50 protein-coding genes (2 of these 50 running past the window's edge) are annotated in these 57,671 nt (G+C 48.4%); 38 read left to right on the plus strand and 12 right to left on the minus strand.

Annotation, left to right across the window (positions count from 1 at the left end):
* The 3 genes from rpmI to HI950_RS21005 form a co-directional block, all read left to right on the plus strand.
* Positions 1-168 carry the 3' portion of a 50S ribosomal protein L35 gene (gene rpmI, locus HI950_RS20995; protein WP_053374531.1) on the plus strand. 30 nt of this gene lie to the left of the window's left edge, so only the last 168 of its 198 coding nucleotides appear in the window; the start codon falls outside the window, past its left edge; its stop codon occupies positions 166-168.
* A 50-nt stretch (positions 169-218) separates the two neighbouring features.
* A complete protein-coding gene (gene rplT, locus HI950_RS21000) occupies positions 219-578 on the plus strand; it encodes a 50S ribosomal protein L20 (protein ID WP_054028358.1) in 360 nt (119 codons plus the stop codon).
* 220 nt (positions 579-798) lie between these two features.
* On the plus strand, positions 799-1,176 hold the full coding sequence (locus tag HI950_RS21005) for a hypothetical protein (RefSeq protein ID WP_169086326.1): 378 nt from the start codon (positions 799-801) through the stop codon (positions 1,174-1,176).
* Positions 1,177-1,190: 14 nt separating this feature from the next.
* Here the strand turns inward: HI950_RS21005 and HI950_RS21010 are convergent, their stop codons facing one another.
* Positions 1,191-1,643, minus strand: coding sequence for a GNAT family N-acetyltransferase (locus HI950_RS21010; RefSeq protein WP_169086324.1), 453 nt, complete (start codon positions 1,641-1,643; stop codon positions 1,191-1,193).
* A gap of 565 nt (positions 1,644-2,208) precedes the next feature.
* Here HI950_RS21010 and ilvB point away from each other — a divergent pair.
* The 16 genes from ilvB (at position 2,209) to HI950_RS21090 (ending at position 24,500) form a co-directional block, all read left to right on the plus strand.
* Positions 2,209-3,954, plus strand: coding sequence for a biosynthetic-type acetolactate synthase large subunit (ilvB, locus tag HI950_RS21015; protein ID WP_169086322.1), 1,746 nt, complete (start codon positions 2,209-2,211; stop codon positions 3,952-3,954).
* On the plus strand, positions 3,951-4,436 hold the full coding sequence (gene ilvN / locus HI950_RS21020; protein ID WP_169086320.1) for an acetolactate synthase small subunit: 486 nt from the start codon (positions 3,951-3,953) through the stop codon (positions 4,434-4,436). The genes ilvB and ilvN overlap by 4 nt, the downstream gene beginning before the upstream one ends.
* A gap of 124 nt (positions 4,437-4,560) precedes the next feature.
* Positions 4,561-5,553, plus strand: coding sequence for a ketol-acid reductoisomerase (gene ilvC / locus HI950_RS21025; RefSeq protein WP_053374536.1), 993 nt, complete (start codon positions 4,561-4,563; stop codon positions 5,551-5,553).
* Between the two features lie 123 nt (positions 5,554-5,676).
* Complete coding sequence (locus HI950_RS21030; RefSeq protein ID WP_169086318.1) at positions 5,677-7,221, plus strand: 2-isopropylmalate synthase; 1,545 nt, start codon at positions 5,677-5,679, stop codon at positions 7,219-7,221.
* Between the two features lie 273 nt (positions 7,222-7,494).
* Positions 7,495-8,574 (plus strand): 3-isopropylmalate dehydrogenase, encoded by a 1,080-nt coding sequence (leuB, locus tag HI950_RS21035; RefSeq protein ID WP_054028366.1) that lies wholly within the window; start codon positions 7,495-7,497, stop codon positions 8,572-8,574.
* 145 nt (positions 8,575-8,719) lie between these two features.
* Positions 8,720-9,268, plus strand: coding sequence for a peroxiredoxin (locus HI950_RS21040; RefSeq protein ID WP_169086316.1), 549 nt, complete (start codon positions 8,720-8,722; stop codon positions 9,266-9,268).
* A gap of 233 nt (positions 9,269-9,501) precedes the next feature.
* Positions 9,502-9,918, plus strand: coding sequence for a hypothetical protein (locus HI950_RS21045; RefSeq protein ID WP_169086314.1), 417 nt, complete (start codon positions 9,502-9,504; stop codon positions 9,916-9,918).
* A gap of 132 nt (positions 9,919-10,050) precedes the next feature.
* Positions 10,051-10,866 carry an RNA polymerase sigma factor SigI gene (sigI, locus tag HI950_RS21050; protein ID WP_169086312.1) on the plus strand — a complete coding sequence of 272 codons (816 nt, stop codon included), beginning with the start codon at positions 10,051-10,053 and terminating at the stop codon, positions 10,864-10,866.
* Positions 10,863-12,215 (plus strand): anti-sigma factor domain-containing protein, encoded by a 1,353-nt coding sequence (locus tag HI950_RS21055; protein WP_169086310.1) that lies wholly within the window; start codon positions 10,863-10,865, stop codon positions 12,213-12,215. The genes sigI and HI950_RS21055 overlap by 4 nt, the downstream gene beginning before the upstream one ends.
* Positions 12,216-12,445: 230 nt before the next feature.
* Positions 12,446-13,819: an ATP-binding protein gene (locus tag HI950_RS21060; RefSeq protein WP_169086308.1), complete on the plus strand. Its 1,374-nt coding sequence runs from the start codon at positions 12,446-12,448 to the stop codon at positions 13,817-13,819.
* Between the two features lie 215 nt (positions 13,820-14,034).
* Complete coding sequence (locus tag HI950_RS21065; protein ID WP_169086306.1) at positions 14,035-15,558, plus strand: leucyl aminopeptidase; 1,524 nt, start codon at positions 14,035-14,037, stop codon at positions 15,556-15,558.
* Between the two features lie 20 nt (positions 15,559-15,578).
* Positions 15,579-16,865 carry an MFS transporter gene (locus HI950_RS21070; protein ID WP_169086303.1) on the plus strand — a complete coding sequence of 429 codons (1,287 nt, stop codon included), beginning with the start codon at positions 15,579-15,581 and terminating at the stop codon, positions 16,863-16,865.
* Positions 16,866-17,010: 145 nt separating this feature from the next.
* The gene (locus HI950_RS21075; RefSeq protein WP_169086300.1) at positions 17,011-17,973 is read left to right on the plus strand and encodes an acetylxylan esterase; all 963 of its coding nucleotides are present in this window, start codon (positions 17,011-17,013) and stop codon (positions 17,971-17,973) included.
* A 321-nt stretch (positions 17,974-18,294) separates the two neighbouring features.
* The gene (locus HI950_RS21080) at positions 18,295-21,210 is read left to right on the plus strand and encodes a 2-oxoglutarate dehydrogenase E1 component (RefSeq protein WP_169086298.1); all 2,916 of its coding nucleotides are present in this window, start codon (positions 18,295-18,297) and stop codon (positions 21,208-21,210) included.
* Positions 21,211-21,216: 6 nt separating this feature from the next.
* Positions 21,217-22,422: a 2-oxoglutarate dehydrogenase complex dihydrolipoyllysine-residue succinyltransferase gene (odhB, locus tag HI950_RS21085; protein ID WP_169086296.1), complete on the plus strand. Its 1,206-nt coding sequence runs from the start codon at positions 21,217-21,219 to the stop codon at positions 22,420-22,422.
* A gap of 236 nt (positions 22,423-22,658) precedes the next feature.
* Positions 22,659-24,500 carry a PAS domain S-box protein gene (locus HI950_RS21090; protein ID WP_169086294.1) on the plus strand — a complete coding sequence of 614 codons (1,842 nt, stop codon included), beginning with the start codon at positions 22,659-22,661 and terminating at the stop codon, positions 24,498-24,500.
* Here the strand turns inward: HI950_RS21090 and HI950_RS21095 are convergent.
* The 3 genes from HI950_RS21095 to HI950_RS21105 form a co-directional block, all read right to left on the minus strand.
* Entirely contained in the window at positions 24,492-25,715 is a 1,224-nt protein-coding gene (locus HI950_RS21095) for an MFS transporter (RefSeq protein ID WP_169086292.1), read from the minus strand. The two genes, HI950_RS21090 and HI950_RS21095, sit on opposite strands and share 9 nt — an antisense overlap.
* Before the next feature lie 57 nt (positions 25,716-25,772).
* Entirely contained in the window at positions 25,773-26,195 is a 423-nt protein-coding gene (locus HI950_RS21100) for a MarR family winged helix-turn-helix transcriptional regulator (RefSeq protein ID WP_169086290.1), read from the minus strand.
* A gap of 97 nt (positions 26,196-26,292) precedes the next feature.
* Positions 26,293-27,150, minus strand: a complete 858-nt coding sequence (locus tag HI950_RS21105; RefSeq protein ID WP_169086288.1) for a helix-turn-helix transcriptional regulator — start codon at positions 27,148-27,150, stop codon at positions 26,293-26,295.
* 174 nt (positions 27,151-27,324) lie between these two features.
* On the opposite strand from HI950_RS21105, the gene HI950_RS21110 reads away from it, so the two are divergent.
* From HI950_RS21110 to HI950_RS21155, 10 genes are all read left to right on the plus strand, one after another.
* Positions 27,325-28,452, plus strand: coding sequence for a Gfo/Idh/MocA family protein (locus HI950_RS21110; RefSeq protein WP_169086286.1), 1,128 nt, complete (start codon positions 27,325-27,327; stop codon positions 28,450-28,452).
* Between the two features lie 5 nt (positions 28,453-28,457).
* Entirely contained in the window at positions 28,458-29,531 is a 1,074-nt protein-coding gene (locus HI950_RS21115) for a Gfo/Idh/MocA family protein (protein ID WP_169086284.1), read from the plus strand.
* 312 nt (positions 29,532-29,843) lie between these two features.
* The gene (locus HI950_RS21120; protein ID WP_169086282.1) at positions 29,844-31,070 is read left to right on the plus strand and encodes a GTP-binding protein; all 1,227 of its coding nucleotides are present in this window, start codon (positions 29,844-29,846) and stop codon (positions 31,068-31,070) included.
* A 61-nt stretch (positions 31,071-31,131) separates the two neighbouring features.
* Positions 31,132-31,281 carry a 50S ribosomal protein L33 gene (gene rpmG / locus HI950_RS21125; protein WP_169086280.1) on the plus strand — a complete coding sequence of 50 codons (150 nt, stop codon included), beginning with the start codon at positions 31,132-31,134 and terminating at the stop codon, positions 31,279-31,281.
* 634 nt (positions 31,282-31,915) lie between these two features.
* The gene (locus tag HI950_RS21130; RefSeq protein ID WP_223285408.1) at positions 31,916-32,965 is read left to right on the plus strand and encodes a LacI family DNA-binding transcriptional regulator; all 1,050 of its coding nucleotides are present in this window, start codon (positions 31,916-31,918) and stop codon (positions 32,963-32,965) included.
* Between the two features lie 80 nt (positions 32,966-33,045).
* Positions 33,046-33,237 (plus strand): hypothetical protein, encoded by a 192-nt coding sequence (locus HI950_RS21135; protein ID WP_169086276.1) that lies wholly within the window; start codon positions 33,046-33,048, stop codon positions 33,235-33,237.
* Between the two features lie 2 nt (positions 33,238-33,239).
* A complete protein-coding gene (locus tag HI950_RS21140; protein ID WP_169086274.1) occupies positions 33,240-33,698 on the plus strand; it encodes a VOC family protein in 459 nt (152 codons plus the stop codon).
* A 60-nt stretch (positions 33,699-33,758) separates the two neighbouring features.
* Positions 33,759-34,454 (plus strand): SDR family oxidoreductase, encoded by a 696-nt coding sequence (locus HI950_RS21145; protein WP_169086272.1) that lies wholly within the window; start codon positions 33,759-33,761, stop codon positions 34,452-34,454.
* Positions 34,455-34,536: 82 nt separating this feature from the next.
* Positions 34,537-35,490 (plus strand): aldo/keto reductase family protein, encoded by a 954-nt coding sequence (locus HI950_RS21150; protein WP_169086269.1) that lies wholly within the window; start codon positions 34,537-34,539, stop codon positions 35,488-35,490.
* Positions 35,490-37,367, plus strand: a complete 1,878-nt coding sequence (locus HI950_RS21155) for a glycoside hydrolase family 9 protein (protein WP_187768137.1) — start codon at positions 35,490-35,492, stop codon at positions 37,365-37,367. Before HI950_RS21150 ends, HI950_RS21155 begins: the two co-directional genes overlap by 1 nt.
* A gap of 70 nt (positions 37,368-37,437) precedes the next feature.
* Here the strand turns inward: HI950_RS21155 and HI950_RS21160 are convergent, their stop codons facing one another.
* From HI950_RS21160 to HI950_RS21175, 4 genes are all read right to left on the minus strand, one after another.
* A complete protein-coding gene (locus HI950_RS21160; RefSeq protein ID WP_169086265.1) occupies positions 37,438-38,517 on the minus strand; it encodes a Gfo/Idh/MocA family protein in 1,080 nt (359 codons plus the stop codon).
* Positions 38,518-38,550: 33 nt separating this feature from the next.
* Positions 38,551-39,498, minus strand: coding sequence for an AraC family transcriptional regulator (locus HI950_RS21165; protein WP_169086263.1), 948 nt, complete (start codon positions 39,496-39,498; stop codon positions 38,551-38,553).
* A 39-nt stretch (positions 39,499-39,537) separates the two neighbouring features.
* Positions 39,538-40,542 (minus strand): Gfo/Idh/MocA family protein, encoded by a 1,005-nt coding sequence (locus HI950_RS21170; RefSeq protein WP_169086261.1) that lies wholly within the window; start codon positions 40,540-40,542, stop codon positions 39,538-39,540.
* A gap of 149 nt (positions 40,543-40,691) precedes the next feature.
* Positions 40,692-41,546: a helix-turn-helix transcriptional regulator gene (locus HI950_RS21175; protein ID WP_169086259.1), complete on the minus strand. Its 855-nt coding sequence runs from the start codon at positions 41,544-41,546 to the stop codon at positions 40,692-40,694.
* A gap of 127 nt (positions 41,547-41,673) precedes the next feature.
* Here HI950_RS21175 and HI950_RS21180 point away from each other — a divergent pair, with 127 nt between their 5' ends.
* Positions 41,674-42,969: a Gfo/Idh/MocA family protein gene (locus tag HI950_RS21180; RefSeq protein ID WP_169086626.1), complete on the plus strand. Its 1,296-nt coding sequence runs from the start codon at positions 41,674-41,676 to the stop codon at positions 42,967-42,969.
* 20 nt (positions 42,970-42,989) lie between these two features.
* Positions 42,990-44,396 carry a glucuronate isomerase gene (uxaC, locus tag HI950_RS21185; RefSeq protein WP_169086257.1) on the plus strand — a complete coding sequence of 469 codons (1,407 nt, stop codon included), beginning with the start codon at positions 42,990-42,992 and terminating at the stop codon, positions 44,394-44,396.
* Positions 44,397-44,422: 26 nt separating this feature from the next.
* Here uxaC and HI950_RS21190 read toward each other — a convergent pair whose 3' ends face one another.
* Positions 44,423-44,665 (minus strand): hypothetical protein, encoded by a 243-nt coding sequence (locus tag HI950_RS21190; protein WP_169086255.1) that lies wholly within the window; start codon positions 44,663-44,665, stop codon positions 44,423-44,425.
* Between the two features lie 109 nt (positions 44,666-44,774).
* Between HI950_RS21190 and HI950_RS21195 the strand changes: the two genes are divergently transcribed.
* Complete coding sequence (locus HI950_RS21195) at positions 44,775-45,500, plus strand: SDR family NAD(P)-dependent oxidoreductase (protein ID WP_169086253.1); 726 nt, start codon at positions 44,775-44,777, stop codon at positions 45,498-45,500.
* A gap of 428 nt (positions 45,501-45,928) precedes the next feature.
* Here HI950_RS21195 and HI950_RS21200 read toward each other — a convergent pair whose 3' ends face one another.
* A complete protein-coding gene (locus HI950_RS21200) occupies positions 45,929-47,140 on the minus strand; it encodes an aspartate aminotransferase family protein (RefSeq protein ID WP_169086251.1) in 1,212 nt (403 codons plus the stop codon).
* 156 nt (positions 47,141-47,296) lie between these two features.
* Here HI950_RS21200 and HI950_RS21205 point away from each other — a divergent pair, with 156 nt between their 5' ends.
* Complete coding sequence (locus HI950_RS21205) at positions 47,297-48,319, plus strand: dienelactone hydrolase family protein (RefSeq protein ID WP_169086249.1); 1,023 nt, start codon at positions 47,297-47,299, stop codon at positions 48,317-48,319.
* 177 nt (positions 48,320-48,496) lie between these two features.
* Here the strand turns inward: HI950_RS21205 and HI950_RS21210 are convergent, their stop codons facing one another.
* Complete coding sequence (locus tag HI950_RS21210) at positions 48,497-49,288, minus strand: copper amine oxidase N-terminal domain-containing protein (RefSeq protein ID WP_169086248.1); 792 nt, start codon at positions 49,286-49,288, stop codon at positions 48,497-48,499.
* A 96-nt stretch (positions 49,289-49,384) separates the two neighbouring features.
* Positions 49,385-50,260 (minus strand): helix-turn-helix domain-containing protein, encoded by an 876-nt coding sequence (locus HI950_RS21215; RefSeq protein ID WP_223285409.1) that lies wholly within the window; start codon positions 50,258-50,260, stop codon positions 49,385-49,387.
* A 150-nt stretch (positions 50,261-50,410) separates the two neighbouring features.
* Between HI950_RS21215 and HI950_RS21220 the strand changes: the two genes are divergently transcribed.
* The 5 genes from HI950_RS21220 to HI950_RS21240 form a co-directional block, all read left to right on the plus strand.
* Complete coding sequence (locus HI950_RS21220; RefSeq protein ID WP_169086246.1) at positions 50,411-52,384, plus strand: glycoside hydrolase family 127 protein; 1,974 nt, start codon at positions 50,411-50,413, stop codon at positions 52,382-52,384.
* A gap of 202 nt (positions 52,385-52,586) precedes the next feature.
* On the plus strand, positions 52,587-53,381 hold the full coding sequence (locus HI950_RS21225; protein ID WP_169086244.1) for a Nif3-like dinuclear metal center hexameric protein: 795 nt from the start codon (positions 52,587-52,589) through the stop codon (positions 53,379-53,381).
* Positions 53,382-53,404: 23 nt separating this feature from the next.
* The gene (locus HI950_RS21230; RefSeq protein WP_169086242.1) at positions 53,405-54,985 is read left to right on the plus strand and encodes a response regulator; all 1,581 of its coding nucleotides are present in this window, start codon (positions 53,405-53,407) and stop codon (positions 54,983-54,985) included.
* Between the two features lie 94 nt (positions 54,986-55,079).
* Positions 55,080-56,810: a cache domain-containing sensor histidine kinase gene (locus HI950_RS21235; RefSeq protein ID WP_169086622.1), complete on the plus strand. Its 1,731-nt coding sequence runs from the start codon at positions 55,080-55,082 to the stop codon at positions 56,808-56,810.
* 136 nt (positions 56,811-56,946) lie between these two features.
* On the plus strand, positions 56,947-57,671 hold the 5' end (the start) of the coding sequence (locus HI950_RS21240) for a type 2 periplasmic-binding domain-containing protein (protein ID WP_169086240.1). The gene runs 976 nt beyond the window's last position; the window shows 725 of its 1,701 coding nt (coding positions 1-725); its start codon is at positions 56,947-56,949; its stop codon lies beyond the right edge, outside the window.

The raw sequence follows: 57,671 nt of genomic DNA on the forward strand, positions 1-57,671 counted from the left end.
AAAGACCGCTTTAAAATTACTGGAACTGGTAAAGTAAAACGTTACAAAGCTTACCGTAACCACTTGCTTTCACACAAATCCGGTCGTCAAAAACGCGTACTTGCTGGCCAACCGCTTATGGCTGCTGGCGACGTTCGTCGTTTGAAGCAAGGCCTTTCCAACTTGTAATATAAAGCAACAACAAATAAGCTAATTCAACCTACAGGAGGTTTCCACTCATGGCAAGAGTCAAAGGCGGATTTGTCCGCACTCGTCGTCGCAAAAGAATTCTAAAGCTAGCTAAAGGTTATTTCGGTTCGAAACATCGTCTGTTTAAAACAGCGAAGGAGCAAGTTGGTAAGTCCCTTATGTACGCTTACCGTGACCGTCGCAACAAAAAACGTGACATCCGCAGACTGTGGATCGTTCGTATCAACGCGGCAGCTCGCATCAACGGACTTTCGTACAACAAATTTATGCACGGCTTGAAACTTGCGGGCGTAGAAGTTAACCGCAAAATCCTTGCTGACCTAGCAGTTAACGATATGACTTCGTTCAACTCGCTTGCAGGCATCGCAAAAGAGAAAATTAACGCGTAGACGTTAACGTATAAAGGCTGTCCAGGTTGTCGCTTTGACGACTATTGGACAGCCTTTTTTTAATATATGCAATTGCTATCTATGAAGAAGCCGTAAGCAGCTCAAGCTCTAGCATCTCTAGCAGGCTATGCGTACATTTATTAGAATAGAGGACAAACAAACAGACGGAATCCGCTTTCCCGGAATAAGCTAAAGGACAACGGGAAAGGAGGGATTTCGCATGCGTAACGTTTCCAAACAAGAAGTACGGAAACTGGTCGGCAAATCCATTTATGCAGTACGTCCTGACGGCTCAGTCGTCACGGGCAAGCTCGTTCGTGTTAGCCAAAATAAATTGGTTGTAGCTCCCTTGAAAAAAGATAAGGGCAAGATTGTAAAAACTAATGCTATTCTACCTCTTGTCTTGTTTGATCTTCTTGCAATCGGCACGCTCCCACTTTGGGGCGGCGGTTTTGGTGGAGGCTTCGGCGGAGGCTATGGCGGTAATTGTTGCAACAACAAGTACAATAACTACGGAAGTGGCGGTTATGGCAACCAAGGCTATAACAGTTACAACGGTTACAACAATTACGACAACCAAGGCTATAACGGGTATTAATGAAAGCTAGGTAATCATAACGGGGCAAGCGGCTTAAGCAGCTCGTAACAACGAAGCTCAGGATAGTAGTGAACGGTATTATAACCAAGCTTATTGTATAATTGATGGGCTTTATCATTTACCTGATCGACAAACAGCCTGGCTACCTTGCAGTGCTGCTTCCTGCCGTAAGCCTCGCTATGTGCTATTAATTTTCTGCCCCATTGTCTATTTCGATGCTCGGGATGCGTGACCATCATATCTAAATAAAGAACTTCCCCCATCACTTCAAAATGAATGAAGGAGACCGGCGGGCTTTTTTTTGATAAGGATGCTACATAAGTAACACCTCGACGAAATCGCTTCGGAAGCTCGCGAATCGTCTGGGCGTCATGCTGGTGAACCGTATGCGACAAAGGGATCAGCTCGCTCCGAATGAGGCGGACAACCTCTGCTTGATCAAACCGAGGCTCATAAAGTCTTATCATAAAGATCATTCCATTCTGCGGCGCTGAATAGATTGGAGCGCTGCATGAGTTTGCCGATTAGAGGCTAAAATAGTATATGTGTCGGGATCGCAAAATGCGCCGATTACAATTTATGCGAAGAGTTGCTCATGGTTCTTGACGAACGGAGATTCGCGGCATATAATAAAGAAAGTCTTATCTACCACGTACCGGTGTACGCACCATGTGGTACATATACAATCAGCAATGATGAGGACGAAGTGCTTAGGGCTCTTTTGAACAGAGAGCGGATGGATCAGCTGCAACCATCGCCAAAATCCCTTTTCTACGAGCTCACCTCGGAGCTGTTTCCTTGAAAAGCAACAACGAATGCTGTTGCCTAATAGGGGAAATCGCAGGGCAAGCGTTACAGTGCCAATAGTATGGACGTATGTGCACGACGTTCTTACTTGTGGAGGTTATACATCGGGAGATGTGTAACGAATTTGGGTGGTACCACGGAAGATATACCTTTCGTCCCTCTTTGCTTCGTTTGAAGCATGAGGAGCGAAAGGTTTTTTTGTTTTTTCTGAGAGGAGGATGACTGATGGTAACGCAAGGTACAACACTGAAGTCAAAAGAGGAATTGAAGGAAAGGCTCTCGAAGCCCGAGGTCATTAGTGGTTCAGAAATATTGCTTCGCAGTCTGCTGCTTGAGGGTGTGGATTGTGTATTCGGCTATCCTGGTGGAGCAGTGTTGTACATTTACGACGCGATGCACGGGAACCCCGATTTCAATCATTTACTCACTCGTCATGAGCAAGGCGCGATCCACGCAGCTGACGGTTATGCCCGCGCAAGCGGTAAAGTAGGCGTTTGTATCGCAACCTCAGGTCCAGGGGCAACGAATCTGGTTACGGGTATCGCGACTGCCTATATGGATTCTGTACCGTTAGTTGTCATTACGGGCAACGTCATTTCCAGCTTGATCGGAAGCGATGCTTTCCAAGAAGCGGATATTACAGGCATTACAATGCCAATCACGAAGCACAGCTACTTGGTACGTGATGTAGAAGACTTGCCGCGAATCATACATGAAGCATTCCACATTGCCAACACTGGCCGCAAAGGTCCAGTATTGATCGATATACCAAAGGACATCTCGGCGGCTACAACATTGTTCAAGCCGGTAACGGAAGTAAGCATCCGCGGCTACAACCCGACGGTTTCTCCAAACAAGAATCAAGTCGACAAGCTTATTAAAGCGATTGAGCAGGCAGAGCGTCCGATCATTCTCGCCGGCGGCGGAGTTGTATATTCCGGCGGTCACGAGGAGTTGTTCGAGTTCGTAACGAAAACGCAAATTCCGATTACGACGACATTGCTAGGTTTGGGTGCATTCCCAAGCGGCAACGAGCTGTTCCTGGGCATGCCAGGCATGCACGGCACGTATACGGCTAACAAATCGATTCAAAGTGCAGATTTGCTAATCAACATCGGCGCTCGCTTCGATGACCGTGTAACCGGCAAGCTGTCCGGCTTCGCGCCGCTTGCAAAAATCGTTCATATCGATATCGATCCAGCGGAAATCGGCAAAAACGTACCGACGGACATTCCGATCGTAGGTGACGTGAAGACGGTTCTCCAGCTTGTTAACAAGCAAGCTAAACGCGCGGATAAAGCGGATGACTGGCGTGCGAAGCTTAAGGCATCCTGCGCGGAATATCCGTTTAGCTACTCGGATTCCGAGACTGAGCTTAAGCCGCAATGGGTAGTGGAGCTCATCCACGAAACCACAAATGGTGATGCAATTGTAACGACTGACGTTGGCCAGCATCAAATGTGGGCAGCCCAGTATTACAAATTCAACAAGCCGCGGTCATGGGTTACCTCCGGCGGTTTGGGCACAATGGGCTTCGGCTTCCCTTCCGCTATCGGCGCCCAAATGGCGAATCCGGACCGGGTAGTCGTATCGATCAACGGTGACGGAGGCTTTCAAATGTGCGCGCAGGAGCTCGCTATTTGCGCAATCAATAATATTCCAGTCAAGGTTGTTATTATTAATAACCAGGTGCTTGGGATGGTTCGCCAGTGGCAAGAGCTTATTTACGATAATCGCTACAGCCATATCGATCTTTCCGGCAGTCCAGACTTCGTTAAGCTTTCCGAGGCTTACGGAGTGAAAGGCTTCCGCGCAACGAATAAAGAGGAAGCGCGCGTCGCATGGGAAGAAGCACTCCGCCATCCAGGTCCAGCAGTCGTTGAGTTCGTCGTTCGCAAAGAAGAGAACGTGTATCCAATGGTTGCGCAAGGAAGCACCATCGACGAAATGATCATGGGGGATGCGGAATGAAAAAACATACGATCGCAGTAATCGTTAACGATCAGCCCGGCGTTCTGCAACGCGTATCCGGCTTGTTCGGACGCCGCGGCTTCAATATTGAGAGCATTACAGTTGGTTCCAGCGAAGAGGTAGGCTTGTCGCGTATGGTCATCGTCACTTCAGGTGATGACCATACCCTCGAGCAGGTTACGAAGCAATTGTACAAGCTGATCGACGTTATTAAAGTTATTGATCTCAGCTCCAACCCGATGGTTGCACGCGAGCTTGCCTTAATTAAGGTAAACGCGGAGCCGGCATCGCGTCCTGAAATTCTAGGCGTAGTAGAAACCTTCCGAGCAGCGGTTGTTGACATCGGCACTCATTCGCTTATGGTACAAGTAGTAGGTGACACGGAGAAAATCGACGCTATGGTCGAGCTGCTTAAGCCTTATGGCATTCGTGAGCTATCGCGTACGGGAGTAACTGCGCTAAACAGAGGCAACGCCAAGTAATTCCTATCATACATTCAACATCCCCGCTTTGAGCGGGAGTTTAAGGGGAGAACCGCTGCTTATGGGTCATTCTCTGCTTAAACACCCGCTCAAAAGGGTTAAATTAAAGGAGGCAATTATTAAAATGGCAGTTACAATGTACTATGAAAAAGACGCGGATCAAGGCGTACTACAAGGTAAAACAATCGCAGTTATCGGTTACGGCAGCCAAGGTCACGCGCAAGCGCAAAACCTTCGCGACAGCGGATTGAAAGTAGTTATCGGACTTCGTCCTGGTAAATCCGCAGACGTTGCTAAGAAAGACGGCTTCGAAGTACTTACAGTTGCTGAAGCAACTAAAGTAGCTGACGTTGTTCAAATCTTGCTTCCTGACGAAACACAAGCGAAAGTATACACAGACGAAATCGCTCCTAACTTGAAAAAAGGCGCGGCTCTTATGTTCTCACACGGCTTCAACATTCATTACGGCCAAATCGTTCCTAACGCAGATACAGACGTATTCCTAGTTGCTCCAAAATCTCCAGGTCACATGGTTCGCCGTACGTACCAAGAGGGCTTTGGCGTTCCTGGACTTATCGCAATCGAGCAAGATGCTACTGGCAATGCTAAAGCTATCGGTCTTGCATATGCCAAAGGTATCGGCTGTACACGTGCAGGCGTTATCGAAACTTCTTTCAAAGAAGAAACAGAAACAGATTTGTTCGGTGAGCAAGCTGTTCTTTGCGGCGGCGCTTCCGCACTAGTTAAAGCAGGCTTCGAGACGCTTGTTGAAGCTGGCTACGCTCCAGAAATGGCTTACTTCGAGTGCTTGCACGAGCTTAAGCTGATCGTTGACATGATGTATGAGGGCGGAATTTCGTCGATGCGCGATTCCATCTCCAACACTGCAGAATACGGCGACTATGTAACTGGTCCTCGCATTGTTACTGAAGAGACGAAGAAAGAAATGAAACGCGTATTGGAAGATATCCAATCCGGCCGTTTCGCTCGTGACTTCATCTTGGAAAACCAATCGAACCGTGCTATGCTTACAGCTACACGTCGTAACGAAGCAGCTCATCCAATCGAGCAAACAGGCGCACAGCTTCGTGAATTGATGCACTGGATCAAAAAGTAATAACAGATAGAATGAACGACCATATCCCGGTACGCCGGAGTGCAAGGCGAAGCGGCTTACGTTTCGCCTTGCAGCTTCATTCGCGTGCCGGGATCATTCTGTTCACGGAGGTGCATGGCACAAATGCGGAAAATTTATGTTTTCGATACAACGCTTCGTGACGGAGAGCAATCTCCGGGTGTAAACCTGAACACGAAGGAAAAGGTAGAGATTGCCCTTCAGCTTGAGAAGCTTGGCGTGGATCGTATGGAGGCTGGGTTCCCAGCAGCATCCCCAGGCGATCTTGCAGCGGTTAATGCGGTTGCGCGCGCAGTAAAGAACGCAACGGTCATCGGCCTCTCACGCTCCCGCGAGCAAGATATTGATGCGGTTCGTGAAGCGCTTATCGGCGCACAGGATCCGTGCATTCACGTATTTCTAGCTACAAGCCCTATTCACCGCAAACATAAGCTGCGGATGGAGAAGGATCAGGTTCTCGAGACGGCAGAGCGTGCGATTCGTTATGCGCGGAAATACTTTGACAAAGTTGAGTTTTCAGCAGAGGATGCCGGACGTACGGAGCTGGATTTTCTTTGCCAGGTAACGGAGATGGCGATCAAAGCAGGTGCTTCGGTCGTTAATATTCCGGATACGGTCGGTTATATGAATCCGCAGGAATTCGGAAATATTTTCAAAACCTTGAAGGAAAACGTTCCGAATATCGAAACGATTCAGCTAAGCGCGCATTGTCATGATGATCTTGGCATGGCGACTGCCAATTCACTTGCTGCGATTCTAAATGGCGCCGACCAAGTCGAGGGTACGATCAACGGTATTGGCGAGCGTGCCGGCAATACAGCGATTGAAGAGATTGCTATGGCGCTCGCTACGCGACCTGATTTCTTCGGCGCTCAAACGACGCTTAACCTGAAGGAAATCGCAAAAACGAGCCGCCTTGTCAGCAAGCTGACGGGTATGGTCGTTCCGGGCAATAAAGCGATTGTCGGCGCCAATGCATTCGCGCATGAATCCGGCATTCATCAGGATGGTATGCTGAAGGAAAAGACAACCTACGAGATCATCTCGCCTGATACGATCGGCCTTAAGGAATCGAAGCTTGTCCTAGGCAAGCACTCCGGACGCCATGCGTTCCGCGAGAAGCTGATCGATCTTGGCTATGAGCTTGAGGATGAAGCGGTTAACACGGCTTTCGCCAGATTTAAGGATTTGGCTGACCGCAAGAAAACCGTAAGCGATGAAGATATTCTTGCCCTTCTTGAAGAGAAGCTTATTGATACGCCGGAAGTGTTCAGCTTGGAGACAATCCAAGTGAGCTATGGCAATCAATCTACGCCAAGCGCCTCTGTTCGGATTCGCAAAGCCGAAGGCGATGTCGCTGAAGAGGTGGCAATCGGCAACGGCTCCGTGGATGCGATCTACAATGCGATCGATAAGGTTACGCAGGAAAACGTTGAGCTTGAAGACTATTCGATCAAATCGGTCTCGCAAGGCAAGGATGCCCAGGGTGAGGTGCATGTTGTTTTGAAGCAGGATGAAGTTTCTGCTCAAGGCCGTGGACTAAGCACGGATATTCTAGAGGCAAGCGCACGCGCCTATATCGATGCGCTTAACCGCTTGATCGAGAAGCGGAAGTCTCCCGGCCGTCGCGATAAGATGAGCTTGATTTAAATTTTCACAAAAAAAGACAGCAGCCAAGAGAACTTGCGGCTGCTGTCTTTTTTCGTGCACAGCCATTTGTTTCATATTTCGTATGGGATTTCTATTGGCTCTATAGACATAATCTATAGAGCCAATAGTTTTTATATCTTTGTAATCACTCCGCTTTTATGGTACAAATGATAATAGAATGAGAATGAGTGTATAACTTGTCGAATTCAAGGTGCGAATTTTGCTGCGTTGGATGGATAAGTTTAATCGAAAATGAGGAGTGTTACTTTAATTATGTCAGAAGTAAAAAAAATCGCAGTTATTGCCGGCGACGGTATCGGACCTGAGGTTGTTGGCGAAGCGCTGAAAGTGCTCAAGAAAACAGAAGAGCTTTATGGCTACAAATTCGAAACAGAGCACGGCTTGTTCGGCGGTATTGCCATTGATGAGAAGGGCACACCGCTTCCACAAGAGACGCTTGAGCTTTGCAAAGGCGCGGACGCGGTATTGCTTGGCGCTGTTGGCGGTCCGAAATGGGACAACAACTCGAAGGAGCTTCGTCCAGAGACTGGACTCCTCGGCATTCGCAAAGCGCTTGGCTTGTTCTCCAACATTCGCCCAGCAACGGTGTTTGATTGCTTGAAAGAGGCTTCCACTTTGAAGCCGGAAGTTCTTGAAGGCACGGATCTTATCGTTGTTCGTGAGTTGACTGGCGGCATTTACTTTGGCGAGAAATTCCGCCGTGAAGGCGCTGGCGGCGAAGAAGCGGTTGATACTTGCGTATACAATGTGCAAGAAATCGAGCGTATCGTACGCCAAGCATTCGATATCGCAATGACTCGCGGCAAACGTCTTGCTTCGGTTGATAAAGCGAACGTGCTTGAAACATCGCGTCTATGGCGTGAGGTTGTGAACCGGATCGCTCCTGAATATCCTGAAGTTGAGCTTGAGCATGTGCTTGTCGATAACTGTGCGATGCAATTGCTTCGCCGTCCTTCGAGCTTTGATGTCATCGTAACAGAAAACATGTTCGGCGATATTCTAAGCGATGAAGCTGCGATGCTGACTGGATCGATCGGTATGCTCTCTTCTGCTTCACTTGGCGAAGGAAGCTTTGGTTTGTACGAGCCGGTACATGGTTCAGCACCTGATATCGCTGGCCAAGGCATCTCGAACCCAATTGCAACCATCCTATCGGTAGCTCTTATGTTCCGTTTAACGTTTGGCTATCACGAAGCTGCTGCTGCAATTGAAGCTGCCGTGAAAGAAGTGCTTGATGCTGGCCACCGTACTGGCGATATTGCAGTTGATAAAAGCAAAGCAATCGGAACGACTGAAATGGGCGATTTGATCGTAGCAGCTCTTAGAAAATAATTAATAGATTATAATAATTATAAATAAATAGTTGTTATAATATTGACTTCATTCTAGACTAGTGATACTATTTACTAGGTAAGTCACACAGATGAAGTGACAAAAACAATAAAAATTTATGGATAGGTCAAGGAGGTTTTCTATAATGGCAGAGCGTTTGGTAGGCCGCCAGGCCCCAGATTTTTCGATGGAAACAGCAACAGGTGACGGTAAAGATTTCGGTACAGCATCCCTTGCAGATTACAAAGGCAAATGGCTGGTATTGTTCTTCTACCCACTAGATTTCACTTTCGTTTGTCCAACTGAAATTACTGCTTTGAGCATGGCGGCAGCTGAATTCAAAAAATTAAACACTGAAGTTCTTGGTGTCAGCATCGATAGCAAACACAGCCACCGTGCATGGATCAACACGCCGGTTAACGATAATGGCCTAGGCCAACTAGAATTCCCGCTTGCTGCAGACATCACGAAAAGCGTTGCTCGTGACTACGGCGTTTTGATCGAAGAAGAAGGCATCGCGCTTCGCGGCCTATTCATCATCAACCCAGAAGGCGAAGTACAATACCAAGTTGTTAACCACAACAACGTTGGCCGCAGCGTTGACGAGACGCTTCGCGTATTGCAAGCTTTGCAATCCGGCGGACTTTGCCCTATCAACTGGAAGCCAGGTCAACAAACTTTGGTATCGAAATAATAGATTTCGTACCGTTTTATTCAAAACCCGCGCCATGCGATGGCGCGGGTTTTGTTTTTTTGTTTAGGCCTAGAGGCGGATATTATGATTCAAAAGCAGGAATTTCAATCATGCTGAGCGAATAATGTATACTTAGTCACTGAGCTCAAAAAAATACTTGGTTTGCATTCGCAAACCTAAGTTGATTCTTACGAAGCTGGTTTGCATTCGCAAACCTTTAGGAGGAGTCGTCAATGAGTTTTTGCTGTGGAGCTAGTATGATTGGAACAAAGGGAACGCTAAAGCATTTCCGAACGCATATTCATAATGTGCCCATTATGTTTTGTCCGGTATGCCACCGTGTAGACATTCATTATTTAATCGAAAATGAATATGAAATATTAGCCGAATATGCACATGGCGACGGCGCCGCCGAAGTTGATTTTCAGGAGTATGTGGAGCAAGAAGGCAAGGCGCTGCTTGAAAATTGCGTTAATCATGAGAATGAGGATCCGATGGATGTTGTTCATAGTCAAATCGATATGGCGCTTGATTTGCTTAGCTTCGCAAAGCAGATTGAAGACACGGAGTGGCAGCTTGTACTTAAGAAGCGTCTTGGGATGCTGAATAACAGAAGGAATAAGCTCCGTCAACGCCGTACATCCGTTTAGTTTTTAAACACGAATGGTGAGCCTCCTTTTCGGGGGCTTTTCTTTTTTTAAAATAAATGAAGATCTTCTCATAATGTACCCCCTGAAACCGGTTAGACAGAAACGAATCATACTAGTAGTGAGGTGGAGCGGTTGTTACTTGTATTGTTCAAACGCTTTCTGCGGAAGTCTGCTTCCACAGATGCTGCGGAGAATGAGCAGAAGCTTACTCCCGAACAATGGGTTGCTCGAATTCGTCAAGGCGATGAGCTGCTTCGAGAGCAGTTCATAGCAGATTACAAGCCTTATATAATGAAAGTAACAAGTCGATTTTGCAAACGGTACATAGATCCGAATCAAGATGATGAATTCAGCGTGGCGCTGCTTGCTTTTAATGAAGCAATCAATCAGTTCGATAGCCATGCCGGCAAATCATTTATCGGATTTTCAGAAACCGTCATTCGCCGTCGGCTTATTGACCATGTCCGAAAAGAACAGAGGCATTCTCAGGTTGTGCCTTATAGCATGTTCGATTCTGAAGATGAGGAGCAGCCGCAATATAATTCCGTTGAAACTAGGCAAGCGATGAATGCCTTTGAAATAAAGCGGACCGAAGACGAGAGAAAGCAGGAGATCAGTGATCTGAATCAAGAGCTTCTAAGGTTCGGGATTTCTTTTGCAGAGCTGGTAGAAGTATCGCCCAAGCATGCAGATTCCAGAAGATTGTTGATCGGAATTGCGCAAACACTTGTGAGTGAGACTGATTTATTTGACTCGTTAAAAATGACGAATAAGCTAGCGGTAAAAGAGCTAACCGAAATGTGTGGCGTTTCCCGCAAAACGGTTGAGCGAAACCGCAAATATATTATTGCGATCGCACTTATTATTTCTGGCACATACCCATACATGCACAATTACTTACATATAACCGATGACCGGTTGGATATGAATAAGGAGGTAAGCAAATGAAACGTGGAGTCGTTATGAGCATTCATAAGCAGCATGCCGTTGTAATGACGGCAGACGGCCAATTTTTGCAAGCCCCTATTCAAGGGAAGACGGAAATAGGTGAAGAAATTACGTTTGAAGAGGAATATAGGAAGCCTCGCACCTTTAAAGCAGCTTATTGGTATACGAGTGCTGCGGCGATAATGCTGCTGGTGTTCCTTCCGTTTTTGCTGATGATGCAGCAGGATAAAAATCCTGTTGTCGCCTATGTAAGCATGGATATTAATCCAAGTGTTGAGCTAGGCGTAGACAAGAACGATAAGGTTCGCGAGCTGAGTGCATTAAACGAGGACGGCAGGCTTATTATTGAAGGGCTTGAATATGAAGGTGTCAACGTGGAGACGGTAGCCGCTTCGATCCTGGAGAGGGCTAAAGGCTCACATTATCTCGATACGCCAAACAAAAATATTTTTATTACGAGCATGCTATTAGACGACAATTCTGCACTTAAACTCGATTATGAGCAAATTTTGACGGGAAAAGTCGACCGAACGCTTCGGAATTTATTAAAGCAGCTGGCAGCGGAGGCGGCTAGCGCGAATATTACAACGTTGTCGGTACCAAATGAGGTGCGTGAGGAAGCGGCCGCAAACGGCATTTCTTCAGGTAAAATGGCTGTATATTTAATGGCGAAGGACGAAGGTTATACGATAGAAATGGAGCAGCTCAAGCAGAACTCCATCGATAAAGCTACGGAGTCGCTTGGCGGCTTGAAGACGATCGTAGATAATGCGGAAGGCTTAAACAAGGAAAAGCTGAAGGAGCTTGTTGCACGCGAGAAAGAGGAGAAGGCCAAGCAGCAAAAGGCGGATCAGAATACAAATACAGCTAAGCCTGCAGCTACCCCTAAATCCAATAAACCGGTAAAAGCAACAAAACCGGAGAAGCCTGTCAGCAGTGAAGTGAATAATGCTGCCGTTACAACGAAACCAGGCAAGAATGGGACATTGGACAACAAGCCGGCAACAACACCGGGGAAATCGAATAAGCCAAACTCGCCCAATAGACCTAATGTCGATAATAAGGATGACAAGAACAAAGAAAAAGACAAGGACAAAGACAAGGACAAGGAAAAGGAAAAAGAAAAGGAAAAGGAAAAGGCGTGGGACCGCAACTGGGAAAGCTACGGTGATGAAGATCTTTTCGATATCTGGAACAGAAATAATGATCAGTGGAAATATGATCTAGATGATGACAGCAGCAATGACAACAAGGATCGAAGGGAAAGCGAAGATAACGACAGGGAAGACGGATGGGATGATAAAAAAAGCAAGGAATTAAATAAGGAAGACGATACCCGAAACGATTGAAATGCAAAGCAAGTATTGAAAATGATTGTTAGTTTACAAGTTTATCAATACAAAAATAAGGTAAGAAAGCAGTAGGGGACTTGAGACCTAATTGGCGCAGGGGATGACCTTGTGCCTATTTTCTTCTTAAAATTCGACAGGATTTCCGATTGACAGCGATTGTAAACTCGCCCTATGATTAGTAGTAACTGTAACCGTTATCTATAGATATTGCCGGGGAGGAGTACAAGATGCAGGCCATTCGAAAGCGCTATTTCCCGGCGCTTGCCGAGTATATACGAAGTGGTAAGGAAGTATCACTATTCCATGCCAACGAGCTGGGCAAGGAGCTTTATGGAATAAACCCGGAGGAAATTATTGCTGTTCATGAGGAGTGTATTCAGTCTTTGGCTGCCAATGTGGATTCGGAGGAAGCGATAAGATTATACAATCGCTCTTTCGTTTTCTTAATGGAAATTATGGTTGCCTGTCGTTTTCGATTGCAGCCTGAGCGGTCGAACGAGCAGAAATTCAGTGAAATGCGTGAAATGCTTTTTCGTTCCAACCGATCTTTCGAGATGGTTAAAAATAAATACGAAAACGTCTTGCAGCATATGGACAGCGGGATCGCATTGTTTGACAACGATGGCATATTATCGTTTATCAATGTACAGATGGCCAAGCTGCTGGACATTCCTCGAAAGACATTAATCGGTTGTACCATAAAGGAAATATTAAGACACCGGCAGCTTACCAATTCAACGAAAAGAACGGTTTTGAGACTTTACAAAGAAATGTTTCTTATGCATAGTCGCTACTATGAATTCCAACACAAAGATGGCAAACATCTATTGGTGACGGTTACATACGGTGATCAATTAGACGGTGATTTTCTAATTAGTGTCAAGGATGTTTCGGAGTATAAGCAAATTGAACAGACGGCATTACAAAATGACAAGCTTGCCATGCTTGGAAAAATTGCTGCTGCTATCGCCCATGAAATTCGCAATCCCTTAACGAGCATCAGAGGATTCATACAACTGCTTAGGCCTTATTTAATGGAAGTAGGCAAAGAAGAGTATGCGCGTATTATTTTGACGGAAATTGACAGGGCTAACGACATTATTTATGAATTTCTAAATTCGTCCAAGCCATCAGCACCAATGAAGCAATTGGTGTCTATCGATCATTTGATTAAAGAAGTGGTGCTTCTAACGGAAAGTGAAGCGCTCATGCGGAACTGCGAAATTAAGGCGGAGTGCTATTGCTCAGAGCATTACGTATCGATTGATGTGAAGCAGGTAAAGCAAGTCATATTGAATATCGTCAAAAATTCGCTGGATGCCATCGAGGAGGTACAAGGCGAACGAAGAGGCCTGATCGATATCATCACGCGAAGCAGCGGTCAAACGGCCGAAATTGTCATTAAGGACAATGGCAAAGGAATGGATAAGGCGACGATGAATCGGCTGTTCGATCCGTTCTTTACGACGAAGCAGTCGGGTACAGGGCTTGGTTTATCGGTGAGCTACCGCATCGTTCGCAATCACAATGGGACCATTCGTGTAGAGAGCCAAGCCGGAATTGGAACAGAGTTTATTATCACGCTGCCGTTAGCCGAATGAAGGCTGCATGAGAGATTATTTTTTCATTCAGGCTATTTCCATTATGAAGCCCGGCTCCCCCAATAGGGAGGCGGGCTTTTTTGTTTTAGCTTTGAATTATAAACATGGAAAAGTCGAAAGACGTTCGGTATAATGAGTTTGAAAAACGTGTTGATTGTATGCAATTTTGCAGGATACATATATGTTTTATTCATAAAGAAAGCGAGGGAATACAAATGAGTGTTCAATTCACATATGGGGCTCGCGGTGCAGAACAGGCGGTTAATGATGCGGTCGTTCGTTTCGTCAGCAAAAATGAGCTCAACTCGGGAGGAGTTGCTGGCGCGATTGTGCAGCCGCAAATCGATGATGCGCTGAGAGGACTGTACGCCAAAGGTTTGTTTAAGGCGGAAGCGGAGCAGACCGAGGTTGTCGCGACTTTGGGCCTTTATCCGGCAGCGTATATCGTGTTTGTTGGGCTTGAGATGGACGGTGAGGCAACGAGCCTGCGCCTAGCCGCAGCAGCGGCAGCCAAAGCGCTCAAAAAACTGCGTGCTGAGTCGGTTCAATTGCTTCTATCGGAGCAATTGCTGGAGTGCTCGAAAGCAAAGCTTGGAGCCGATCGTGCGGCTCAAGCGCTGACAGAGGGATTGCTCCTTGCACTTCATGTGCGTCAGCCGCTTAAACGTGAACAGAACGAACGATTTACGCTGAAAGAGGTTGCTTTTGTACCTCAGAGTGCAGCAATAACGGAAGAGGACGCCGCATTGTGGAAGCAAGGCATCGCTAAAGGGAAGCTGTTTGCTGAAGGCGTTAGCTTTGCCCGCGATCTGACTAATTTGCCGGGCAATGATCTTACGCCTGAGCGTCTAGCTTATCATGCAGAGGAGCTAGCTCGGGAGCTTGATTTGGAAATTGAAGTCATCGATGAGTGGAGTGCGGCAGAGCAGCGAATGGGCGGCTTGCTTGGCGTAGGCCAAGGCAGCATAAATCCGCCTCGCATGATCGTTATCCATCATAAAGGCGATCCTAACTCCGAAGAGGCTTGGGGACTGATCGGTAAAGGCATTACGTTTGATACAGGCGGCATCTCCTTAAAGAGAGCCGAAGGGATGCAGGAAATGATCTCGGATATGGGCGGGGCTGCCGCTGTGCTTGGAGCGATGCGCGTTATTGGCGAGCTGAAGCCTGCAATCAATGTCATTGCAGTCATTCCGACGGCTGAGAATATGCCTTCAGACCGTGCGATAAAGCCCGGCGACGTGCTTCGCATGATGAGCGGGCATACCGTTGAAGTGGTAAATACCGATGCAGAGGGAAGATTGGTGCTGGCCGATGGCTTGACGACCGCCATTACAAGGGGAGCGACCCGCTTGGTAGACGTGGCCACGCTGACAGGAGCAGTATCAGTTGCCCTTGGCACCCAAGCAACGGGCGCGGTTACGAATAATGACCAGCTCTTTAAGCAGGTGCAGTCCGCATCTGAGCGCGCGGGCGAGAGAATATGGCAGCTGCCATCTTATCCGGAATATAAGAAGCAGATTAAAAGCGATGCTGCTGATTTGAAAAATAGCGGCGGCAGAGATGCCGGAACGATTACCGGCGGCCTGTTCATCGGACATTTTGCAGAAGGACTGCCTTGGGTGCATCTTGATATCGGCGGCACGGCATGGCTGGAATCGAGCAGAGGCTGGGAGACAAAATGCGCTACCGGCGTTATGGTTAGAACCTTAATAGAATTGATCGTACACCAAGAGTAGGCAGAGCGGAGAGGGTTATTATGTTGAAGGACATCTTGCTGCCTAGGCGGCGAATGTCCGAGCAGCGGCGTGGCTTGCACACAGCTGTTATGGAAGGAATTCCTGCGAACATTATTGGGAATTTACTTGGAGGTCCGCTGCTCACAGCGTACCTCCTCTATTTGGGCGCCAAATCGGATGCAATCGGCATAGCGCTTGCAATACCGGCTTTTGCCAACCTCGTTCAGCTCATTATCGCGTTTTACATGCATCGCTTTGAGAATAGGCGGCTGCACATTTTGGTGTTCAGTATGGTTCACCGCACGTTATGGACGGCAACGGGACTGATTCCATTCTGGGTGCCGGAAGCCTACTGGGTAAGTACTTATATTGCAATGTTCACGATATCGTTTATTTGCGCACAGGCCGGCGGCGTGCTCTGGACCTCATTGGTGGCGGATATGGTGCCTGCTCAAGTTCGCGGACGTTATTTTGGCATACGGAATACGATACATTGGGCAGTGGCAAGCCTTTGCCTGCTCATTGGCGGACAAATATTGAACCGTCTGCCGGAAGGCAGCGGCTTTGTCATGTTGTATGTTATTTGCGCAGTGGCAACCATCTGGAACGGTATCGAGCTATATCGATATCCTAATTTACCGCTTGAGCGATCGAATGAATCATCCAAGTGGAAAAAGCTCCAAAAACCGCTTCGTGACCGCACTTATTTGCTGGCAACTCTTTTTCTAGCGACTTTTATAATGATCCAAAATATTGCGGTACCGCTATTCTCATTCGTCATGCTGGATATTGTAAAGCTGAACTATACTTGGGTAACGATTATAACTACGATACAAATGGTCGTAATGATGTTCAGCTACTACTATTGGGGCAATTTAAACAGCAAATATGCAACGAGAACGCTGCTTAGATGGTCGCTTCCGATCATTGCGATCGCCTGCTTGCTGTGGTCCGGAATGGAGCTGCTGCCTGCCATTTTTGTGCTGATCGTAGTGCACATTGTGCTCGGTATTGGCATTGGAGGGTACAACCTGCTCGCTTTTAATTTTATTATTGGCGACACGCCTAAGTCGGAGCGTCCCATGTATATCGCTGTATTTTCTGCGCTGACAGGTATAACAGGCTTTATCGGCCCGTTGGCCGGCGGCTGGATTTATAAGCGTGTAGAGGATAGTCCATATTGGCTGCAAAGCTACGGCGTTTCTACGATTACGGGAGCTTTGCTGCTCTTTATGGCGCTTGTGATTGGACCAATAGTGCTGAAGGAAAAGAAACCGGAGAGCAGAAGGACAAGCCCAAAGATGTAGGAGCTTGCGCTTTTTTTGCTGCGAAATCGGATATTGGATGAAAAAAAGCTCTTACTTTTGCATATGGCTTGCGAAAAGAAGGGCTTTTTTGGTTGAAAATGAGGTACAGGAACGAAAATACGAGTCGGAATAGGGGCATACTGAGATGAATGCAATTAATCGACGTAAAAATGATTTGTTAGCGTATAACCCGCCGGCGACCATTGGTGCGGACGAGCTGGACACCTACTGGCAGGACATATTGCTCCGTTACAAGCAGAAGCCTCTCGATATAGCGAGAGAAACGCTGGATACTCCTATTGCGGCTGTAAGGACAGAGCGTTTAACGTATAAGGGGAGCGATGATACGCTGATTCATGGGTTGTATATCGTTCCGCAGCTTGGCTTGGAAGGAAATAAACTCCCTTGCGTCGTCATCTACCAAGGCTATACAGGCGATAAAGGGCTTCCGGAGCGATATGCAGCATGGCTGCTGCTTGGCTATGCTGTATTTGCCGTCGATGCGCGCGGACAAGGAGGAGAAACCGGCAACCTGCTAACCTCCAGCGAAGGCGCAGTTAAGGGCTGGGTTTCACAGGGAATCGCGAGTATTGAGCTTAGCTATTATCAAGCCATAACGATGGATGCAGTAAGAGCGGTTGAAGCGGCTTCGCTTCAGCTAGAGGTGGATGACACCCGAATCGCCGTTGTCGGTGCAAGTCAGGGCGGGGGACTGGCGCTGCTTGCCGCTGCCCTTCATCCCAAGGTAAGCGCGGTCGTGTCTGATATTCCGAATATGTGCCATATGGATTACGGCATTATGCATTCAACAGGCTCGCTTACCGAGATCGCACAGTATATTAAGCGGTATCCGGAACGATTAAGCATGGTGCTGACTACGCTGGCTCATTTTGATTTATTGAATTTGGCGGAGCGCATCAAAGCGCCTGTCCTGATGTCGGTCGGATGGAAGGACACCGTTTGCCTGCCAGAGACGGTCTATGCTGTATATAATCGGATTCGTTCGCAAAAACAGCTGAATGACTATCCTTTTTCGGGTCACGAAGTGAGCGAATATCAAACTCGAGCAGCTATTTTATTTTTGCAGGAAGCGCTCGCAAGGCACTAGCCTGTGGAATCCACCGCCTTCTGGATATCGTATCCAATTGATGCTTGCTTGATTGTCCGAGAACGACAATCAATGCTTGAAATGGATGATATTGATGCCAATATGATCATGGAAGGTGAGCGTACTATGTACTAAAATATAAGGGAGCTATTAAGAGGTGTCCAAAAGACAGCAGGAATTGATCGTTTTCTATAATAACCAATGCAGATAAGAGCAATTTGGAGACGTTTTGAGCAAGTGCAAGTTGGCGGGCATGTATGGCGAGCTTCGCCTTAGAAAATAATAGAATGGCAATGAATAGAGAGGGTGGAATTTTCTGCAATGAGCAACCATGATGAGCGTAATTATTCGCCTTGGCAAAGCTACTATGGCCCCAATCTTGGGTATGTGCAGGAGCAATACGAACGGTTCTTAACCGATCCTGATTCCGTTGAGTCAACGGTTCGTGAGCTATTTGAACGTTTTGGAGCACCGCCGGCCGTATCATTGGGAGCGACTCCGGGCATTTCGGTTAAGCCAAGCGAGCAAAAGGCTGCATCAACTGCAGCTGCACCTGGTCCGATTGATTCAAATATGTTGAAAAAGGTTGTGGCTGCACATCAGCTTATGCTGAACATACGCAGATACGGCCATTTAGCTGCGGATATAGACCCGCTCGGCTTTAGCCCTGCAGCAGATACGAAGCTGCTTGAGCCAGAGACCTTTGGGCTCACTAAAGAAGATTTAGCCGCTATTCCGGCTTCGCTTATTTGGGATAATGCGCCAGCATCGATCTCGAATGGCTGGGAGGCCATTAGCCGCTTGAGAGAAATTTATACCCGTTCCGCGGCGTATGAATTTACACATATCCATGATGAGAACGAACGGAACTGGCTTAACAAGCAGGCGGAATCGGGAAGCTTCCCAGCTCCGCTGTCGGCTAGAGAGCGTTCGGCACTGCTTGAACGCCTTATGGAAGTGGAGTATTTCGAGAACTTCCTGCACCGTACATTCGTTGGGCAGAAGCGCTTCTCAATTGAAGGCGTGGATATGCTCGTGCCTGTACTGGATGAGATCGTCCGTGCGGTCGCACATGACGGAGCGAACAATATTTTGATGGGCATGGCGCATCGCGGCCGACTTAACGTTCTGACGCATGTGCTTGGCAAGCCTTATGAGAAGATTTTCTCTGAGTTCCACCATGCGCCGAACAAAGAGCTTATCCCGTCCGAAGGGTCCATGGGCCTTAACTACGGCTGGACTGGCGACGTGAAATACCACTTGGGAGCAGACCGTGCCGTGAAGGAAGGCGAAACGATTCGCGCGAATCTTACGCTTGCCAACAACCCGAGTCACCTTGAATTCGTAAATCCGGTTGTCGAAGGCTTCACCCGCGCCGCACAAGAGGATCGCAGCAAGCGAGGCTTCCCTGAGCAGGATCCGTCAAAAGCGGTTACGATCTGCGTCCACGGCGACGCGGCTTTCATCGGCGAAGGAATTGTTGCCGAGACGCTAAACTTTAATAAGCTACAAGGCTACCACAATGGCGGTACCTTGCACATTATTGCGAATAACCGGCTTGGCTTTACAACGAACAGCATCGATTCACGTTCGACTCATTACGCAAGTGATCTGGCGAAAGGCTTCGATATTCCAATCGTACACGTAAATGCGGATGAGCCGGAAGCATGTTTGGCAGCAGTACGCCTCGCATGCGAATACCGTCTCCGCTACAATAAAGGATTTGTAATCGATTTGATCGGCTACCGTCGTTTCGGTCATAATGAAATGGATGATCCGGATGTGACGCAGCCGCTTATGTACTCGAAGGTTCGCAATCACCCAACCGTAAGCGCGCTTTACAGCGAGCAGTTGAAAGGCGAGAAAGCGATCACGGATGAGCAAATCGAGGAGCTGCGCCAGCGTACGAACGGCAAGCTGCAAGCAGCCTACGATGCAATGAAAGCAAATGAAGGCCAGCCGCGAATTCGCGGCGAGCAGCAAAAGTCGGTGCTTCCTGTCGGTGAAGAAGCCCGCACAGCAGTACCGCTTGAGACGCTTCGCGACATTAACCTGGAGCTGCTTAACCGTCCGGAGGGCTTCACGGAATATACGAAGCTTCAACGGATTTTGCAGCGGAGAGCTTCTGCGTTGAACGATGGCGAAAAGGTGGATTGGGCACATGCGGAGACGCTTGCGTTCGCAACGATTCTTGCAGACGGTACGCCAATTCGTCTAAGCGGTCAGGATTCAGAGCGCGGAACGTTCGCGCATCGCCATATTATGCTTAACGATAACTCAAATGCAGCCAAGTTCTCCCCGCTGCATATGTTGCCGCAAGCGAAAGCGTCCTTTGCCGTTCATAACAGCCCGTTGTCGGAAACGGCAGTACTTGGCTTTGAATATGGCTACAACGTATTTGCTCCTGAAACGTTTGTGATTTGGGAAGCGCAATACGGTGACTTCGCTAACGTTGCGCAAGTTATTTTCGATCAATTCATCTCGGCAGGCCGTGCGAAATGGTCGCAAAAATCCGGCATTACGATTTTGCTGCCGCATGGTTACGAAGGCCAAGGACCGGAGCATTCCAGCGCAAGGCTGGAGCGTTTCCTACAGCTTTCGGCTGACAACAACTGGACGGTTGCTAACTTGACATCGTCTGCTCAATATTTCCACTTGCTGCGTAAGCAAGCATCGCTGCTAGGCACAGAGCAGGTACGTCCGCTCGTTCTTATGGCGCCTAAGAGCTTGATCCGTAATCCGCGCGTCGCTTCACATGGTGTGGAATTCAGCGAAGGCTCATTCAAGCCGGTGCTGCCGCAATTCAGCCTAACGGAGCCGAAGGATCAGAAGGACAAAGTGAAACGGCTGCTGCTTTGCACAGGTAAGGTTGCGATCGATATCGAAGAGGCGCTTTCTTCTACAAACGCAGAGGATTACGAGTGGCTGCGCGTTGCGAGAGTGGAGCAGCTCTATCCGTTCCCTCATGCAGAGATCGAGCGCATCGTGAAGCAATTCGACAAGCTGGAAGAAATCATATGGGTACAAGAAGAACCGCAAAACATGGGCTCATGGAGCTTCATGGAGCCGCGTTTGCGTGCACTGGCGCCTAAGAAGGCTGCCGTTCGCTACGTAGGCAGACCTGATCGCTCGAGTACAGCAAGCGGACACCAAGAGGTACATGCCGCTGAACAAAAATGGATCATTTCGACAGCTTTGAACGGCAAACCAGTTGAAACAAGTTTGATAAGGGGGTAATGACTAATGGCTGAAATTATAGTACCAGAATTAGGCGAGTCCATATCTGAAGGCACAATTACCAAATGGTTCGTGAAGGAAGGCGACTCCGTTAGTCAGGGAGATGTCCTACTGGAGCTCGAAACGGATAAGGTTAACATCGAAATCAGCGCCGACAACAGCGGCGTCGTATCCCGCATAGCGAAGCAAGACGGAGATGTTGTACTCGTAGGCGAAGCAATCGGTTCGATCGGAGAAGCAGCTGGCGGCGCGTCCGCTCCTGCTGCTCCTGCAGCGGTTGCTGCACCTGCGGCACCAGCTGCTCCTGTGGCAGCTCCAGCTGCTCAGTCAACAGCTCCTGTAAGCGAAAGCGCAGCAGCGATCAACGCTTCTCCTGCTGCCCGCAAACGTGCTCGTGAGCAAGGCATCGATCTTTCGGCGCCAGGACAAGCTCCTGCACCGGCTGTAGCAACTCCAGTTAAATCCGCTCCTCTTACTCAAGCCGAGCCAGTTAATGCGAGCAAAGATGCGAAGCCAACAGAACGCAAACGGATGTCCCGTCGCCGGGTTACGATTGCTAATCGCCTAGTTGAAGCACAACGTACAGCAGCAATGCTGACGACTTTCAATGAAGTAGATATGACGGCGATCCTTGATTTGCGCAAACGCCGCAAGCAAGCGTTCTTCGAGAAAAATGATGTGAATCTAGGATTTATGTCGTTCTTCACGAAAGCGGTAGTTGGCGCGCTGAAAGCTTTCCCGCTGCTTAATGCTGAAATCGACGGCGAAGACATTATCACAAAAAAATTCTTCGATATCGGTATTGCGGTATCTGCTAAAGAAGGCCTAGTTGTACCGGTCGTTCGTGATGCAGATCGTCTAAGCTTTGCTGAAATTGAGAAAAACATCGTAGAGCTTGCTGGCAAAGCAAGATCGAACACGCTTGCGATCTCTGATCTGCAAGGCGGCAGCTTCACGATTACGAATGGCGGCGTATTCGGCTCCTTGCTGTCAACGCCAATACTTAACGCACCGCAAGTTGGTATTCTCGGCATGCACAAAATTCAAATCCGTCCAGTAGCGATCGATGAGACTCGCATGGAAAACCGTCCGATGATGTACATCGCATTGTCTTACGACCACCGTATCGTAGACGGCAGCGAAGCTGTTCGTTTCCTCGTAATGGTCAAAGCGCTTCTAGAAGATCCAGAAGCACTTCTTCTGGAAGGCTAATCATAGATAGATCAATAAGAACCGCCCTTGAGGTAGAGGAATCTACTTTAAGGGCGGTTTTTTTGTTTCATTATTTCAATCTGTTCATCTTCAAATGGATTGAATTGTATCGGGGAATTGGCGCTTAAACGAAATCTATCCCATTTAAATTACATGATGCAGCAGGAAGCAGGCTAGCGATGTTGAAAGTAAACAATCAGACAAAGCTATTTGCTTGGATGAGGTGGGTGACCCAAATGAAAATAGTTGGAGTAGGCGAGCAATTAAAGGAAAGTGAAGAGAGATATCAGCATCTGGTCCATATGCTACCAGATGGTCTTGTTGTATTGTTAGAAGGTGATATTGTTTTTGCTAACCGAGCTTATCTGAATATGATTGGCGTGACCAGGCTGGATGAAATCATCGCGCATCCTATGAGCAAATTTGTTCATCCCGAATATTTGGACCAATTTACCGCTAATATTAATTTTTTGATACGAGAAGCGAATCCTTCTCACTTTATATATCACAAGCTGCTTAAACTGGACCTAGCGGTTATAGAGGTAGAACTGAGAGCGGTTGCAGTGAAATTTGACGGCCAGCCTGCCGTACAGCTGATCGTTCATGATATTTCCGACCAAATACGGATGAAAGCATCGCTCCATGAGAAGGATTATTTGTACAAAAGCTTAATGGAAAACGTAGTAGCTGGCGTATTCGTGGGGCAAAAGCACAAAGTCGTATATGCCAATCCCTATTTAGCTGAATTGTATGGGTATACCGAGGAGGAGATGCTTTCGCTCTCGCCTAATCAACTGGTTTCAGAGGAAGATCTTCTTCAGATCACAAATGATGTTTTGAAAGGCATGGTTGAAGGCATTGAACAATTTCCGCTTAAGCTAAAAGGAATAAAGAAGGACGGCAGCATCATTTATTTGGAGGGAAACAGCTCGATTATTATGTTTAACGGGCATCCATCGCTGCTTGGCACGCTGCAGGACGTGACCTTTAAGCGCGAAAAGGAAAAGACGCTGAGGGATAGCGCCAAGCTCTATCAGAAAATCATTAAATTCGTTCCTGAACCGATCCTGCTGAGTGATCAAGGCATTATTCTATATGTGAATAGATTGGCGCTGCAGGTAATTGGAATAGCCGATGCTACAGAAGTCATTGGTCAAAGCCTGCTTGAATTTATCCATCCTAGCGATCACGACACGCATATGCAAACGGTGGAAAACATTACACTTTCAGATGAACCGACGCCCTTTGAAGAACGAGTGATTATTCGTCCAGATGGGCAGCATATCGATGTAGAACTGTCGAGCATTCGGATCAATAATTATATGGGCAAGGATGTCATGCTTACCGTCATTCGCGACTTGACCGACCGCAAACGTTCGGAGGAATTGCTCATTCGCTCAGAGAAGCTGTCGGCTATTGGGCAGCTTGCGGCAGGTGTGGCGCATGAAATACGCAACCCATTAACAGCGCTTAAGGGTTTTACACAGCTTCTTAGCGCAAAATATCCGGAGACGCCGCATTATTTTAACATTATGGCCAATGAAATTGACCGCATTACGCTTATCGTAAATGAGTTTATGACACTAGCAAAGCCTCATTTCACACAGTTTAACTACGAGCCTCTCGAGCCTATTTTGCAAAGCGTTATTTCGATATTGGAGACGCAGGCTATTTTGCTAAATGTGGAGCTGAAGGTTTTTTATGATGAAGCGAGGCCGTCTGTATACGGTAATGTGGATCAGCTAAAACAGGTTTTTTTGAATATTATTAAAAATGCGTTAGAAGCGATGCCGCAGGGCGGCGAGGTAACTTTGTCGGTTACGACAATGGAGGACGGTTTCGTCCACATTCGGATTAAGGACGAGGGTCCAGGCATACCGGAGGAATTGATCAAGAGGATCGGCGAGCCATTTTTGACGACCAAGGAAAAAGGGACAGGTCTTGGCATTATGATCAGCACGCGCATTATTGAAGCGCACAAGGGTACGCTTCAACTTAGCAGCGTTCCCAATGAAGGGACGATGGTCGAAATTACATTGCCCGTACAAGACAAGCATTTGGCGTTAAGCTTACGGTGATACATAAACCTCATCGGATGCAGCGTTCACCAATCGTTTGCGCTTGTGATGAAGCGTAAAATAGATGACGGATGAGAAGGCAATAATAATAGCGCAAAGGATATACATGACGCTGTAGCCGTAGCTTGATGCTAACGAGCCAAGCGTATAGGAGCCAATGCCGTAACCAAGATCGAATAGCAAATAGAAGGTTGCTGTAGCAAGTCCTCTGCGATGAGCAGGGGCTGCGAGTACCGCAATCGTCTGGAAGCAGGGAAGCAATGCCCCATAGCCTAGTCCAATGACGGCTCCTGAAATGAGCAGCATAGCTGGCGAGCTGGCTTGGCTGAGCAGAAACATGCCGATCGTGAATATGGCTATGCTTGGGTAGACGATAACATGCTCGCCTACACGGTCGAGCAATTTGCCTACAAGCGGACGAGGCAAAACAATCATAATGCCGAAGCAAACGAAGAAATAGCTGGCATATTGATCGATGGCTTGCTCATGAGCAAAAACGGACATAAAGGTTACTAGACCGCTATAGGCAAATGCGACAACAAATCCGCTGAGCGCGATTGGAACAGCTTTTTTCTCTACAAGATCGCGCCAATGCAGCTTGCTTTTGGGTTTATTTTGACCGCCATCTACGGCAGCTGGTATCGGTTTATCCGCTTTGCGCCTCGTCGAAGCGCCGAGTATGAAGGCAATTAGGGAGCATGCAGCGCATAAGGCGAACATAGCGGTAAAGCCGCCATGCGTCGTGATCGTTAAGCCAACAAACGGTCCGATGACCATTGCCAGGCTCATAAATAAGCTGAAGTAGCTGATGCCTTCTCCTTTGCGATGCTCCGGAATGATGCCGATTGCGGTCGTATTCGTGGAGGTGGTCGCAATAGCGAAGGTGCCTCCGTGAAAAAAACGGACAAGCAAAAGCATGGCATAGCCGAAAACGCCTAAGTATGCCATCGAAAATAATAAAAATAGCAATAAGGAAATAACGACGATTTTATGCTCGCCATACTTGGCCATAAGCTGCCCGGCAAAGGGGCGAAGCAGTACGGAGGCGATGACGAATACGGTCATAGACAAGCCGGCTTGCGTATCAGATCCACCGAGCCCATTCGTTACATAAACCGACAATGCGGTTGCTAGCGTATAAAAAGAGAAAAATAGAAAAAAACTGCTTAAACATATTTTTATGAAGTCGGCGCTCCATAATTTATTCGTATTCATGTGTGTTCCCCTCTCAGATGACAGCGGTGCGATTGCTATCAAGCGGGCAGCTTATCTTTACTGCTCCACGTTTTTTTTAATTTTGGCCATGAAGCTCTTGAATGCTTGAATTTCTTCTTTCGAAATATTCGCCAGCATTTGCGTTACAAAATCAGCCTCAATCGGTGCGAGCGCATGAGCATTCGTTCTGCCATTTTCGGTTAAATAGAGAAGCTGCGATCTTCTGTCCCCCGGGTTCGCTACACGCCGGACAAGCTCCTTGCGTTCAAGCTGATCGACTAAACGTGTGATATTGGCGGGGTCTTTGTCAGTACGCTGTGCTAAATCCTTATGTGTAATGCCGTCATGCTCATCAAGGCACATGAGCAGCGACCATTGCTCAGGCGTTACGTCATGCTCTTGAAAAAGCTGCTGCAGCCTCTGGTTTAATTTGCGTCCTGTATTACTTATGACATAACCTACGGATTGTTGGAATTCCACTTGCGATCACCTGCTCCAGTCATTTAGTTGATATAACAATAATACGCTTATCAACTAAATAGGTCAACTACTCCAATCTATTATTGCAGATTGGAGTTTATTCTTGGCCAGATGAAAGCAGTTGATGCTGCTTGCGATATTGCTCGGGAGTTAAATCGGTATGCAGCTTAAAAGCGCGGCTAAAGTGTGAGGGATGTTTAAAGCCGACCTCGTAGCCAACATCGGTTATTGGCTTAACGGTGTCGATAAGATCGATTTTGGCCTGGTAGATTCTGCGCTGCATAAGAAATTGGAAGATCGTGCTGCCCGTAACCTCTTTAAACGTTTTAGCTAAATAAAATTTGCTCAGATGAAGCTCCGTTTGAATGCCCTCCAGCGTAATATCTTCATCATAATGGCGCTCTACGTATGAGATGATGTCCTGCACATGGCGCTCCTTGGACGATGGGAAGGTAGGTTTGTCATGGAGCGGCTTCTGGCATAGCTGATTGATCAATATTAAAAAGTCGAGCATCCGTGCCTGAAAGCGCTGCTGTGAAAATACATCCTGCTGCATGTAGAGCTGCTCCAGCTTGAGAAGGGTATCCTCGACCTCTGCTTTCTCGGGGCCACGCAGCTGCAGCCTGACGTTATGCAGCTTCTGGAACGGTTCAAGCAGGTCAGCGGCAAACTGAGGCTGAATGAATTGCTTGAAATAAAATGGGTCGAAATGAAGGATGGAGCGAATATACTTCTCGCTTGGGTCTACATGTGCCCGGTGAAGCGTCATCCCATGCATAAGCAGCAGATCGCCGGGTTCAAGCACATGAATGCGATCATTGATAAGGTAATTGACTTTGCCGCCATGAAAATAATAAATTTCATAATGAAAATGGGTGTGGTAAGGGATTTGAGCGTTAAAATCGGAGCTTGTCCCCATTGTATATGGCAAGCTAATTCGTTGCTGCGTGCTCATCATTTTGCCTCCCCTTGTAAATAACCTCATTATACACCAACCACAGTCAAATAAAAGCGCAAACAGGATAATGCGAATGAAGCCGGCACGATCTTGAAGTGCTACCATAAAGGCAGGTTCATACGAGTTGGCAAAGCAGCTATTTAAACATTCAAATAAAGGGGCGGCATTCGGATGCAGATCGTTCGTTTAGGTATTATCGGGCTGGGAAATATGGGCAAGGGACATATTGGTTATTTATTGAGAGGTGAAGTAAGCGGCGTTGAAGTTACTGCGGTCAGCGACAGCTTGCAGCCTAATCTTCAATGGGCCAAGGAAAAGCTGGGAGATCAAGTAGGCTTGTATGCAGATCCTTATGAGATGATGGATTCCGGCTTGATTGACGGCGTTCTCATCGCCACGCCTCATTATTCGCATCCAGAGCTTGCAATCGCTTCCTTCGAGCGAGGACTGCATGTGCTTTGCGAGAAGCCGGCAGGCGTTTACACGAAGCAGGTTCGCCAGATGAATGAGGCGGGCAGCAGGGCTAATGTGAAATTCAGCATGATGTATAACCAGCGGACAAACCCGCTATACGTGAAACTGAAGGAATTGATAGATGCAGGTGAGCTTGGCGAGGTGAAACGGACCAATTGGATTATAACGAACTGGTACCGCTCTCAAAGCTATTATGATTCAGGTACATGGCGGGCAACTTGGGCTGGTGAAGGCGGCGGCGTGCTGCTTAATCAAGATCCGCATCAGCTCGACTTGTGGCAGTGGACGATCAGCATGATGCCAAAGCGCGTCCGCGCATTTTGTTATTTTGGCAAGCATCGTAATATTGAGGTTGAGGACGACGTGACGGCTTTCGTGGAGTACGAAAACGGCGCTACAGGCGTATTCGTGACGACTACAGGCGAAGCGCCCGGAACGAACCGATTGGAAATAAGCGGTGATCGTGGCAAAATCGTCATCGAAAATAATACATTAACCTTTTGGCGGCTGCGCGTGTCTGAGTCGGAATTCAATAAGAGCTACACGGGAGGCTTCGGTGAGCCGGAATGCTGGAAATGCGAAATTCCGGTCAAAGGCAGCTATCCGGACCATAAAGGAATTACGCAAAACTGGGTAAATGCGATTCTATATGACGAAGCATTAATTGCTCCCGGCGAAGAAGGCATTAAAGGGCTGATGCTCTCGAATGCAATGCTGCTATCGACTTGGACCGACAACTGGGTTGACCTTCCGATTGATGAGGAGCTGTTCCATCAGTATTTGCAAGAACGGATTACGAATTCGACTTATCAGAAGGAGGATTAAGGACAATGAGCAAAGCGGATGGGATGAAGTATGCGCCTAAAGGAAAACCGAATCGAGTAGTAGAGGACGGACAATTCGTAATTTCTGCCGTTCGTCTCGATCATGGGCATATTTATGGGATGTGCAACGGTCTTATAGAAGCGGGAGCCGTTTTGAAATGGGTGTATGACCCCGATTCTGCGAAGGTAGAGGCTTTCATTCGCCAGTATCCGCAGGTAAAGGCAGCGGATTCGGAAGAGCAGGTGCTCGCTGATCCAGAAGTGCAGCTTGTGGCTGCTGCTGCAATAACCTCGGACAGAGGACCGCTCGGCGTACGCGTGATGCGAAGCGGCAAGCACTATTTTACGGACAAAGCGCCCTTTACGACGCTTGAGCAGCTGGCGGACGCGCGTGCCGCTTATTCAGAGACAGGGAAAAAATATGCGGTGTATTACAGTGAGCGACTGCATGTCGAGAGCGCTGTGTATGCCGGCCAGTTGATCGAGCAAGGGGCAATCGGACGTGTCGTGCAGGTCATTGGGCTTGGTCCGCATCGTTTGAATGCACCGTCAAGGCCGGCATGGTTTTTTGAGAAGGAAAAGTACGGCGGCATCATTTGCGATATCGGATCGCATCAAATCGAGCAGTTTCTTTATTTTACAGGCAATCGCAATGCCAGCGTCGTGAACAGCAAGGTTGCCAATTATGCGAATAAAGATTATCCGGAGCTAGAGGATTTTGGCGATATGACGCTTGTAGGCGATAACGGTGCCACCGGTTATTTCCGGGTGGATTGGCTGACGCCAAACGGTCTTGGCACATGGGGCGATGGCCGCACGATCATCCTCGGTACGGATGGCTATATAGAGATGCGCAAATATATCGATATTGCCCGTGAAAAGGAAGGCGATCAGCTCTATTTGGTCAATGCCGATGGCGAGCAGCATATGCGGCTTGGCGGCAAGGTTGGCTTTCCTTATTTTGGGCAGCTGATACTCGATTGCATGAATGGAACGGAGCTTGCCATGACGCAGGAGCATACCTTCAAAGCAGCAGAATTGTCGCTGCTGGCACAGAAGCATGCAACGAAGGTGGAGTAAGCTTAAGAAAAGCGTATAAGCATAGCGGGCTGTCTCATGGTCATTGACCGGGGACAGCTTTTTTTGTTATTTCAGAGTGGAGGTCAGCCAGAGGTTTGCAGCAAGTGCTGTAAAAGGAAATGCGTGCTTACAGGTTAAAGAAGGACAGAATGAAGCTTTAAATTGTAATTATTACGTTCTTGACGTTCGGTATCGTCACTGCTATACTGATTTAAACGTAATAATTACTATTAGTCGGATTACCGGCTTTTTTATTGATATTTATTCGTAATAATTACGTTTAAAATATTGGATAGGATTGAGGTGCCATATATGACATTGAACAAGACAGGTAACAAAATTCCAGTAACCGTACTGAGCGGCTATTTGGGTGCAGGCAAGACAACGATTATGAATCATGTTTTGAACAATCGCGATGGTCTTAAGGTAGCCGTCATCGTCAATGATTTGAGCGAATTGAATATTGATGCGAGTCTCGTTAAGGAAGGCGGCGGCTTATCTCGGACAGACGAGAAGCTTGTTGAAATGTCCAATGGCTGTATCTGCTGCACGCTGAGGGAAGATTTGCTGAAGGAAGTCGAGATCCTTGCGAAGGAAAATCGGTTTGATTACATATTGATTGAATCGACCGGCGTTGGAGAGCCAGTGCCTGTCGCTCAGACTTTTACGTATATCGATGAAGAGCAAGGCATAGATCTGACTCGTTATTGCAGGCTTGATTGCATGGTAACGGTCGTTGACGCTTATCGCTTCTGGCATGATTATTCGTCAGGCGAAACGTTGCTTGAACGCAGCCAGGCAGTGGGCGAGGATGACACACGCGAGGTTGTCGATCTGCTTATTGATCAAATCGAGTTTTGCGATGTGCTTATTTTGAACAAATGCGATCTCGTTGGCGAAGAGGAGCTCGCGGAGCTTGAGGGTGTTCTTCGGACGCTGCAGCCGCGCGCCAAATTCATTCGCTCCGCAAATGGCAAGATTGATCCAAAGGAAATACTGCATACCTCGCTGTTCAACTTTGAAGAGGCTAGCCAATCGGCTGGCTGGATCAAGGAAATGGAGGCTCCTGCGCATACGCCTGAAACGGAGGAGTACGGCATAGCCTCCTTCGTTTATGAGCGTGCAAAGCCTTTTCATCCGAAGCGCCTTATGGAGTGGATGGAGGAATGGCCGGAGGAGGTCGTGCGTGCTAAGGGGATTGTATGGCTGGCGACAAGGAATGATTCCGCACAAAGCTTAAGCCAAGCCGGCCCTTCGATCCAGTTCGGGCCAGCAGGCCATTGGGCGGCCGCCTTGCCTGAGGCGGAGCGCGAGTCCATTTTGCAGGAGGATCCGGAGCTTGCCAGAGTGTGGCATGAGGAATACGGCGACCGTATCAACAAAGTCGTATTTATCGGCATTGAAATGAACCGAGAAAAGCTGATCGATTCGCTTGATCGCTGCTTGCTTAGCGATGGGGAGCTGGTTTTGAATTGGAATGAATTCCAAGATGATTTTCCACAAGCAGTAAATGTACAGATGGAGTCATCACTCCATTAGTGAGCATCATCTCGTAAAAAATGAAGCTCCTGCAACAAAATTTTATTAGGAGGTAAATGACGTGAGAGTAATCGTGACGCTTGCTTGTACCGAGACGGGCGACCGCAACTATACAACGACAAAAAACAAAAGAACGACGCCGGAGCGGTTGGAAATTAAAAAGTACAGCCCGCGGCTTAAACGGGTTACAATTCATAGAGAAACGAGATAACAGGAGCGATGAGACGGCTGGACAATTACGTCCGGTCGTTTTTTTTTTTTGCAAACGCCGAACGAGTACATATGCCATTTTTACAAGAGAAGCTTAAAGCGAGATTATTCGGCTTACGATCACAGCGCTCGCTGCGGCTGCGCTTTCTGCATGCGGCAATTAGAAGGATGAGGCAGCACAAGCAGTTTTTAGACGCGGCTGCGTTACAGTTAGTGCAACAGAATATTGATGGTGTGGAGCTGGTGGACTTACGCTGCAGTTTGTGCAATATAATCTGCCAATAGGGCTCATTTGAAGTGATAATTTTAATATTCTGATGCGTATCTGCAGAAGTAGCATCAGAATGGGTGTCTTGTGTGAGGTTTCTGTTGTATTAACTGCAACGTAAGCGTTGGAGGCGCTGCAGCTATCTTTAGACGAGGCGTGTTTATGAGGTCAGAGGAATGGGTAGCTAGTGTTGAAGGACGTAGCTTAAGGCTAAAGCTATTACGTTGGTTCTTATACGAGTAGATGAAGCTTCGCTGCGGATTTGTAATAGTTGTTTTTACTACTCGTATAATTATGAATTGACAGCGCTTCGGATCATTGGTACCATATGCCCATAAACACGTGTTCATGGAAAGAGGGTCTTTGGTTGAGCAAGGAAATAAACAGCACGGAAATCGCCAAGCTAGCTGGTGTATCCAGAAGCACGGTCAGCCGAGTAATCAACAACTATGCCAACGTCCCGGAGAAGACGAAGCAAAAAGTGATGAAGGTCATTCAGCAATACAATTATTATCCGAACCTATCCGCTCAAGTGCTCGCAGGCAAGCGTACGCGTACGATCGGCTTATTCATGATTGATTCCGGCCGCGTATCCGGCGACAGCCTCTCAAGCTTGCTGCTTGCACGGATTATTGACAGCGCTTCTTCTCATGGCTATTACGTCCTCACGCATATCGTTCGGGATATGAAAGAGCAGGAAGAAACTCGCGCGATCAAGGAAAGCTTCTATCAGCGAAGAATCGACGGAGGCGTATTCATAGGAGCAGCAAATCATGAGCCGCTCATTGAGGAGCTTATTGCAGAAGGATTTATGGTTGCGATCGTCGATCAGCATTTGCCGGGACGTTCTGAGCCAAACCGCGTCGTGTTCAACTTTGACAACGAAACCGGCGTAGGCCAAGCGATTGATTATTTAGTGAGCTTGGGGCATAAGCGAATCGGGATGATTAACGGGGACATGAATAGGTACTCCGGTCCTTCCAAATGGAGAGGCTTTCAGGCCGCGATGTCTAGGCATCATCTGCCGCTCGTCTCGCAGTGGATGCTGCCGGGCGATTTTAACGAGGAAAGCGGTTATCATGCAATCAAGGAATTTATGAAAACGAAGACGGAGCTTCCGTCAGCGATATTTGCGGCGAACGACAGCGTAGCCTTCGGAGCGATACGGGCGCTGAAGGAGTCAGGTATTCGCGTACCACAGGATATATCCGTAATGGGCTTTGACGATCATATATTAAGCGCCCATTACAGTCCGGCGTTAACGACCATTCGGGTTGATTTTGCCGATATGATGGATAAATTGACTAAAACATTAATTAATAGCATCGAGAATGGGAGCGAGACTTTTCAAACGTTTGCCGTAAGCACGGAGCTTGTCGTCCGTCATTCTTGTCAAAGCGTAACCGCCGAGTCATAGCCGTACGCAACCGGAATAACGGAAAACTCCTTTGCATTTAATGCTGCTCCAAATGACATGGAGCAGCAGGCTTTGAGCCTATGGAGGCTATTATTGTTTTTTTAGAACAAAATAAACGCGCGTTTACATTGGTGCTGGCTTTTTTTGAGAGGGGGGATGTGGATGTAGGAGGATGGATAGCGCTGCACGGTCATCTGAAAATGACGCAATCGCTTTTACAGCAAATACGACATTCATTAACGGTAAATCAACCTCAAAGGGAGATACGATAATTATGGATAAAAATATACTTGGCACTAAGACGATCACTCAAATTGGACTTTTAGTACATGATATTGACGAAACCTCACAGGCGTATGCTGACTTTTTTGGGGTGGAGAAGCCAAGCTGGTTCTGGACAGATACGGTAGATAAGGCGCAAACCGCTTATAATGGCGAATCGTCTGAAGCTCGCGCTAAGCTTGCATTTTTTGATATGGGCTCGCTGCAGCTCGAGCTGATTGAACCGGATGAGCACCCGAGCACGTGGCGGGAGCATCTGGACCAGCATGGAGAAGGCCCGCATCATATTGCTTTTGTCGTCGAAGGAATGAAAGAGAAGGTTGCATTAATGGAGAAGAACGGCATGGCATTGGTCCAAAAGGGCGAATACACCGGAGGACGCTACGCTTATTTGGATTCGTTCAAGCAGTTGAAAATTATGCTAGAGCTGCTAGAAAACGATAAAAGCTAGCAAAGTTTCGCCAAGAAGCTTTACATTACGCGGCTCATTGAATAGGAGGAGAATAGCAACATGAACATTCTGATTACTGGTGCAAATCGAGGCCTCGGCTTGGCGCTTGCCAGCGAAGCATGCAAACGGGGGCATCACGTGCTGGCTGGCGTTCGCAGTCCAGGCTCTTCGGCAGAGGGCTTGCAGGAGCTGATAACAAGGTTCCCCGGTCAATTGACAATACTGCCGCTTGATGTCGTGGACGAAAACTCTGTTCGCTATGCTTGCGAGCAAGTGGAAAGCCGAGATATCCGCCTTGATTCTGTTATTAACAGCGCTGCGATATTGCTGGGCAGAGATCAAAAGCTGGAGCAGCTTGATATGGAGCAGGTGGAGCAATCCTTCCAAACGAACTTATTCGGACCGATTGTTGTGCTCAAGCATTTCTTGCCGCTGCTCCGCAGGGGAGAGAGGCAAAGCATTATCAACATTAGCTCGGAAGCGGGCTGCTTTACTGGCGCTTATGGCGGAGATTATTCGTATGCGCTGACCAAATCGGCTCTTAATATGTTCTCCGCGCAGCTTCGCCGCGAGCTGGCTCCTCAGGGCTTTGTCGTTCATGCGCTTCACCCGGGCTGGATTAAAACGGATATGGGCGGGGAGAAGGCACCGGGCGATGCGAACGTCGCTGCTGCCGGCATTTTGGACATTGTAGAGCGGAAAACGCAAGCGGATGCACTCTTTATTGATCATAACGGCGCTCCAATGAATCTATAGCGCTGATTGGCAAGGTCGAATGGCTTGCCGATTTCCAGCTTGGACAAACGATATCATACAAATATAATTGCCGGAGGCTATTATGAACTATCGGAGACTTGGAAGAACGGGATTAAAGGTCAGCGAGATCAGTCTAGGAAGCTGGTTGACGTACGGAAATTCGGTTGATGACGGAACCGCAGCCAAAACGATTGCGCAGGCGTATGAGCTTGGCATTAACTTCTTCGATACGGCAAATGTCTATATGCGCGGTAAAGCGGAAGAGGTCGTTGGCGAAGCGTTGCGGGGCTATGCTCGTGAATCATATGTCATCGCGACAAAAGTATATGGAGACATGGGCTCAGGCCCTAACGACCGCGGCTTGTCGCGCAAGCATATTTTGGAGCAGGCGAACGCAAGCTTGAAGAGGCTGGGACTTGATTATGTAGATATTTATTATTGTCATCGCTTTGATCCGGATACGCCTGTAGATGAAACGCTGCGTACCCTTGAAGATCTCGTCCGCTCCGGGAAGGTGCTGTATGTCGGCGTAAGCGAGTGGACGGCTGCACAAATGCAGGAAGCGCTTCAGGTAGCGGATAAATATTTGCTAGATCGGATCGTCGTCAATCAACCGCAGTACCATATGTTCCACCGCGCAATCGAGAAGGAGATCATCCCGCTTGGCGAGCGTAATGGCATTAGCCAGGTCGTGTTCTCGCCGCTCGCGCAGGGCGTGCTTACGGGCAAGTACAGCAGCGGGGAAGCGGGCAAGCCGCAGGGCAGCCGCGCACTCGATGCAAGCTCGAATATGTATATCGGCGGTTATTTGAGCGATTGGCATTTATCCCGGGTGGAGCAGCTTAAGGGAGTGGCGGAGGAGCTTGGCTATTCCGTTGCGCAGCTAGCTATCGCATGGGTACTCAGACAACCGAATGTAGCCAGCGCGTTAGTCGGAGCAAGCCGTCCCGAGCAAATCGTAGAAAACAGCAAGGCGAGCGAGCTTAAGCTGACAGATGAGCTTATTTCGCGAATTGATACTATTTTAGCTGATTAATGCTTGCACGCAAGCAGTCTATCATTATTGCTGGAACAGCAATAGCGCTTATTATAGCCGTAGTCATATCCATCTTCTTGCTATCTGATCCAAAAGGCGGGAATACATTGAACGAGCAGCAGAAGCCATTACAGGCAGATACGAACGACTTCGTAACGCCAATCGCTGCTGAGACGGAGACAGCGACAGGCTCTTCATCAATGCCAGAGTCAGTCCCGCAGCCGCAGGATGGAGCACTGGTCAAGGCCGATCAGATCGGCTATGGAACGGAGCACACCAAAATCGCTGTCGTAGAAGGCGATCTGCCGAGTGGGAAGACGTTCACGCTAATCGATATGAGCAGCGGAAACGCAGTATTTACCGGCAGCTTGTCTGAGCCGTTGGCGGATGCAGCATCGCTGCGGACGGTGAGAAGGGCAGATTTCTCACCATTCCAGACAGCGGGACAATATCAGATTTTCGTAGATGGAGCGGGGAGCTCCTATCCTTTTGCCATTCATAATTCGCCATACAAAGCTGCACTTGCGACGATGGTAAGATCCTATACGCTGCAGCGGTCGGGCGTAGCTATCAACGATCCGGTTACGGGATTAAAGCAAAAGGCAGGCCATTTGCAGGACGCGAAGGCTGAAATTTTTTTCGATGATGGCATTTCGCATAAGGGAGACATCATCGACGTGTCAGGAGGCTGGTACGACGCAGGCGATTATGGGAAATACATACCTCCTGCTGCCGTCACGGTTGCACAGCTTCTTCTCGCTTTTGAACTGAATCCAAAGGCATTTCCAATCGGGCAGCTTAAGCTGCCTGAGGAGCTTGAATCGCCGGACCCATCGCTGCCTGATTTGCTAGCCGAGGTTCGATACGAGCTGGAATGGATGCTGCGCATGCAGCGCCAGGACGGGGCGGTTTATCACAAAGTAAGCGGCTCGACATGGACGGGCTTCGTCACACCGGATACCGATACGCAGACTCGTTATGTTTATGGCTTGTCGACATACGGCATCGCTCAGTTCGCTGGAGCGACGGCGCTTGCTTCACGTATTTATAAGCCATTTGATCAGCAGTTTTCTGATCGTCTTTTGGCAGCTGCCGAGCAGGCGCAGAGCTATCTGAGCGCAAACGAATCGGCAGCGTTCCGGCAAGATCCGATGCAGGACAACGGCTCCGGCGGCTACGGCAAGATGACGGATGCGGAAGAGCGCTTGTGGGCGCTGGCTGAGCTGTTCAGGGCGACGGGGAATACAAGCTATAGCGAGAAGTTGATCAAGCAGTATGGCTATTTGCTGGAACAATCGCCACAGGCAGTCAATTGGGCGAATACGCAGCTTCTCGGACAATGGGCATATTATAGCGCCGATAAAAGCGATGAGCAGTGGAGGGAACGCATTCGAACAGCAGTCACGAGCCGTGCGAAGGAGCTTGTTCAAAGGATAGAGAATGATGGTTATTTGAATACGCTCAAAGCAGAGGAATATACATGGGCATCCGTCAAAGCGGGTGCGGCCTATGGCTGCTTGCTCTTACTTGCCAACCGGATGCAGCCTACCGAGGGTTATGCTGACGCAGCGCTTGAGCAGCTGCATCATGTATTTGGGCGCAGCGCGACCGGCTACAGCTATGTGACCGGCGTTGGCAGTCTTTTTCCGAAAGAGCCTCATCATCGCATTAACGCGGCCACAGGGATAACGATTCCAGGCTTAGTCGTAGGAGGCCCGAATCGTTATGGCGGTGACCCGGATTTGGATGCAGTAAAAGCTGAGCTTGCTCCTGCCCTGGCTTATTTAGATGCCAGAGGCTCTTATTCAAGCAATGAATATGCGATCGATTATAACGCTCCAGTCATATTGCTTGCTTCTTTTTTTGCGGATAACTAATCGCTCAACACAATAAAGGAGCTGCCTGCAAGGTCTTATCAGACCTTGCGAGGCAGCTCCTCTTTGTTGCTTATAGATATACGGCTTTGCCGGTTTTGGATGATTCATAGATCGCTTCAAGAATTTGCGAAACAACGAAAGCTTGCTCGGGCGTTACAACTGGATCAGTGTCCTCGTCGATAGCTTTCAGCCACATTCTCATTTCAAGGTCAGCGTCGCTCTCGGTTTTGCCATCGTAGAAAGCAACTCCGCCTGCCTTCAAATCAACCTTAGTTGTATAAAGACGGCTATGCTGCTCGCCATTAATGCGAAGGCCATCCTTCATGTCAGCGCCGGCTTCTGTACCAGATAGCGTACACTTCGCTTCGTCCACTTCAAGCGTGTTAAGCGCCCAGCTGGATTCAAGCACGATTGTAGCGCCGTTCTCCATGACGATCATGCCGAATGCAGAATCCTCAACCGTGAACTTCGCAGGATCCCAAGGACCCCAAGCGTTTGCTGCGTTCTCGCGCTGCGAAAGCTTGTGATACGAAGTGCCTAGCACAACTTTTGGCTTATAGTTGTCAAGCATCCAGAGCGTCAAATCAAGCGCGTGAGTACCGATATCGATAAGCGGTCCGCCGCCTTGTTTTTCTTCATCAAGGAAAACGCCCCATGTCGGAACGGCGCGGCGACGAATCGCATGCGCTTTCGCATAATAAATGTCGCCAAGCTCGCCGGCTTCGCAAATCTTTTTCAAATGCTGGCTGTCTGGACGGAAGCGGTTGTTGTAGCCAACAGTCAGCTTCTTGCCTGTACGGCGAGCTGCATCAACCATGCGCTGAGCATCGTGAGCGGTTTTGGCCATTGGCTTCTCGCTCATAACATGCTTGCCTGCTTCAAGCGCATCGATTGCGATGTTGGCATGCGAGTCGTTTGGCGTACATACGTGAACGATTTCGATGGAGGAGTCAGTCAACAGCTCTTTATAATCGGTATATACTTTAGCGCCTTCAGCGCCATACAGGGCAGCCGCTTCAATCGCACGATGCTCGACGATATCGCAAAATGCGACGATTTCAACGTTGTTTAGCTTCTTAAGGCTTGGCAAATGCTTGCCGTTTGCAATTCCTCCACAGCCGATAATAGCAAGTTTATAGATTTTGGACATGTTAAAAGCCTCCTAATAGTTTGGTATGATCGATCATTGCGGTACGGCTTCGCGTGAGCTCCTCCGGTATTCGGATGGCGTCACGCCAAATTTTTTGCGGAACACGGCGTGCAGATAGTTGCCGCCGGCAAAGCCGGCAAGCTTCGCTATTTTTTCCACCGATTGCTCGCTCTCCTGCAGCTCGCGGCATACGACGGCCAGTCGAATGTCTTCTAAAATTCGGCTAAAGGTATGCCCGTGATGGAGCTCCTTGAACAGCCGCTGAATATGCCTTGAGCTTAGATTAAGCTTGTCTGCTACGTCCTCAAGCGTGATGAAGCCGTCATAGTTTGCGTAAATATACTCCAATGCAAGTCGGTAGCGGTACGCTTTCATATCACGCGTCGGAAACTGCTTCTGCTCATTTGCGCTGTCGTAAGCACGAACGGCGCGCAGCAAAATTTGAATAACCGTCTGCTTGATCGTCGTGTAGCTTCCGACAAAATTGTCGTTGCAGGCTTGATAAGCTTCAAGAAACCGCGGCATCGCTTGATGCAGGTCGGCCGTCGGGAACAGCGGCAAATTTTTAAGCTTCTCGATACAATCGCGCGCTTCGGCAGCTTCCCAATCGTCGTAGGAATGGGAAGCGCCGCTGTCATCCTGGGCGCTCCTATCGATGATATCCACGTGCAGGCAGAGCTCATCCATCGCTTCAAGGGCATCCGCTTCTTGGTAATGCATAACTTCGGGTCCGGTTAAATAAAGCATGCCGGGCTTTAGTGCGTATTCTTGGTCAACAATTATGACTTTCCCTTTGCCCTGCGGAATGAAATGAAATTCATATTCCGCATGCTTGTGAAATCCGACGATTCTGCCGGGAGGAAATTGCGTCAGATGGAAGCGCAGCACATGAATGTCGTAAGGTCCCCATCTAATGCATAGCTCCAGACGCTCTAGCGCATCCTGGCGTTCATGCATCACCTCATAAGGAAAGTTAGGCATGCCGATTCCTCCTCGGAGTACTGCGTTTTACTTGTGCGGTTACTCGCTTAGCTCATCGATTCTAACGGCACGATGCTCGCGGGCGGATAGGTTGGAAGCCTCCATCAGCTTGGTCAAATCAATGGCAAGGCTTACATTTTCGTCTGCCGACGTATTGTTTTCGATATGCTGCACCCATTGGTCAAAAGCGCTCTCTCTAGCCGGCGGAATCGGTTGAGCCGTCCAAGCCTCGGATGATTCTGCGCCTGCCTTGGTCGTGCGAAGCAGCAGCTTGTTGTCTGGCGTGCCGTACAGCAGCGTTCCTTCCGTACCATGTACTTCAAGCGTAAACGGTGAATGATTGTTAACGAAGCCAGCTTCTACAATTCCGATTGCGCCGGAAGGAGCAGACAAGACTGATACCGCGTTATCTTCCACTTCTTTGCCGGTTACGTATCCGAAATGAGCCGTTACCTCTTTAGGCATTTCATTCATAAACAGTCTAGTCAAATACATCGGATGGCATCCCAAATCGATCAATGCGCCGCCGCGGCATTCTTCCAGGCTGTAGAAATGCTCAGGAAGCCAGTTCGCCGTCGCGCCGTTGTGAGACAAACGAGCCCGTACCAGCGTGATTTTCCCAAGTACGCCTTGTGACAGGATATCGCGAATCGCGAGCGTATAGCCATCATTTAAACGAGGCAGCGATACCGTTAATTTTACATTATTTTTAGCTACTTCATCCAGTATAACGTTAACTTCTTTTAAAGTTGCAGCAACAACCTTCTCCGTGAAAATATGTTTGCCGGCTCTAGCAGCCGCAACCATAACCTCTTGGTGCCTTACGGTTGGCGCATCGACGATAACTGCATCAATATCGTCGCGCTTTAGCATTTCATCTAGATTCTCATAGAAAGAAACGCCTAGCTTCTCGGCAGCAGCTTGTCCGCGTTCTGCGATTTCATCCCATACCGCAACGATTTCCGTGCCCGGATGCTCCTGCGCTTGCTTCGTATAATCCCATGCGTGTACATGCCAATAACTGATTTTACCAATTCGAATCATCGGTTCATCTCTCCTTGGGCTTCTATTAGTGAATTTCTATTACGTATATAAATTTATGACAACAAATATAATCTAACATATTTGTCTTCTTATTTTTAGTGCAATTTAATGACTATATATATACGATATTGCGACACTTATATCAGCATTTACAAGTACAGCTTGCGATATTCACGCGGGGATACACGGGTAATTTTTTTGAAGGTTTTGCCGAAATGGGAAAAATTGTCGAAGCCGACAGCTGCAGCTATATCCGTTATGCTGATTTCGGAATCTCGAAGCAGGCGCTGCGCCTCCTTCATGCGCGTGAGAATGACGTAATCGGAGAAGGTGAAGCCTGTCATTTCCTTGAACATACGGCTCAAATAGTAGGGGCTGATAAAAAAATGATCAGCAAGCCCGCCAAGCCTAAGCGGCTCCGCAAAGTGAGCGTTGATATAGCGGATTACCTCCGAAATCTTTGCATGCATAGGCGTCGCATGATGGAGCGGGACAGGCTCATGCTGCTGCATGTATCTGGCTGCGGTCAGCAGCAGCTCGGTTAGTGCTTGCGGCGGAAAAAGCTCATAGCCTTCGGGGCGCTGCCCGATCTCCGCCAGCAGCCTGCGCATCAATTGGTCAGCAGCCAGCTGCTCCTGCCTTGGGAGGCGGATAATATGGGAGGCGTGTCTGAACGGCATGAGCAGAAGGTCGGCATGTTTGCCTGCGAGGCGGTTGATCGTCGCATCATCAAAGTGAATGATGAGCCGCTCATGGGCGGAATCACCGGTTTGCATCGTTTTGTGCAGCTCATGCTTATGGATGAACACCAGGTCGCCTTGCTCGATAGAATAAGAACGATCGCGTATAAAATAGATCCGCTGCCCAGCGAGCATATAGTAAATTTCATAATAGTCATGGTAATGGTCATCTTCCATCGTGAAGGGCGCTGCGCGCTTCACATATTCTACATACAGCTCGGGTGTGGCGCCAAAGCTGCAGATATCGAGCGGAATGTTCTTCATCGATTCGCTCCTTTTGAAATATTTTCGCAAAATAAGCGGTGTTTTGTGAAAATAAAGCATCATATGCAGAGAATTATACCACTCTCGTGCAGTAAGATGAAAGTAACGAATCTAGGGAGGAATAAGGATAATGACAAAAAAACGTTATGTATTGGTAGGCAGCGGCGGCAGGGCTGAATTTTTTTACGGAGCTCTTGCAACCGATTTCAGAGAGACGTCTGAGCTGCTCGCTTTTTGCGATATTAATCAAACCCGTATGGACTATGCGAATCGGATTTTAGTGGATAAATATAAATATGATGCGGTAAGAACTTACAAATCGAATGAATTTGACCGGATGATTGAGGCTGAGAAGCCCGATGCGGTTATCGTGACGAGCATGGACCGTACGCATCATACGTATATCATTCGCGCGCTGGAGCTTGGGTGCGATGTTGTGACGGAGAAGCCTATGACGGTCGATGAGAAAAAATGCCAGGACATTTTGGACGCGGTGGAGCGGACGGGCCGCAACGTGCGGGTGACGTTCAACTATCGCTATGCGCCGCATCATACGAAGGCTAGAGAGCTTATCGCGAACGGGACAATCGGCAAAGTAACGTCCGTTCACTTCGAGTGGCTGCTCAATACGCAGCACGGCGCCGATTACTTCCGCAGATGGCATCGCAATAAGCAAAACAGCGGCGGCTTGCTCGTGCATAAATCGACGCATCACTTCGACCTCGTTAACTTCTGGATCGGCTCGCAGCCGGAATCGGTATTCGCCTTTGGAGATCTTTTGTTCTACGGACGCGAAAATGCCGAGCAGCGCGGGGAAACGAAGTTTTATGAGCGCGCGACTGGAAATCCGAACGCAGAGAATGACCCGTTTGCGCTGCACTTGGATAAAAACAACCATTTGAAGGCGATGTATTTGGACGCAGAGCATGAGGACGGCTATCGCCGCGACCAGAGCGTATTCGGAGACGGGATTAATATTGAAGACACGATGGGCGTGCTTGTCCGCTACAAGAACAACGCGATCCTAACCTATTCATTGAACGCTTACTTGCCATGGGAAGGCTACCGTATCGCGTTTAACGGAACGAAGGGCCGCCTTGAGATGAACATCGTCGAGCAATCGTATGTTAATTCGGGCGGTAAGAAATCGGATGAAGGAGCCTTGAAGGAGAAAACGATCAAGGTGTTCCCGATGTTTGGCGCACCGTACGAGGTTGAGGTGGAGGAAGGCGTCGGCGGCCATGGCGGAGGCGATCCTGTACTGCTCAACGACTTGTTCGGAACGCCAGTGGAAGACCCGTTCAATCGCGCAGCCAATCATATTGACGGAGCGAGATCGATTTTAACCGGCATAGCAGCGAACCGTTCCATTCAAACGGGGCTTGCCGTACAGATCGATGACCTTGTGAAATTCCACAAATAAGGTAGAGGGGGGAAACGGGAATGAAGCCATTTATGGACGACGATTTTTTGTTATCGAACGAAACGGCAGTCCGGTTATACCATGACTTTGCAAAGGACATGCCCATTATTGATTATCACTGCCATCTAAGCCCGCAGCAAATTTTCGAGAATACGAGCTTTTCGAACCTGACGGAGGCATGGCTGTACGGCGATCACTACAAATGGCGGGCATTGCGTGCGAATGGAGTAGAGGAGCGTTACGTTACCGGCGGCGAGGGCGTTACCGATTACGATCGATTCGAGGCTTGGGCGAAAACAGTACCGCAAACGATCGGCAATCCGCTGTACCAATGGTCGCATTTGGAGCTTCGCCGCTATTTCGGCGTACATGAGCTGATCAATGAGAAAAATGCCGAGTCGATATGGGAGAAGGTCAATGCGAAGCTCGCCACAGGGCAGTATAGAGCGCGCGATTTGATCAAGATGTCGAACGTAGAGGTCATTTGTACGACGGATGATCCGGTTGATTCGCTTGAATATCATATCGCAATCAAGGATTTAGAAGATTTTAACGTGCAGGTGCTCCCGTCATTCCGGCCGGATAAAGCGCTCGAAATAAATCGCGCTACGTTTGTAGAGTGGATCGGCAAGCTTGGGGCTGCCGCTGGGGGCACGATCGACAGCTATGATGCGCTGCTTGACGCGCTTGCGGCGAGAGTGAAATTTTTTGACGAGGTAGGCTGCAAGGTTTCCGACCATGCTCTTGATTATGTCGCTTACGCTGAGACGACGAAGGGTGCTGCGGGCGCTATTTTTGCCAAAGCCTTGAATGGGGAAACGGTAAGCTTGGAGGAGGAGAAGCAATACAAAACGTATACGCTCCTCTTCCTGGGACGCTTGTACGCCGAACGCGGCTGGGCGATGCAATTCCATATCAATGCGGCAAGAAATAACAGCTCCCGCATGTTCGGCAAGCTTGGGCCGGATACGGGATTCGACTCGATCAACGATAGTGCAGTGGCTTATCCGCTTGCGAAGCTGCTGGATGCGCTGGATTCGGATGATGCGCTTCCGAAAACAATCGTCTATTCGCTTAACGCCAAGGATAATGATGTGCTCGGCTCTATTATTGGAAGCTTCCAAGGCGGCGGGATACCGGGAAAAATTCAGCTCGGCTCGGCATGGTGGTTCAACGATACAAAAAATGGTATGCTTGACCAAATGAATGCGCTTGCTAATCTGGGCTTGCTTAGCCGCTTTGTCGGGATGCTGACTGATTCACGCAGCTTTCTCTCCTACACGAGGCATGAGTATTTTAGACGTCTGCTCTGCAATTTGCTTGGTGAATGGGTCGAGGCCGGCGAGGCTCCGGAGGATATGGAGCTGCTGGGCGATATGGTTCAGAACATTTCCTATCGCAACGCGAAAGCCTACTTCGGCTTCTAGCGCTTAAGAAACGTTCTGCATTTCCGCTAGTTCGGCGGGGACTGCGGAACGTTTTTTGCGTCCAGCCGATAAGCGGCCATCAAATATTTGAGCATTTGCGGCCCAGCTATGTTGGCGGCGACGCCAAAGAGCTCGGAATGGGCTGTTTTTCGGCAAAGCAAATAGAAGGCAGTGCCGCCGATGAGCTCGAAGGCGATGAATTCCTTCCATTTCCATGCGGGGATGACGTATATCTTAAATTCTTTGTTTTTGGCAGCGCGTGTTCGCAAAGTAGAGCCCTCCTGCTTGATTAGGCGCATTACAACCGTATCTAGCGTATGCATATCGGCTTATCCATCATTCGTTTTGTTTTGAACATGATTAGAGGAGTGGGGTCAATTGAAGAAATCAGCATTCGTAACGGGAGCGGACCGAGGGGTGGGCCTAGCGCTTGTAAAGGGCTTGCTTAATCAGAGCTACCAAGTGTTTGCCGGACAATATGCGGAGGAAGTACCGCAGCTCGCGGAGCTGAAGGATGCCTATGGTGAACGGCTGCAGGTGCTGCGGCTTGATATATCGAGCGATGATTCCGTTGCGGAGGCATGGCGGATTGCGTCTAAGCAAACGGAGCAGCTTGATTTGTTAATAAATAACGGAGCTATTTTGGGGGATATTGGTGCGTCCGTACTCGATCCGCTTAATTATACGGAGATGATGGACGTCTTTAACGTCAACACATTAGGCAGCCTGCGCATGAGCCAGACGTTTATGCCGCTGCTGCTTAAGAGCGATTCGAAATTGCTTGTTAATATTTCGTCGGAGGCAGGCAGCATTGGTGATTGCTACCGGGAGAGCTGGTACGCTTATTGCATGTCGAAAGCGGCGCTGAACATGCAATCCAAGCTCATCCACAATGGAATCAAGCCGCATGGCGGACGCGTGCTGGTCGTGCATCCCGGCTGGGTGCAAACGTATATGCAGGGCAAGCTTGATGCCGGGGCGACGCTCACGCCAGAGCAGTCAGCGGCTTCGATCTTGCAGCTTGTAGCGGCGCGTTTAAGTGAGGATGCCGCTGAAGCCGATTGCGAGTATGTCGATTATGCAGGCAATGCGCTGAATTGGTAGAGGGAATTGGAGGCTGGGGCAGACGTTCGGCTCAGTTAATTCGCATTAGTGCAATGTGATAATGGGGGGCAGCAGATGATGTTACAACCCACCGATGTCTTGCATACAGTTCTACGTTCCAGTTTATGCAGCGGAATGGTTCTGGAAAGGTAACTAGGAGTCCTACACTGCAGTTTGTGAAGCAGATTCGCTCCTTTCGCCACTAATCAACGGCTTTAAACGAATTCTGTTGAAGTTTCTGCAATGTAGCTTGTTATAGGAGTGAGTACGTAAGGTTTCTGTTGTACTTTCTACAGCAAAACAGCCAGCAGCTATAGCTGCAATTCATTCCGTTCATAGAAAAAGCTCGCCCATCCTAAAGCGGAATTGGACGAGCTGTGATTGGCAGATGTTATGTGGCTTCGCCTCAGCGTAATGGCTGCCCGAGCTTAAACGGCTTGGAGCTGGCCGAAAGCGCGGAATAGGATGCTCAGCATTTGATCGATGTCCTTCTGGGAAACGATTAATGGCGGTACAAGCCGAATCGTTGATGGATTTAGCGCGTTAATTAGCAATCCATCTTGCAAGCAAATTGCGGCTAGCTCGGCGGCAGTGCCATCTGGTACGTCGAACGCCAGCAGAAGCCCTTTGCCGCGAATATTTGAAATCGGAATTTCACAGGACAGCTTGCGCAAGCTATCTGTCAGATATTGGCCTTGTGTCTTGGCATTGCCTGCTAAATTTTGCTCCAGCAGCTCCCGAAGCACGGCATAGCCTGCTGCCATTGCGAGCGGAGCTCCTGTATAGGTTCCGCCTTGATCTCCAGGCTCGAATAGATCATATTTGCTCTTTGTCAGCATCGCTGAAAGCGGGAAGCCGCCGCCAATGCCTTTGCCGAGTGTGATTACATCGGGCATAATGCCGTAATGCTCATAGGCAAACAGTTTGCCTGTTCTGCCCATCCCCGTCTGTACTTCATCAAAAATAAGCAGCATACCGTACATGTCGCACATTTTGCGAAGACCATACAAATACGCTTCATCTACAGCATGAACGCCGCCTTCGCCTTGTACGAGCTCAACCATAATGGCACAGGTCTGGTTCGTAACCGCAGCAAAGCATGCGTCAAGGTCATTAATGGGCACATGCTTAAAGCCTTCTACCTTAGGCGCAAAAAGCTCCTTCCATTGCTCTTTTCCCGTCGCTGACATCATGGCCAGAGAGCGTCCGTGGAAGCTGTTCTTTAACGTTATAATCTCATTGGCTCCATTCAAATTTACAGCGCCGTGCTTTCTTGCAAGCTTTATGGCGCTTTCGTTCGCCTCGGCACCGCTGCTGGCAAAAAAGACTTTATCCATGCCGCTAACGCTGGTCAACAGCTCGGCAAATTCAATCATAGGTTTGTTATAGTAACCGGGGCTCGCATGAACCAAGGTTGAAGCCTGGCGTGACAAGGCCTCCTGCAATACAGCAGGGGAATGCCCCAAGCTTGTGACCGCCCAGCCGCCGACAAAGTCCAAGTAACGTTTTCCATCCGTATCCCATATATGCATACCCTCGCCGCGTTCCATCACGATGCTAGGACGGCGTGCCGTAAAAAGTACTGATTTCTCCGCGGTTTCCAATAAAGCTGCTGTTGCCGATTTTTCCATCTGAATCATTGACGTGCCTCCCGATAATTCATTCTATTGCATAAATATACATTATGAAGAATAAAAATTCAACACCCTAGCTTAAATCTTCTTCACCAAGCTTCCTATAGAGTATCTTTCGTTTAAAAAAAGGCAGTCAAACGCAGCCAAGGAGGAGAGTTAACGATGTGGAATGGGGATTCTTATTTAGAGAGGTTATATGAGGAAGCGATTAGCCGGCATCGGAAGCGATCAACGCAGGAAATTCAGAACGAGCGGAAAATAAAGCTGAAGGCGACATTAGGTGATCTGATTGGTCATTTTGAGCCTAATATAAAACATACCCCAAAGGTGCTTGAACGCGTTCAGTGTGACGGGTATACTCGCGAGCGGGTAGAGCTGTCAGCTACGCCGGAGCTGACTTTTGCCGCATATGTGCTAATCCCAAATGACGCAAAGGGACCGATGCCAAGCGTGCTGGCGCTGCACGGTCACGGCTATGGCAGCCGTGAGATTGTCGGATTGTTAAAGGATGGCTCTCCCGATTTGGCGGAGCCAGGCATTCATCAGCATTTTGCGGTGCAGCTCGTTAAACGGGGCATGGTCGTGATTGCACCTGATGTGATCGGCTTCGGAGAGCGCAGGCTGTTAGCTGATCTCGCGCGTAATCCGGATGCGCCGAGCTCCTGCTTCACTCTCTCGACTAAGCTGATGATGCTTGGCAAGACGCTTACCGGCTTGCGCGTAACCGAAGCTTTAAAGGCTTTCGATCATTTGTCTTCACGACCAGAGGTTGACGAGGATCGAATCGGCCTTATGGGCTTCTCCGGCGGCGGCTTAATTGGCTTTGCTGCCTCCGTGCTAGAAGCCCGGATACACGCAACGGTGCTGACAGGTTTCACGAATACCGTTAAGGAAAGCATCTTCGCCGTCCCACATTGCATCGATAACTACACGCCAGGGCTGCTTGTTCATGCGGAGCTGCCGGAGCTGATCGGGCTTATTGCTCCTCGTCCGTTATTTCTCGAATCAGGCGTGCAGGACCCGATTTTCCCGGTAGCAGGCTTTCGGAAGGCGGCAGCTGAAATTCAGGCGATCTACGAAGCTGAAGGTGCAGGCGATAAGCTTGAAATCGACGTGTTTCCAGGCAGGCATGAAATAAGCGGGCGGCTTGCTTACGACTGGCTCAAACGGACATTATGTATGTAAAAAAGCGATGGCTTAATACGAATATTCAGGCTCGAATGTCCCGGTCATTTAACGAGCCCGAATCCGTACAGCCCATTTTTTGAAAAAACATGGCTTTCTCTACAATGCAAAGAGCTTCCTATATAATAGGAAGCTCTGACCGATCGCTATTAGTGCCGATTGCACTTTGGGGAATGATTACTTTTTATCAATGATAATGGCGCTGGAAGTTTCCGCATCCCATGTTACATTGGTGTCCAGTGCCTCGCTCAGAAAACGGAGCGGTACTAGAACTCTGTTGCTTTTTACCTTGCCTGCAACATCAAGACTGACTGCTTTTCCATTAATCGTAGCGGTTTTGCTGCCAAGCGTCAGTTTAACCTCGACGCCGTCACGTGTTACGGTCACTGTTTTCGTTACGCTATCGTAGGCCACTACGGCGTTCAGCGACTCGGAGATCGCGCGGAACGGGATAAGCGTTCGACCGCTCTCTACTAGAGGGGATACTTCGAAACTTAGCGTTTTGCCATTTACGTAAACCTTGACTTTTTTATCGCCAAGCTTCACTTTTAGCTTGCTGAGCTTCTTATACTCCACCACGTTAGTAGGGTCCTGCGAGACTAGCTCGGCTTGTACATCCACTGCAGCTTTTAGTTTTCCGTTCTTCTCCAAAGATGTGACGATTGCGGCAAAACTAGTGTCACTGTTCACATCAATGTTGTATTTTGTTTTAAGCAGCTCAGCAATTCTAGCGCCAGCCGGTTTATCTTTGACGTTCTCGTATGCATTTTCAAGACCGTTCGAGCCATTGCCATAAACAGAACCGCTTACGGTATCATCTTTACTCTCCGCTTTGCCAGACGTTTTGTTTTCCTCTTGATTTTGCGTCTGTTTCTTCGTTTCCTTGCTGACCTCGTTCGGTGCTGCAAATGCAGTAGTGGCCATGAGACTGAGTGAAATGACACCAGCCCAAATCATAATTTTTTTCATTTTGTTCCCTCCGTGAGTATGTATTGTGTACATAACTAAATGTTCGGGGGGGCCATTTTTTTTGTGTGGGTACTAAAAATAAAGCCTATAAAAATCTTAATTCATATATTGTTTTCTAAACTTAGTCGGCGGCAGACCGATCTGGTGGGTGAAGCAATTCGAGAAGTAAGGGACGTTCTCAAACCCGACGTATTGGGCGATTTCGGCAATCGGCCATTCGGTCTTAAGCAGCAGAAGCTTAGCCTGCTCAAGCCGATATTTCGATAAGTAGTCGATCGGCGTCATGCCATAAACCTGCTTCATGCATCTCGTAATATAGTTATAGTGAAAATTGAGCGCTTCCGTCATCGTTTTGCTCGTCACTTCGGTACGGTAGTTGTTTTTAATATAAGCCTCTGTCTTCTCCGCTAGCGTGACAGATGGGCTTGTATAGCTGTCATTTTGCCGCAAGTCCATCATGCGCAGCAGCTCCTCGAAGGTCTGCTGCTGCGTCCAGAAGGCGCTTGACTGGCGCTCTCCTCCCGCTTTGTTAAGCGTTCGCAGCAAGCGATACGCTTGCTCGGGATAGGGGAGCGTCCATGCTTTTTGGAGATGGAGCGAATAGGGTGAAGTCAGGAATCGGTTGTAATGGGCGTCATGGCTGATGCTGGCGTGGTCGAGCCCAGACTGCTGCCACTCTCCTACGGCCAGAAAGTGAACCCAGTAGAAAACAGTCCGCTCCTCCGCTGGTTTCACTGAATAGTGGGGACGGTCCGGAAGCAGCAGAAGCGTCTGCCCTTCGGTCAAGCTCCATTTCCGATCTTCCTCGCCGATAAATAAACAGCCGGATTCTACGATAAGCAGATCAAATACGCCCAGCTGCTTCCGGTTCGGATGTTGATCTCCGGGTCTGTGAACGGTAACTCCGCTCTCCAAATAATAGGGCAGCGGAGGCGCGGCGAAATAGACATGATCAGGTGCTTCCAGCATCATCCTTGCTCCCTCCAAGCTTGTGTGAAATTTTATAAGAAATAAGTTATATCCATTCATATTTATGTTTTATTTTAACCCATACAATAGAAATCAGCAGCAGAAAGTTTAGCAGCATGAAGTTTAATAGAGGCGGAAGAGGTGCGATAAAAGATGGGGCAAACTGTGAGCAAGGATAACGCGAAGCCGGTATCACTTAAGCAAGTTAAAATAAAGGATGATTTCTGGAATTATTATATTAATCTAGTGAGGGACGTGGTCGTTCCTTATCAGTGGGATGCCATAAACGATCGTGTAGAGGGAGCAGAGCGAAGCGGGGCGGTTAGCAACTTTAAGATCGCGGCTGGACTTGAAAAAGGTGATTTTTACGGCTTCGTGTTCCAAGATACCGACGTGGCAAAGTGGCTCGAGGCGGTAGGCTACCTGCTTGAAATGAAGCGGGATGAAGCGCTTGAGCAGGTTGCTGACGAGATGATCGACATTATCGGCAAGGCACAGCAGCCTGACGGATATTTGAATACGTTTTACACCATCAAGGAACCCGGCAATAAATGGACCAATCTGACGGAGTGCCACGAGCTCTACTCTGCCGGGCATATGATCGAGGCGGGCGTTGCTTACTATAAAGCGACCGGCAAGCGGAAGTTGCTGGATATCGTATGCCGCATTGCGGATGATATCGCGGTCGTATTCGGCGATGGCCCTGATCAAATTGCCGGCTATGACGGCCATCAGGAGATCGAGCTTGCGCTGGTGAAGCTCTATGAAACGACTGGCAATCGCAAATATTTGGAACTCAGCAGCTACTTTATCGATAAGCGCGGACAGCAGCCTAGCTTCTTCGAGGCAGAGGCTGACCGCAGAGGCAGAACGACGCATTGGAGCAATAACAAAATCCATATCGACCCGGAATATTTTCAAGCCCATTTGCCTGTGCGCGAGCAGGAAGCTGCGGTCGGGCACGCCGTGCGCGTCGTGTACATGCTAGCGGGCATGGCCGATGTTGCGCGGGAGACGGGTGACGAGACGTTGATTGAAGCATGCCGCAGGCTGTGGGACAACATAGCCTCGAAGCAGATGTACATCACAGGCGGCATTGGTTCAATGGCTCATGGCGAGGCGTTCTCCTTCGACTACGATTTGCCAAATGATACGGTATATTCAGAGACATGCGCCTCGATCGGCCTGATCTTCTTCGCCCACAGAATGCTGCAGCTTGAGCCTAACAGCAGGTATGCGGATGTGATGGAGCGCGCATTGTTTAATACGGTTATCGCAGGCATGTCACGCGACGGCAGACATTTCTTCTATGTGAATCCGCTGGAGGTAACGCCGGACGTATGCGACGGCAAAAATAAAAACTACAATCACGTGAAGCCGGTTCGCCAGGAATGGTTCGGGTGCGCTTGCTGTCCGCCGAATATCGCTCGGCTGCTAGCGTCTCTCGGTGAGTATTTGTACTCTACGAAAGGGAATACGATCTATTCGCATCTCTATATCGGCGGAGAAATGGAGCTTGCGTTAGGCGATACAAAAATCAAGCTTAATCAGCAATCCAGCATGCCATGGGAAGGCACGGCACGCTACGAGGTGACGCTGGAGCAGCCGGCCTCGTTCGCATTGGCGCTGCGTATTCCGGACTGGTCCTCGCATGCATCGGTACTCGTTAACGGCGAGATATACCCAATCGCCAATCAAATCGTAGACGGTTATGCGCGTATCGATCGTCACTGGACGTCCGGCGATGTCGTAGAGCTTTCGCTCGAGATGCCAATTCAGCGCGTTAGAAGCCATCCTTTGGTGAAGCAAAATGCCGGTAAGGTTGCGCTGCAGCGCGGGCCGCTCGTCTATTGCGTGGAGGAAGCCGATAACGGACCGCAGCTGGAGAAGCTGCATCTGCCGCAGCAAGCTAAGCTTGAAGCCTCCTATGAAGAAAATCTGATTGGCGGCATTCAGGTGATCAAGGCGGAAGGGCTTAAGCTTCAATTTGAGCAGTGGGGCTCGCAGCTATATCGCTCTAATGCGGATGCCGACTTAGAGCCGGCGAGCCTTACCTTTATCCCTTATTATGCCTGGGCGAATCGAGGCAAAGGCGAAATGGCAGTTTGGGTAAAAGAGCGACTATAGGGAGCTTGGAATACTTTTATTTACAAAAATGAATATAAATATATGATACAGCGATCTCTTTCCGGAATTAATCCGGAGGGGATTGCTTTTTTTTGTTGTTAAAATCTATAGTTTATTGGGTTGACACTATACTTTTTGCATTGTGCAGATTTTTTATTGAAATTACAATTTAAATAATTAAACTTAGGAGTGGATACAAGCCATGATAAACGTTCAGAATGTAATGGATGAGCTAACGGCGTCCGTTGATCCTATTGCAGCACATATAGATGGACTCAAGTTTGGACATCCCCAAACGGAAGTAAAAGGCATTGCCATTACGTTTATGGCGACCCAGCAAGTGCTTGAACAGGCAGTTAAGCTGGGGGCTAACTTCATCATTACGCATGAAGGGACGTTTTTCAGCCATCATGATCAGGTGGATTCGATGTATGAGGATGATCTTGTTTATAAGGCAAAGAAACGTTTTATTGAGGAAAATGGTTTAGCTATTTATCGCTTCCATGACTATTGGCACCGCTATCAGCCCGATGGCGTCATGGAGGGGCTTATTCATGCCTTGGATTGGCAAGAGCATGTCACGGAATATTTGCCGAGCGCCGCGCTCGCAACCATTCCCCCAATGAAGCTGGAGCAGGTAGTGGGCTATGTCAAAAAACAGCTGGGTCTGCGTTACGTTCGCATAGCAGGCGATTTATCGATGAATTGCAGCCGCATCGGTCTGCTTGTTGGCTACAGAGGGGCTGGGCAAAACGCGATTCCTTTGTTCGCCAAGCATCAGGTAGATGTGATTCTTTATGGCGAGGGTCCGGAGTGGGAAACGCCGGAGTATGTGAGAGATGCCTTATATATCGGCAAACGCAATGCTCTTATTGTTCTCGGGCACTCGGAAAGCGAGCAGCCGGGCATGAAGCTGCTCGCTGATCGGCTCAGCTTGCGGTATCCTCATATTCCCGTACATTATATGCCTGTAGATTCCGTGTTTCGAATGGCATAAATCGCTAATAGGAGGCAAAAACGATGCATTTGCATAGTGCGATTTTGGTTGATGATGAATCATTTACCCGCAAAGGCCTAATGAAGCTGATTGATTGGGAAGCCTGCGGCTTTCGTATCGTAGGGGAAGCCGATAACGGCGAGGATGCGCTGGCGTTGATTAAGCGTGTTCAGCCCGATCTTGTCATAACGGACATACGTATGCCTGTCATTGACGGGCTTGAGTTGATTCGCATCGCCACGGCGGAAAATATCGCCAAGCCTTATTTTATCATTATAAGCGGATATAACGACTTCAACTATGCACAGCAGGCGATGCGTTATGGCGTCCATGATTTCGTAGTGAAGCCTATTGATGAGATAGAATTCAGCGGTATTCTACGCCATTTGAACGATAAGCTGAGGCTTGAACAAGAGGAACAAGCGAAAAGCGATAGGCTGATGGGCGGCGAGATGATTAAATCTCTTATTCTTGGGGAAGCAAGCGAAACGTCCATTGCAGATTGGGAGCAGCGCTTGAGGCTAAGGAAGGCCGATCGCTTATATTATTTGTTCGCGGAGCTGAATGACAACCATAGCTGGCAGCCTCGAGAGGAAAAAATTTCGAACGCCCGATTCAAGGAGCTTGTTCAGCAGGAGCTTATGGGAATAACGGAAGCAGATCCGTCCATCTGTTTGCATGAGCATCGCAATCGTATAGGCATTCTGCTGCCCAGCTCTCTGCTGGCTTCTTATAATGGGGAGCTTGAGCGGTTTTTGGTTGCGTTTAGAGAGGCGCTGGGTGTTCATTTGGGCAAACGGGTGTTTCTTTATGCGGGTTCTCCCGTTCATAGTCTGTCAGACATTCGTGAATCCTACAAGGCTGCCAAGGAAGCATTGTTATATAAGTATGTAAATGAGAACACTCGTATCGTTATTTATGATCAGCTCCAAGCAGGGAAGCTGAATTACATCGGCTTTGATCCAGCTGAGTTCAATCGATTTATGGAACAAATGGAAGAGCTTCAGCTGGAATCCGTGAAAGCGGTTGTCGATAAATGGTTTTATGATTTTCGCGAGAACCGTTACGCTCCAGAGGCTGTGAAGATGAACATCCAGCAGTGCATGATGGGCATTCTGAAGACCATCCGCAGCATGGAGGGGGACGAGCAAGCGCTGCTGACGCTCACGCCGCTGCTCGGCTGGCATGATATGAATCTGTCGCTGGGTGAATTGAAGCGGCTGTTTACGGCATTTATCGAGGAGAGCCAGCAGCATATTTCAGAGCTGAGAAGGGAACAGCAGAAGGGCGGCATTCAAAAAATCAAAAGCTATATCGAAGTTAATTTTTCGCAAAATATGAGCCTAAAGAGCATCGCCGCGCAATTTTACGTCAATCCCGTCTATTTGGGGCAATTGTTCAAAAAGACATACGGCGTCTATTTTAATGAGTTTCTGCTTCAGCTGCGGGTAAATGAAGCGAAAAAGCTGCTCCGTCAATCATGCACCATGCGCATCTATGAGATCGCGGAGAAGGTGGGCTTTAGCAACTCCGACTACTTTGTCACCCAATTCGAGAAGATCGAGCACATGACGCCTACCGAATACCGCAATAAGCTTTTGTAAGCTTGAGCATCAAAATGATCCGATTGCCGTGGAAAAGGGGACTGTTCGCGTGAAGCTGCATCTAAGTCTAAACAATGTTCGCCTTCGGAATAAAATGCTCATCCTATATCTTTTTTCCGTGTTTCTCCCCATCGTATTAACGAATGTTATTTTCTATAATGTGACGACGGATAATGTGAAAAATCAACGCATGAAGGATATTTCGCGAGCAGTGGAGCAGATCAACAATGAATTTCGGTCCGAGGTCGAGGATGCCGTTACGATTTCATCTGTCTTTTATACGGATTACAATTTAAATCAAATTTTAGAAACCGACTATAAGGAGCCTGCTGCTTATATTGAGGCCTATGATACGTATTTCCGAAGAATTTTGAACAGCTACACCCCCGTATATACCTCGATTCAAAGCATCAAAATTTACGTTGAAAATCCGACCATGCTGCATTCAGGCGGCATCGGTTATTTATCGAACGAAATGAAGCAGACGGATTGGTTTAAGCTGCTGAAAAAAAGGAACAATGCTTACCCTATTTTTATCCGGACACAGCAAGAGGACCGATTTTTGAAAAGCGATGAGAAGGTCGTTCAAGATACCTTCAGCATCATTCGGGAAATGAATTATTTTGAATCAAAAAATAAATGGCAAAAGTTTTTGAAAATTGATTTGAAGACGAGCACCATTGAACAGATTTTCCGCAATCAAAACCTGCAGGGCAACATTTATTTAGTTGATGATAGAGGGATCATCGAGTATACGACAGACCCAGCGGTGGATTGGAGGAAAGAAGCGGTAGCTTATGAGGCACTTAAATTTCCTGCGGATTCGATCACCTTTGATACCGGGAATACCTATGTAAGCTATTTGGAGAACTGGCGCATTATCGGGACGATTTCGGAGGAAGAGGTGCTGAAGGACGTACGTCAATCACGGGAGTTTGTCATCGTTTTGGCATGCCTAAATATTTTTATCCCGACGCTCATTATTTTGTGGATTACGCGCTCCTTGCATGAGAGGCTGGTCCGGATTTTGCGGCATATGAAAAAAGTGAAAAACCAGCACTTCGATACGATCAAGCAAGGCGAATCCATGGATGAAATCGGACAATTAACGAGTGAATTCAATCGGATGACGATCCAAGTGAAAAGCTTGATCGATGATGTGTATATCGCGGATATTCAGAAAAAATCATTAGAGCTCGAACGAAGGAAAGCCCAGCTCAATGCGCTGCAAAGCCAGATCAACCCTCATTTCCTGTTTAATGCGCTAGAGACGATTCGGATGCGAAGCTTGATCAAGGACGAGACGGAGACGGCAAAGATCATTCATAATATGGCCAAAATATTCCGGACGTCGCTGACCTGGGGCAAGGACCGCGTAATGGTTAGCGAGGAAATGGAGTTCATTGTGTGTTTCCTGGAAATTCAGAAGTATCGGTTCGAGGATCGCATGAATTACCACATTCATATTGAGCCTTCTGCAAGAGATTGTATGGTGCCGAAAATGATGTTTTTGCCCTTTGTTGAAAATGCGAGCATTCACGGCATTGAACCGCTGAGAAACGGCGGCAGAATTGTTGTGCAGGTTGAGCGCGAGGAGGACATGCTGATCTTTTCGATCAACGATAACGGTATTGGAATGGACGAAGAGAAGGTGAAGCAATTTTACGGCTATTTGGAGAGCGATGAAGAGCTTGGAGAGAGAATTGGCGTTCAAAACGTCATTTACCGCTTGAAGCTGATCTATGGCGACCGCTTTCAGCTATTAATTAAGAGCTCGCCTGGACAAGGCACGTTTATTCAAGTCGTCGTTCCGGTTGAACCGTGAAGGTGGCCGGCAAGCGATTAATGTATATGCTTTTTAAAGCACGAACTATAGTTTATCGGGTAAACAAAGTTTTTATTTTTACCTATAATGAAAGTGCTTACAAAATATATTCAGATTTGAAAGGGGCTAGAAAAAAGTGACAAAGAGATTATTATTTGTTTGTTTGGCTGCCTTCATGATTTTCACTGCTGCGTGCTCGAATAATAATAACGGCGGAGAAGCAAAGCCGTCAGACGGCGCGAGCAGTCCAAACGCAGCGGCAGAGGGTGAAACAGAGAAGCCGGTTGAAAAGGTGACTTTCTCTTATTTCAACGGCGTTGCTGCAGCCAAGGATACGAACTCAAACGAAACGACGATCGGCAAAATGCTTGAGGATCAAACGGGCGTTAACTTTAAAATTGAGCATTTGGTAGGCGACCTGAATACGAAGATCGGAACGATGATCGCATCCAACGCTTACCCGGATGTTATGATCCCGGATGCTGCAATCGACAAGATTCTTGATGCTGGAGCTTTCATTGCGCTCGACGAGCTCATTGAACAATACGGCCCGAACATTAAACGCGTATACGGACCATACTTCAATCAAATGAAAGCGGCGGACGGCAAAATTTATTTCCTTCCGTTCTCGAATACGGTTGGCGAGTATATTCCGGATCCGAATATCAACCAAGGCGCCTTCTGGGTACAGCGCCGCGTGCTCAAGGAAGCGGGCTATCCGAAGATCAAGACGCTTGATGAGTATATGGATTTAATTAAAAATTTCGTAGAGAAGCATAAGGATGAAGAGTTGACGGGTCTCGTTTCCTTGACGCATGACTGGCGTTTTTTCGCAACCTCCAACCCGCCAAACCATTTGGC

The sequence above is a fragment of the Paenibacillus sp. PL91 genome, assembly GCF_012935325.2.
GTDB lineage: Bacteria > Bacillota > Bacilli > Paenibacillales > Paenibacillaceae > Pristimantibacillus.

What these genes read in the sequence shown, in the direction of transcription:
- uxaC (WP_169086257.1), top strand. Translation starts at nt 42,990, where the DNA reads ATGAAGCCATTTATGGACGACGATTTTTTGTTATCGAACGAAACGGCA.
- HI950_RS21200 (WP_169086251.1), bottom strand. Translation starts at nt 47,140, where the DNA reads ATGATTCAGATGGAAAAATCGGCAACAGCAGCTTTATTGGAAACCGCG.
- HI950_RS21215 (WP_223285409.1), bottom strand. Translation starts at nt 50,260, where the DNA reads ATGATGCTGGAAGCACCTGATCATGTCTATTTCGCCGCGCCTCCGCTG.
- HI950_RS21175 (WP_169086259.1), bottom strand. Translation starts at nt 41,546, where the DNA reads ATGAAGAACATTCCGCTCGATATCTGCAGCTTTGGCGCCACACCCGAG.
- HI950_RS21060 (WP_169086308.1), top strand. Translation starts at nt 12,446, where the DNA reads ATGCAGGCCATTCGAAAGCGCTATTTCCCGGCGCTTGCCGAGTATATA.
- HI950_RS21010 (WP_169086324.1), bottom strand. Translation starts at nt 1,643, where the DNA reads ATGATAAGACTTTATGAGCCTCGGTTTGATCAAGCAGAGGTTGTCCGC.
- HI950_RS21170 (WP_169086261.1), bottom strand. Translation starts at nt 40,542, where the DNA reads ATGATTCGAATTGGTAAAATCAGTTATTGGCATGTACACGCATGGGAT.
- HI950_RS21135 (WP_169086276.1), top strand. Translation starts at nt 33,046, where the DNA reads ATGGAGGCTATTATTGTTTTTTTAGAACAAAATAAACGCGCGTTTACA.
- HI950_RS21075 (WP_169086300.1), top strand. Translation starts at nt 17,011, where the DNA reads ATGAATGCAATTAATCGACGTAAAAATGATTTGTTAGCGTATAACCCG.
- HI950_RS21070 (WP_169086303.1), top strand. Translation starts at nt 15,579, where the DNA reads ATGTTGAAGGACATCTTGCTGCCTAGGCGGCGAATGTCCGAGCAGCGG.
- HI950_RS21065 (WP_169086306.1), top strand. Translation starts at nt 14,035, where the DNA reads ATGAGTGTTCAATTCACATATGGGGCTCGCGGTGCAGAACAGGCGGTT.
- HI950_RS21225 (WP_169086244.1), top strand. Translation starts at nt 52,587, where the DNA reads ATGATAAACGTTCAGAATGTAATGGATGAGCTAACGGCGTCCGTTGAT.
- HI950_RS21045 (WP_169086314.1), top strand. Translation starts at nt 9,502, where the DNA reads ATGAGTTTTTGCTGTGGAGCTAGTATGATTGGAACAAAGGGAACGCTA.
- ilvN (WP_169086320.1), top strand. Translation starts at nt 3,951, where the DNA reads ATGAAAAAACATACGATCGCAGTAATCGTTAACGATCAGCCCGGCGTT.
- HI950_RS21165 (WP_169086263.1), bottom strand. Translation starts at nt 39,498, where the DNA reads ATGCCTAACTTTCCTTATGAGGTGATGCATGAACGCCAGGATGCGCTA.
- HI950_RS21230 (WP_169086242.1), top strand. Translation starts at nt 53,405, where the DNA reads ATGCATTTGCATAGTGCGATTTTGGTTGATGATGAATCATTTACCCGC.
- HI950_RS21210 (WP_169086248.1), bottom strand. Translation starts at nt 49,288, where the DNA reads ATGAAAAAAATTATGATTTGGGCTGGTGTCATTTCACTCAGTCTCATG.
- HI950_RS21150 (WP_169086269.1), top strand. Translation starts at nt 34,537, where the DNA reads ATGAACTATCGGAGACTTGGAAGAACGGGATTAAAGGTCAGCGAGATC.
- HI950_RS21095 (WP_169086292.1), bottom strand. Translation starts at nt 25,715, where the DNA reads ATGAATACGAATAAATTATGGAGCGCCGACTTCATAAAAATATGTTTA.
- ilvB (WP_169086322.1), top strand. Translation starts at nt 2,209, where the DNA reads ATGGTAACGCAAGGTACAACACTGAAGTCAAAAGAGGAATTGAAGGAA.
- HI950_RS21105 (WP_169086288.1), bottom strand. Translation starts at nt 27,150, where the DNA reads ATGAGCACGCAGCAACGAATTAGCTTGCCATATACAATGGGGACAAGC.
- HI950_RS21145 (WP_169086272.1), top strand. Translation starts at nt 33,759, where the DNA reads ATGAACATTCTGATTACTGGTGCAAATCGAGGCCTCGGCTTGGCGCTT.
- odhB (WP_169086296.1), top strand. Translation starts at nt 21,217, where the DNA reads ATGGCTGAAATTATAGTACCAGAATTAGGCGAGTCCATATCTGAAGGC.
- HI950_RS21140 (WP_169086274.1), top strand. Translation starts at nt 33,240, where the DNA reads ATGGATAAAAATATACTTGGCACTAAGACGATCACTCAAATTGGACTT.
- HI950_RS21120 (WP_169086282.1), top strand. Translation starts at nt 29,844, where the DNA reads ATGACATTGAACAAGACAGGTAACAAAATTCCAGTAACCGTACTGAGC.
- HI950_RS21040 (WP_169086316.1), top strand. Translation starts at nt 8,720, where the DNA reads ATGGCAGAGCGTTTGGTAGGCCGCCAGGCCCCAGATTTTTCGATGGAA.
- HI950_RS21235 (WP_169086622.1), top strand. Translation starts at nt 55,080, where the DNA reads ATGCTCATCCTATATCTTTTTTCCGTGTTTCTCCCCATCGTATTAACG.
- HI950_RS21030 (WP_169086318.1), top strand. Translation starts at nt 5,677, where the DNA reads ATGCGGAAAATTTATGTTTTCGATACAACGCTTCGTGACGGAGAGCAA.
- HI950_RS21005 (WP_169086326.1), top strand. Translation starts at nt 799, where the DNA reads ATGCGTAACGTTTCCAAACAAGAAGTACGGAAACTGGTCGGCAAATCC.
- HI950_RS21115 (WP_169086284.1), top strand. Translation starts at nt 28,458, where the DNA reads ATGAGCAAAGCGGATGGGATGAAGTATGCGCCTAAAGGAAAACCGAAT.
- HI950_RS21155 (WP_187768137.1), top strand. Translation starts at nt 35,490, where the DNA reads ATGCTTGCACGCAAGCAGTCTATCATTATTGCTGGAACAGCAATAGCG.
- HI950_RS21055 (WP_169086310.1), top strand. Translation starts at nt 10,863, where the DNA reads ATGAAACGTGGAGTCGTTATGAGCATTCATAAGCAGCATGCCGTTGTA.
- rplT (WP_054028358.1), top strand. Translation starts at nt 219, where the DNA reads ATGGCAAGAGTCAAAGGCGGATTTGTCCGCACTCGTCGTCGCAAAAGA.
- HI950_RS21090 (WP_169086294.1), top strand. Translation starts at nt 22,659, where the DNA reads ATGAAAATAGTTGGAGTAGGCGAGCAATTAAAGGAAAGTGAAGAGAGA.
- HI950_RS21110 (WP_169086286.1), top strand. Translation starts at nt 27,325, where the DNA reads ATGCAGATCGTTCGTTTAGGTATTATCGGGCTGGGAAATATGGGCAAG.
- HI950_RS21080 (WP_169086298.1), top strand. Translation starts at nt 18,295, where the DNA reads ATGAGCAACCATGATGAGCGTAATTATTCGCCTTGGCAAAGCTACTAT.
- leuB (WP_054028366.1), top strand. Translation starts at nt 7,495, where the DNA reads ATGTCAGAAGTAAAAAAAATCGCAGTTATTGCCGGCGACGGTATCGGA.
- HI950_RS21160 (WP_169086265.1), bottom strand. Translation starts at nt 38,517, where the DNA reads ATGTCCAAAATCTATAAACTTGCTATTATCGGCTGTGGAGGAATTGCA.
- ilvC (WP_053374536.1), top strand. Translation starts at nt 4,561, where the DNA reads ATGGCAGTTACAATGTACTATGAAAAAGACGCGGATCAAGGCGTACTA.
- HI950_RS21205 (WP_169086249.1), top strand. Translation starts at nt 47,297, where the DNA reads ATGTGGAATGGGGATTCTTATTTAGAGAGGTTATATGAGGAAGCGATT.
- HI950_RS21220 (WP_169086246.1), top strand. Translation starts at nt 50,411, where the DNA reads ATGGGGCAAACTGTGAGCAAGGATAACGCGAAGCCGGTATCACTTAAG.